Annotated in this window: 53 protein-coding genes (1 of these 53 running past the window's edge); 8 read left to right on the forward strand and 45 right to left on the reverse strand. The window is 37.0% G+C overall.

What is annotated here, in order from left to right; translation table 11 throughout:
* Window positions 1-62: 62 nt before the first annotated feature.
* The 14 genes from IV88_RS01515 to IV88_RS01580 form a co-directional block, all read right to left on the reverse strand.
* Entirely contained in the window at window positions 63-974 is a 912-nt protein-coding gene (locus IV88_RS01515) for a DMT family transporter (protein ID WP_057798007.1), read from the reverse strand.
* 110 nt (window positions 975-1,084) lie between these two features.
* A complete protein-coding gene (locus tag IV88_RS01520) occupies window positions 1,085-1,822 on the reverse strand; it encodes an amino acid ABC transporter ATP-binding protein (RefSeq protein WP_057798009.1) in 738 nt (245 codons plus the stop codon).
* Entirely contained in the window at window positions 1,819-3,270 is a 1,452-nt protein-coding gene (locus IV88_RS01525; RefSeq protein WP_057798011.1) for an amino acid ABC transporter substrate-binding protein/permease, read from the reverse strand. The genes IV88_RS01520 and IV88_RS01525 overlap by 4 nt, the downstream gene beginning before the upstream one ends.
* 198 nt (window positions 3,271-3,468) lie before the next feature.
* Window positions 3,469-3,945 (reverse strand): MarR family winged helix-turn-helix transcriptional regulator, encoded by a 477-nt coding sequence (locus tag IV88_RS01530; RefSeq protein ID WP_236698588.1) that lies wholly within the window; start codon window positions 3,943-3,945, stop codon window positions 3,469-3,471.
* 110 nt (window positions 3,946-4,055) lie between these two features.
* Window positions 4,056-4,949, reverse strand: coding sequence for an alpha/beta hydrolase (locus IV88_RS01535; protein WP_057798014.1), 894 nt, complete (start codon window positions 4,947-4,949; stop codon window positions 4,056-4,058).
* A gap of 2 nt (window positions 4,950-4,951) precedes the next feature.
* The gene (locus tag IV88_RS01540) at window positions 4,952-6,271 is read right to left on the reverse strand and encodes a PTS transporter subunit EIIC (protein WP_083486815.1); all 1,320 of its coding nucleotides are present in this window, start codon (window positions 6,269-6,271) and stop codon (window positions 4,952-4,954) included.
* A gap of 147 nt (window positions 6,272-6,418) precedes the next feature.
* Entirely contained in the window at window positions 6,419-8,041 is a 1,623-nt protein-coding gene (locus IV88_RS01545) for an ABC-F family ATP-binding cassette domain-containing protein (protein WP_057798018.1), read from the reverse strand.
* Between the two features lie 88 nt (window positions 8,042-8,129).
* Window positions 8,130-9,479 (reverse strand): APC family permease, encoded by a 1,350-nt coding sequence (locus IV88_RS01550; RefSeq protein ID WP_147165212.1) that lies wholly within the window; start codon window positions 9,477-9,479, stop codon window positions 8,130-8,132.
* Window positions 9,480-9,621: 142 nt separating this feature from the next.
* Window positions 9,622-11,565 (reverse strand): ABC transporter ATP-binding protein/permease, encoded by a 1,944-nt coding sequence (locus IV88_RS01555; RefSeq protein ID WP_057798021.1) that lies wholly within the window; start codon window positions 11,563-11,565, stop codon window positions 9,622-9,624.
* Window positions 11,566-11,793: 228 nt separating this feature from the next.
* On the reverse strand, window positions 11,794-14,493 hold the full coding sequence (locus IV88_RS01560; RefSeq protein WP_057798022.1) for a cation-transporting P-type ATPase: 2,700 nt from the start codon (window positions 14,491-14,493) through the stop codon (window positions 11,794-11,796).
* Window positions 14,494-14,871: 378 nt separating this feature from the next.
* Window positions 14,872-15,531: an ABC transporter permease gene (locus IV88_RS01565; protein ID WP_057798024.1), complete on the reverse strand. Its 660-nt coding sequence runs from the start codon at window positions 15,529-15,531 to the stop codon at window positions 14,872-14,874.
* 1 nt (window position 15,532) lies between these two features.
* Window positions 15,533-16,459, reverse strand: a complete 927-nt coding sequence (locus IV88_RS01570; RefSeq protein ID WP_057798027.1) for an osmoprotectant ABC transporter substrate-binding protein — start codon at window positions 16,457-16,459, stop codon at window positions 15,533-15,535.
* Window positions 16,459-17,094, reverse strand: coding sequence for an ABC transporter permease (locus IV88_RS01575; RefSeq protein WP_057798028.1), 636 nt, complete (start codon window positions 17,092-17,094; stop codon window positions 16,459-16,461). Before IV88_RS01575 ends, IV88_RS01570 begins: the two co-directional genes overlap by 1 nt.
* The gene (locus IV88_RS01580) at window positions 17,087-18,289 is read right to left on the reverse strand and encodes a betaine/proline/choline family ABC transporter ATP-binding protein (RefSeq protein ID WP_057798030.1); all 1,203 of its coding nucleotides are present in this window, start codon (window positions 18,287-18,289) and stop codon (window positions 17,087-17,089) included. The genes IV88_RS01575 and IV88_RS01580 overlap by 8 nt, the downstream gene beginning before the upstream one ends.
* Before the next feature lie 194 nt (window positions 18,290-18,483).
* On the opposite strand from IV88_RS01580, the gene pepT reads away from it, so the two are divergent.
* The 4 genes from pepT (at window position 18,484) to IV88_RS01600 (ending at window position 22,850) form a co-directional block, all read left to right on the forward strand.
* Complete coding sequence (gene pepT, locus IV88_RS01585) at window positions 18,484-19,728, forward strand: peptidase T (RefSeq protein WP_057798032.1); 1,245 nt, start codon at window positions 18,484-18,486, stop codon at window positions 19,726-19,728.
* Window positions 19,729-19,880: 152 nt separating this feature from the next.
* Window positions 19,881-20,921: an oxidoreductase gene (locus tag IV88_RS01590; protein ID WP_057798034.1), complete on the forward strand. Its 1,041-nt coding sequence runs from the start codon at window positions 19,881-19,883 to the stop codon at window positions 20,919-20,921.
* A 130-nt stretch (window positions 20,922-21,051) separates the two neighbouring features.
* Window positions 21,052-22,401 carry a DHA2 family efflux MFS transporter permease subunit gene (locus IV88_RS01595; RefSeq protein WP_147165213.1) on the forward strand — a complete coding sequence of 450 codons (1,350 nt, stop codon included), beginning with the start codon at window positions 21,052-21,054 and terminating at the stop codon, window positions 22,399-22,401.
* 2 nt (window positions 22,402-22,403) lie between these two features.
* Window positions 22,404-22,850 (forward strand): MarR family winged helix-turn-helix transcriptional regulator, encoded by a 447-nt coding sequence (locus IV88_RS01600; protein ID WP_057798038.1) that lies wholly within the window; start codon window positions 22,404-22,406, stop codon window positions 22,848-22,850.
* Between the two features lie 46 nt (window positions 22,851-22,896).
* Here the strand turns inward: IV88_RS01600 and IV88_RS01605 are convergent, their stop codons facing one another.
* The 3 genes from IV88_RS01605 to IV88_RS01615 all read right to left on the reverse strand — a co-directional run bounded on the left by IV88_RS01605 (window position 22,897) and on the right by IV88_RS01615 (window position 24,416).
* Complete coding sequence (locus tag IV88_RS01605; RefSeq protein ID WP_057798039.1) at window positions 22,897-23,259, reverse strand: rhodanese-like domain-containing protein; 363 nt, start codon at window positions 23,257-23,259, stop codon at window positions 22,897-22,899.
* 4 nt (window positions 23,260-23,263) lie between these two features.
* The gene (locus tag IV88_RS01610) at window positions 23,264-23,797 is read right to left on the reverse strand and encodes a MarR family winged helix-turn-helix transcriptional regulator (RefSeq protein WP_057798041.1); all 534 of its coding nucleotides are present in this window, start codon (window positions 23,795-23,797) and stop codon (window positions 23,264-23,266) included.
* Between the two features lie 97 nt (window positions 23,798-23,894).
* Window positions 23,895-24,416, reverse strand: coding sequence for a P-loop NTPase family protein (locus IV88_RS01615; RefSeq protein WP_057798042.1), 522 nt, complete (start codon window positions 24,414-24,416; stop codon window positions 23,895-23,897).
* 144 nt (window positions 24,417-24,560) lie between these two features.
* On the opposite strand from IV88_RS01615, the gene IV88_RS01620 reads away from it, so the two are divergent.
* Both IV88_RS01620 and IV88_RS01625 read left to right on the forward strand, forming a co-directional pair.
* Window positions 24,561-25,145, forward strand: a complete 585-nt coding sequence (locus IV88_RS01620) for a TetR/AcrR family transcriptional regulator (protein WP_057798044.1) — start codon at window positions 24,561-24,563, stop codon at window positions 25,143-25,145.
* Window positions 25,146-25,316: 171 nt separating this feature from the next.
* Entirely contained in the window at window positions 25,317-27,896 is a 2,580-nt protein-coding gene (locus tag IV88_RS01625; RefSeq protein WP_057798046.1) for an efflux RND transporter permease subunit, read from the forward strand.
* Window positions 27,897-28,003: 107 nt separating this feature from the next.
* Here IV88_RS01625 and IV88_RS01630 read toward each other — a convergent pair whose 3' ends face one another.
* Together IV88_RS01630 and IV88_RS01635 are read right to left on the reverse strand one after the other, a co-directional pair.
* Window positions 28,004-28,297 (reverse strand): hypothetical protein, encoded by a 294-nt coding sequence (locus tag IV88_RS01630; RefSeq protein ID WP_057798049.1) that lies wholly within the window; start codon window positions 28,295-28,297, stop codon window positions 28,004-28,006.
* Window positions 28,290-28,574, reverse strand: coding sequence for a DUF2089 family protein (locus IV88_RS01635; RefSeq protein ID WP_057798051.1), 285 nt, complete (start codon window positions 28,572-28,574; stop codon window positions 28,290-28,292). The genes IV88_RS01630 and IV88_RS01635 overlap by 8 nt, the downstream gene beginning before the upstream one ends.
* A 189-nt stretch (window positions 28,575-28,763) precedes the next feature.
* On the opposite strand from IV88_RS01635, the gene IV88_RS01640 reads away from it, so the two are divergent.
* The gene (locus IV88_RS01640; protein ID WP_057798053.1) at window positions 28,764-29,354 is read left to right on the forward strand and encodes a hypothetical protein; all 591 of its coding nucleotides are present in this window, start codon (window positions 28,764-28,766) and stop codon (window positions 29,352-29,354) included.
* Window positions 29,355-29,417: 63 nt separating this feature from the next.
* Here the strand turns inward: IV88_RS01640 and IV88_RS01645 are convergent, their stop codons facing one another.
* The 18 genes from IV88_RS01645 to IV88_RS09165 form a co-directional block, all read right to left on the reverse strand.
* Window positions 29,418-29,750: an AzlD domain-containing protein gene (locus IV88_RS01645; RefSeq protein WP_057798055.1), complete on the reverse strand. Its 333-nt coding sequence runs from the start codon at window positions 29,748-29,750 to the stop codon at window positions 29,418-29,420.
* Between the two features lie 17 nt (window positions 29,751-29,767).
* Window positions 29,768-30,565 (reverse strand): AzlC family ABC transporter permease, encoded by a 798-nt coding sequence (locus IV88_RS01650; protein WP_057798057.1) that lies wholly within the window; start codon window positions 30,563-30,565, stop codon window positions 29,768-29,770.
* A 131-nt stretch (window positions 30,566-30,696) separates the two neighbouring features.
* Window positions 30,697-31,983: a serine hydrolase gene (locus IV88_RS01655; protein WP_057798058.1), complete on the reverse strand. Its 1,287-nt coding sequence runs from the start codon at window positions 31,981-31,983 to the stop codon at window positions 30,697-30,699.
* 116 nt (window positions 31,984-32,099) lie between these two features.
* Complete coding sequence (locus tag IV88_RS01660; protein ID WP_057798060.1) at window positions 32,100-33,230, reverse strand: sensor histidine kinase; 1,131 nt, start codon at window positions 33,228-33,230, stop codon at window positions 32,100-32,102.
* Between the two features lie 29 nt (window positions 33,231-33,259).
* Window positions 33,260-33,949 carry a response regulator transcription factor CroR gene (gene croR / locus IV88_RS01665; protein WP_057798063.1) on the reverse strand — a complete coding sequence of 230 codons (690 nt, stop codon included), beginning with the start codon at window positions 33,947-33,949 and terminating at the stop codon, window positions 33,260-33,262.
* Between the two features lie 96 nt (window positions 33,950-34,045).
* The gene (locus IV88_RS01670; RefSeq protein WP_057798065.1) at window positions 34,046-34,534 is read right to left on the reverse strand and encodes a methylated-DNA--[protein]-cysteine S-methyltransferase; all 489 of its coding nucleotides are present in this window, start codon (window positions 34,532-34,534) and stop codon (window positions 34,046-34,048) included.
* Between the two features lie 81 nt (window positions 34,535-34,615).
* Complete coding sequence (gene guaB / locus IV88_RS01675; protein WP_057798066.1) at window positions 34,616-35,758, reverse strand: IMP dehydrogenase; 1,143 nt, start codon at window positions 35,756-35,758, stop codon at window positions 34,616-34,618.
* A gap of 23 nt (window positions 35,759-35,781) precedes the next feature.
* On the reverse strand, window positions 35,782-36,519 hold the full coding sequence (locus tag IV88_RS01680) for a DUF1129 domain-containing protein (RefSeq protein ID WP_057798068.1): 738 nt from the start codon (window positions 36,517-36,519) through the stop codon (window positions 35,782-35,784).
* 27 nt (window positions 36,520-36,546) lie between these two features.
* Window positions 36,547-37,653 (reverse strand): redox-regulated ATPase YchF, encoded by a 1,107-nt coding sequence (ychF, locus tag IV88_RS01685; protein WP_057798070.1) that lies wholly within the window; start codon window positions 37,651-37,653, stop codon window positions 36,547-36,549.
* A gap of 145 nt (window positions 37,654-37,798) precedes the next feature.
* Window positions 37,799-37,981, reverse strand: coding sequence for a DUF951 domain-containing protein (locus tag IV88_RS01690; protein ID WP_057798072.1), 183 nt, complete (start codon window positions 37,979-37,981; stop codon window positions 37,799-37,801).
* Window positions 37,982-37,993: 12 nt separating this feature from the next.
* Window positions 37,994-38,830 carry a ParB/RepB/Spo0J family partition protein gene (locus tag IV88_RS01695; protein WP_247594468.1) on the reverse strand — a complete coding sequence of 279 codons (837 nt, stop codon included), beginning with the start codon at window positions 38,828-38,830 and terminating at the stop codon, window positions 37,994-37,996.
* 23 nt (window positions 38,831-38,853) lie between these two features.
* Window positions 38,854-39,588: a 16S rRNA (guanine(527)-N(7))-methyltransferase RsmG gene (gene rsmG / locus IV88_RS01700; RefSeq protein WP_057798076.1), complete on the reverse strand. Its 735-nt coding sequence runs from the start codon at window positions 39,586-39,588 to the stop codon at window positions 38,854-38,856.
* 175 nt (window positions 39,589-39,763) lie between these two features.
* Window positions 39,764-40,810 (reverse strand): lactate oxidase, encoded by a 1,047-nt coding sequence (locus IV88_RS01705; protein ID WP_236698590.1) that lies wholly within the window; start codon window positions 40,808-40,810, stop codon window positions 39,764-39,766.
* Window positions 40,811-40,959: 149 nt separating this feature from the next.
* Window positions 40,960-41,874, reverse strand: a complete 915-nt coding sequence (rihC, locus tag IV88_RS01710; protein ID WP_057798078.1) for a ribonucleoside hydrolase RihC — start codon at window positions 41,872-41,874, stop codon at window positions 40,960-40,962.
* A gap of 106 nt (window positions 41,875-41,980) precedes the next feature.
* Window positions 41,981-43,258 (reverse strand): NupC/NupG family nucleoside CNT transporter, encoded by a 1,278-nt coding sequence (locus IV88_RS01715; protein ID WP_057798080.1) that lies wholly within the window; start codon window positions 43,256-43,258, stop codon window positions 41,981-41,983.
* 156 nt (window positions 43,259-43,414) lie between these two features.
* On the reverse strand, window positions 43,415-45,778 hold the full coding sequence (locus tag IV88_RS01720; protein ID WP_057798082.1) for an ATP-dependent DNA helicase: 2,364 nt from the start codon (window positions 45,776-45,778) through the stop codon (window positions 43,415-43,417).
* A 96-nt stretch (window positions 45,779-45,874) separates the two neighbouring features.
* Window positions 45,875-47,752 carry a hypothetical protein gene (locus tag IV88_RS01725; protein WP_057798084.1) on the reverse strand — a complete coding sequence of 626 codons (1,878 nt, stop codon included), beginning with the start codon at window positions 47,750-47,752 and terminating at the stop codon, window positions 45,875-45,877.
* Between the two features lie 48 nt (window positions 47,753-47,800).
* Window positions 47,801-47,971: a hypothetical protein gene (locus IV88_RS09165; RefSeq protein WP_157059319.1), complete on the reverse strand. Its 171-nt coding sequence runs from the start codon at window positions 47,969-47,971 to the stop codon at window positions 47,801-47,803.
* Window positions 47,972-48,148: 177 nt separating this feature from the next.
* On the opposite strand from IV88_RS09165, the gene IV88_RS01730 reads away from it, so the two are divergent.
* On the forward strand, window positions 48,149-48,790 hold the full coding sequence (locus tag IV88_RS01730) for a C40 family peptidase (protein WP_057798087.1): 642 nt from the start codon (window positions 48,149-48,151) through the stop codon (window positions 48,788-48,790).
* Between the two features lie 58 nt (window positions 48,791-48,848).
* On the opposite strand, the gene pgmB is transcribed toward IV88_RS01730, so the two are convergent.
* The 8 genes from pgmB to IV88_RS01770 all read right to left on the reverse strand — a co-directional run.
* Complete coding sequence (pgmB, locus tag IV88_RS01735; RefSeq protein ID WP_057798089.1) at window positions 48,849-49,523, reverse strand: beta-phosphoglucomutase; 675 nt, start codon at window positions 49,521-49,523, stop codon at window positions 48,849-48,851.
* Window positions 49,524-49,538: 15 nt separating this feature from the next.
* Window positions 49,539-51,791, reverse strand: coding sequence for a glycoside hydrolase family 65 protein (locus tag IV88_RS01740; RefSeq protein WP_057798091.1), 2,253 nt, complete (start codon window positions 51,789-51,791; stop codon window positions 49,539-49,541).
* Window positions 51,792-51,848: 57 nt separating this feature from the next.
* Window positions 51,849-52,952 (reverse strand): ABC transporter ATP-binding protein, encoded by a 1,104-nt coding sequence (locus IV88_RS01745; RefSeq protein ID WP_057798093.1) that lies wholly within the window; start codon window positions 52,950-52,952, stop codon window positions 51,849-51,851.
* A 15-nt stretch (window positions 52,953-52,967) separates the two neighbouring features.
* On the reverse strand, window positions 52,968-53,444 hold the full coding sequence (locus IV88_RS01750) for a hypothetical protein (RefSeq protein ID WP_147165214.1): 477 nt from the start codon (window positions 53,442-53,444) through the stop codon (window positions 52,968-52,970).
* Between the two features lie 200 nt (window positions 53,445-53,644).
* The gene (locus IV88_RS01755) at window positions 53,645-54,457 is read right to left on the reverse strand and encodes a carbohydrate ABC transporter permease (protein ID WP_057798097.1); all 813 of its coding nucleotides are present in this window, start codon (window positions 54,455-54,457) and stop codon (window positions 53,645-53,647) included.
* Window positions 54,457-55,317 (reverse strand): carbohydrate ABC transporter permease, encoded by an 861-nt coding sequence (locus tag IV88_RS01760; protein WP_057798099.1) that lies wholly within the window; start codon window positions 55,315-55,317, stop codon window positions 54,457-54,459. Before IV88_RS01760 ends, IV88_RS01755 begins: the two co-directional genes overlap by 1 nt.
* Window positions 55,318-55,356: 39 nt before the next feature.
* A complete protein-coding gene (locus IV88_RS01765; protein ID WP_057798100.1) occupies window positions 55,357-56,649 on the reverse strand; it encodes an ABC transporter substrate-binding protein in 1,293 nt (430 codons plus the stop codon).
* Window positions 56,650-56,790: 141 nt separating this feature from the next.
* Window positions 56,791-57,671 carry the 3' portion of an alpha-amylase family glycosyl hydrolase gene (locus tag IV88_RS01770; RefSeq protein WP_057798102.1) on the reverse strand. 406 nt of this gene lie beyond the right edge of the window, so the window shows 881 of its 1,287 coding nt (coding positions 407-1,287); its start codon lies beyond the right edge, outside the window; its stop codon occupies window positions 56,791-56,793.

Raw genomic sequence — 57,671 nt, forward strand, 5'->3', positions numbered from 1 at the left:
CAACCACAAAGGGATTATCGCACAAATGCTATTAACCGCATTTGGTAGGCTTTTTACTATGATTAAGGTTCACTTCGATAACGCTGTAAAATTATGATTGCTACAATAACTAAAACTGATCCAAGTAGTTCCATAAAACTAAATTTCAATCCCAAGAAAACTAAACTAAGAATGAAAGTCACTACCGGCTGAACCGCATCTAAGATACTTACAACTGCGGATGGTGCAAAATCCAAACTGTGTAGTAATGATAAGAATGCTAGGATAGTTCCAATCAAAATAACAGTTGAAATGGATAACACGGTACTGACATGAATTGGTGGAACATCCACCCAGATTGGTCGTTTAATATTGAACAACAAACTGCCAATCATAAGAGCCCATCCCAAAACAATTACTGGTGAATGCTCTTTAGTTACTGGTTTAGGAAGCACGATATATAAAGCTGCTGTAACACCAGATAAAATTCCCCAGATTAATGAATCCATTGGAATTGCTAAGGTATGGATATTTCCCTTGGTAATTGCCAGGAAGACACCTAACAAAGCAATCGCAAATGCTATCATGTCACTTCGTAGTGGTGTTTCATGTTGGAACACTAAACTACCTAGAACGATAAATAGTGGACTTAAATATTGTAAAATCGTTGCTGAAGCAGCATTCCCGGTTTGAATACTCATATAAAAAGTAAACAGATTAGCCATTAAACCAAAAATGGCGTACGCAACTAACCATCCGATTAACCGCCATGATTTAAAGACATCAAAGGTCTTCATCCCATATCTGATAAAACTAATTATTAGTAAAACAACTCCCGCACCAAATGTCCGAACTGACAAAAACCAGTCGGCCGGAATATTTTGTCCCTGCGAAATAACCTGCAAAACAGTTCCAGAAACACCCCATAATGTTGAAGCTAAAATAGCCCAAAAGATACCTTTACCAACATGCTTTGAAACTAGTTCTTTTTCCATATCTACCATCCATCAAAAAATTTAATCTAGCGCTTATTATACCTAATTTACCCTAAAAAAAGAAACCGCCGTTAAGTGTGTTCAACATGCGATTTCAAAGCAATTCAAATTTAGACGTTCAAAACCTTGTTTAAGAATTCTTTTGTTCGTGGATTTTGGGGGTTATTGAAGATTTCCTCTGGTTTACCCTCTTCCATAATATGACCATCAGCCATGAAAATAACACGATCAGCAACTTCTTTAGCAAATCCCATTTCATGGGTCACAACAATCATCGTCATACCTTCCTTGGCCAAGTTACGCATTACCTCTAGTACGTCGCCGACCATTTCAGGATCCAATGCCGAAGTTGGTTCATCAAATAAAATCATATCCGGCTTCATTGCCAAGGTTCTCGCAATCGCCACCCGTTGTTTTTGACCGCCAGATAATGATTGAGGTTTTGCATCAAACTTGTCCTCTAGGCCAACTTCTTTTAAGAGACCACGAGCTAAAAATTCGGCTTCCTGTTTATTCACCTTGCCTAATTGTACTGGTGACAGCATTACGTTTTCACCAACGGTTAAATTGTTAAACAAGTTAAAATGTTGAAATACCATTCCGATTTTTTCACGAACCTTGTTCATATTAACTTTTGGATCATTTAAATCATGACCATCCACTACAATTTGACCGCTAGTTGGTTCTTCTAACTTGTTTAAAGTTCTCAAAAACGTACTCTTACCTGAACCTGATGGACCAATCATAACGACTACTTCATTATCTTGAACTGTCAGATCTAATCCTTTTAAGACTTCATTACTGCCATAAGATTTACGTAGTTGTTTCACTTCGATTTTTGCACTCATGCGTTCATCCTCCGTTCAACCCATTTAGAAAGCCACGTCAATAACGTGATAATAACAAGGTAAATCAAAGCCACCATTGTCCAAATCTTAAATCCTTCAAGATTTCTAGCGATAATAATTTTACCTGTTTGGGTCAATTCCAAAATACCAATAATTGATAAGATTGAAGTATCCTTCAAAGTAATAATAAATTGGTTAATAAATGATGGAATCATGATTTTCAAACCTTGTGGTAAAATGACCCGACGCATTGCTTTTCCATATGGTAATCCCAAACTTCGAGCCGCTTCCATTTGGCCATCATCGACTGCTTCAATCCCACCTTTAACGAAAGCTGCTGTATAAGCCCCTTCATTTAAGGTTAAGGTGATAATTCCGGCAACAAATGCTGGAATCTTTTGTCCAATTAAATTTGGTACTCCAGTATAAATGAAGAGTGCCAAAACTAGTAAAGGCAATCCACGGAAAATGTAGATGATAACTGTTGAAAGTCCATTAGCAAACTTACTTGGGACCACACCCATCAATCCTAAAAGCACCCCAAAAGCAGTGGCAAAAATGATTGAAAGAATTGTTAAAACGAGTGTCTGTTGAAGTCCACCAAGTAATGCATCTTTATTTTGCTTCCAAAGGTCCCAAAAAGAGTTTTGACTATGTTCTTTTTCTTGTGCAGCAACCGCCTTTTCGCCTAAATAGCGTGAAACAATCTTTCCGTACTGACCGTCTTCATGAAGTTTCTTTAGACCTGCATTAAATTGTTTCAACAACTTCTGGTTATGACTTTTTTTAACCGAGAATCCATATGATCCACTTGTTAATGGTTGAGTAATAATCTTTAATTTAATACCGGTTCTGATCGCATATTGCATAACTGGTTGATCTTCAAAACAGGCTACTGAATTACCAGTAACAACGTCACTATACATATTATCTGAATCATCAAACGTCACTGTCTTAAACCCATACTTCTTTTGAATCTTTTCTGCATACGTAGCAGCGGCTGTTCCGGTTTTAATCGCAACCTTCTTACCTTTTAAATCCTTAAAATCTTTCACTTTAGAATTCTTACCAGTTGCCATAACAACACCTGTTTTGAAATATGGTGTCGAAAAGTCCATCTTTTGTTTACGTTCCGGAGTGATCGTTGTTCCAGCAATAACACCATCTAACTGTCCAGCATCCAAAGCTTGGACGGCAGCGTTGAACCCAACCGGTTTAACATTAACTTTAAATCCCTCTTCTTTAGCCGCAGCCTTCATAATATCGATATCAATACCGACATACTTATTTTTATCATTTGCAAATTCAAACGGAGGATATGTCACGTCCGTCCCGATCTGGTATGTATTATCATCTGCATGAATCTTATCAGTATTTACAAGTGCTAATCCCACTAAAATAAAGAATGTTGCAACTATACTAATCCAACCTATTCTGCCTTTTTTCATAACAGCCTCCACTGATGTTACATAATCTAACATTAGAACTTTTAAATAAATATATCACACAATTTTAATTTTGAAAAATAAAATTGGTACATTTAATCTAAAACGAATCTATGAATCCCTCGTACCGATATCGGAGTATATAAAAAAGAGCAACCAGTGGCTGCTCTTTATATTTACTATATTAAGTTATTGGTCTATCTATAATCCACGGTTACTCTTTTTAATAATTTCAAGAATTTGATTAATATGTTGAAGTGTCAGCATGAAGTTATTCCCACCGTAATCTGAAGAAATTGCTGATAACATTTTATCAAACCGGGCTTCGTTTTGTTTGTACATTGAACGGCCCATTTGAGTTAGTAATAGATACTTTTTACGACGATCAACACGGTCAGTAACTTGATCAATATATCCTAAATCAAGCAAAATACCCACCTTACGAGAAACAGCACTCTTAGTTACGTACTGTTTTTCGGCGATCTCACTAAGTGTGATGTTTCCATCGCCCGCCTTAGCTATAAAGTGAATAATCATGAACATATCGAACGAAATTTGATCATCGGTAATCTTACTTTCCAACGTTGAACTTAAAATCTTAAGACTCTTGTTATACGTTGAAACGACAAAATCAATTCGTTCCTGTTCACTCATTTTCTCAATATGATTTGCTTCCATTATTTATCCCCTGTTTTCTAATCCTAGCACGATTAAGTATATTAAATTCATCATCATTCGTGTACATTATCAATGTAATTATAGAAATATGTTATATAACCTATACTTATTTAATCTCGAGTATTTGGCTTAACCTCATGCTTGTGCTTAATATCCTGAGTAGGAGCAGGTGGGGCCTTTTTCTTCGTGTCTTTGCTGATAATATTCTTGTTAATAATATCTAGTGTTTCTGGGTTGCTTGGCAAGTCAGAATGGGCCGCGGTTGTTCCGGTAACTGTAATCTGGGTGTACTTCTTAACCTGCTTCTGGAAAACATACTTTCCGGCTTCAACACTAGCTTCAGGTACCGTTCCGTCACTGGAGTAATCTTCGGTCCCCGTGATGGAATATACCGTCAAGTTCTTATCAATTTTGGAACGGTCATTGATTAAATCGTTCAGCATAACCGTCTTATTACTCAAAGAATCTTCATATGAGTTAAATGGTGATCCCATTGTTAAGAGCTTCGTCATATGTACTTCATCGGAGTTGTTGTAATCTTCCAAAAAGAATGACAAAACCAAGCCACCATTTGAATGACCAATCGCTTTAAAATTATTGAAATTATAGCGTTTAACTAACGATTGAAGTGCAATATTGAACCAACGTGATTCCTTTTTAATCGTTGTATAGCCATCACTATTATCTTCAAACGCTACAACAATAAATGGTTGGAGATCATTAGGACGAATAGAACCAGTGTATTTAATCGTGTCGTTCTTCATAATTTCAACTTTTAGAACGCTATGTTGCACATGTGAACCGGTATTGATGGTTTTAAAAATATCATCAAAGCGATCCTGATCGGCACTACTTCCTGGCACCCAAATAACAGGTGACATTTGGGAGTTATGTCGTTGTTCCATATTCTTAATACTACTGTGTGACCAAGCTAACGTTGGAAAAATCAGAATAACTAAAACTAACAGGCTAGCAATAATAATTGATCGATTAAAATTTTTCATATCTATTTACCAGCCTTTCTGGTATCTTCCATCTTTTCAGCTATGCGGTCGCCAACCTGAACGAACGGTAAATAAATCACCATATCAACCACAATCAATGCTATTGTCAGGATTAACGCTTGAAAACTACCATTGGTACCAACAAAGCCCATTAAAATGGTGGGTGTTCCGACTGGAATTGGATAAACCGCAGTTGGTACTAGATGCATCCCAATAGCCATTAATACTAATCCCCAATTAACAAGTGGTGCTAGTAAAAACGGTAATAGGTAATTCAAGTTGAACAGCATTGGAACACCAACTAGGACTGGTTGATTCAAATTAAACAGTCCTGGTAAGAAGGTCTGACGAGCAACTCGTTGCATGCTTTCATGCTTAGAAATCAGCAAAATCACGATTAGCAGTGCCAGCGTTGAGCCAACCCCACCAATATTCGTGTAAATACCGATAATCCCATGCCCACTAAATGGATATGGAACATTACTGGAGCCATGTTTCTCCAATGCACTATTCAAGTTTGAAAGATATTCCGTACCGACAATTTGCGAGTTTCTAATTGGTGAGCCTAAGCCAATAAATTGCATGAGAACACTTATGATAATAATTCCCGTCAAAACCCATGCTGAATGCGTATTAGCCACACTATTGTTAATCCACTGATTGAATCCTTGGCTAATCGCTTTTTCAGTTACTAAGTACATCAATTGGTTGGCAACACCAAAGAACAGAAGCGAAACAATAATGGCCAATGGCGTATCAAAAATCCGATCACGAATTGATTGCACGTCCGCATCATCTACTTCACTAGGCTTAGTTAAGAATCGGAAGAACTGCGCTGTGATAAATCCAGCAATAATTCCTAGCAATAAGCTCTGAAATCCTAGTCCTTGATAGTTAAATGCTACTAATCCATCTGAACTATCGTAAAAATTAAAAACCAAAAATCCAATCGAGCTTGTTAAACCAACCAATTGATCACTATGTCCATAAGATTTCACCAAATACTTGGCAACACCATAGGCCGCAATGACACTTGAAAAGCCTAACGTCATTCTGGATACCGATCCAAAGAAGTAATTTAACGCACTAGCATGCGGTAACCACTTGGTTATTTTAAACAAAACATCAAAGTACGATCCTGGAATCAGAAAGGCATTTCGAAGCATATTTAAAATGACTCCAAATAGTATGAATGGATATAACATCACTAATGTTCGGTGCACAGCAGAATATATCCGATTCTGTCTCAGCTTAATCAGCCGGCTGGTTACGAGCGTTTCATACCATACAGCAAATCTGGATAATTTCATTAGCCTCACCATCTTTCAATCACATTTATTTCTGCCTCAATTTAACCGCAAAACTACTTGTTTATCAAATTATTTTACGCTGTTAATGAAATTAAATAAAAACCTTTAGGAGTATAAATAAAAGACTAGGAAAATTAAATTTTCCTAGTCTCATAATTATTAATATAAATCATTCACTCGATTTTGAGTTTCGTCATGTTCAAGGTATTCATCATAAGTTGTATCAGCACGATCAACAACACCCTTATCAGATACTTCAATAATGTGGTTGGCAATTGTTTGAATAAACTGATGATCATGTGATGTCATAATCACTGAACTTGGGAAGCTAATCAAACCATCATTCAATGATGTGATTGACTCTAAGTCCAAATGATTAGTTGGATCATCTAGTAACAAGACGTTAGCCTTGCTAAGCATGACCTTAGACAACATACAGCGAACCTTTTCCCCACCAGAAAGTTTTGTAACATCTTTCAATACGTCTTCGCCTGAGAAAAGCATCTTTCCTAGGAACCCACGCAAGAAAGTATTATCGCTTTCTTCTTTAGGTGCAAATTGACGCAACCATTCCAAAATATTTAGTTTTGGGTCTGAGAAGTATTCATTGATATCTCTTGGTAGATAACTGCGTTTAGTTGTTTGACCCCAAGTTACGCTACCAGTATCAGGTTCAATTTCACCAGCTAAAATCTGCATTAAGACAGTTGTAGACAAATCATTTTTACTTAAGATAGCTGCTTTGTCACCTGGGTTAACTACAAAAGTAATATTGTCCAAAATTTTAACGCCATCAATAGTTTTAGAAACCTTATCAACCCGCAATAAATCATTCCCTAGCTCACGTTCTGGTGTGAAACTAATGAATGGATATTTACGTGAAGATGGTTTGATATCATCTAGTGTAATCTTTTCTAATTGCTTCTTACGTGAAGTAGCCTGTTTTGATTTCGAAGCATTCGCACTAAAACGTGCCACGAAGTCTTGTAATTCTTTAATTTGTTCTTCTTTTTTAGCATTTGAGTTTTCTTGTAACTTAGCTGCTAATTGGCTTGATTCCAACCAAAAGTCGTAGTTACCAACGAATAATTGAATTTTACCAAAGTCAACATCACACATCATTGTACAAACCGAGTTAAGGAAATGACGGTCATGAGATACGACAATAACAGTATTAGGAAAGTCAGCTAAAAATCCTTCTAACCATTCAATTGAATGTGGATCCAAACCGTTTGTAGGTTCATCAAGAACAAGAATATCAGGCTTTCCAAAAAGAGCTTGTCCCAAAAGAACTTTAACACGTTGTCCTTCAGTAAGTTCGCTCATTTTGCTGTCTTGAAGCTTTTCATCAATACCAAGTTGTTGTAATAATTGAGCAGCCTCTGATTCAGCATTCCAACCGTCCATTTCAGCAAATTCACCTTCTAATTCAGCGGCTTTTAACCCATCTTCATCGGTAAAATCAGCTTTAGCATAGAGAGCGTCTTTTTCCTTCATAATTGAATATAACTTTTCATATCCTTGAAGGACCGTTTCCATTACTGTAAATTCTTCAAAGGCATAATGGTCCTGGTTTAAACTAGACATACGTTCATTAGGATCAATTGTGATATGTCCACTAGTAGGTTGTAGTTTACCCTCAAGAATTTTTAAGAATGTTGATTTACCAGCACCATTAGCACCAATAATCCCATAACAATTTCCAGGGGTGAATTTTAAGTTAACATCTTCGTACAACTTCCGGTCTGAAAATTGCATGCTCATATCTGTAACAGTTATCATTTGAAACCTCATCTTTTCAGTATTAAAAAGAGTTTGAAGTAGTAAACCCACTCCAGACTCTTTTTATTATTATCTAAAATTAACATATTTAGTCATTTTCAACAACGTCTTTAACCGAATCTTTGCGATTACGATAGAACAAAAAGACGGGTACTCCAATGGCTACAATGATTAATGAAACTAGCACACCACCAAAGTCATTCATTACTTCACTAATAAGAACGAATAATGAACTACCAATCGCAATAATTGGAGTTAGTGGGAACAATGGAACATTAAATGGACGCTTCAAGTCTGGATTTTCACGACGTAATTTGAACACACCGAAAAATGCCATGACATAGAAACAGTAAACCGTAAAAATACATAGTTCAGACAAACGGTCAGCATTGAAAAAGACAATCATAATTACAGCAATCGTAACCGTCACAATTACAGAAACGATCGGTGTTCTTGTTTTAGGGTTTAAGTAGCTGAGTTGCTTTGAAAATGGTAATTCCTTATTTCTAGCCATTGCGTACATAATACGTGGGAACGTCATAATCTTCCCGTTCATACACCCTATAATAGAAATAATAATTCCAATACTTAATATTCGTCCACCAATTAAACCAAAACTTCGATTTGCTAAATATGGAATTGCACCGATACCTAGTTGATGAACTTTTTGTGCATCGACACTCTTGAATACTGCAAAACTAACTAAAAGATAAATAACAGAAACGCTTAAGATTCCTAGCACGATAGCTTGTGGCAAACGTTTCTCAGGGTTCTTAATTTCTCCACCTAAGTTAGCTACTAAAATCCAGCCATCAAAAGCAAATAATGTTCCTAAGATAGCTACTCCAAAATTACCAACTGTGCCATGAATTGAACTAACACTGGCACCAATAGCATCAGCTTTTCCAAAGAAAAGTCCAAAAATAATAATACCGGCAATTGGTACCAACTTACAAATCGTTGTTATGATGGCAAATAAAGCTCCATAACGATTAGAAAAGAAATTTAAAATAGCCACTAAAACAACTGTTCCCACTGCAATTGGTACTTTTAATGCTGGATCAATTCCAAAGAAATCTACGAATAGAATTCCGAGGTATGCTCCTAAAGCTGCAATCATTGAGGGACCATATACAATGATTTGCATCCAGCCGGATAAGAAGCCCCAGATTCTGCCATACATCCGGTCCATGTAATAATACAAGCCACCAGTTTTAGGCATCTGAGCTGCGATTTCCGCGATAGTGAGGCCCGCGGTCAACGTCATCACCCCACCGGCTAACCAAGCTAACAACGCCATTGAAACGGATCCGGTATCGTCCAGCACCGCCGCTTGTCGAACAAAAACTCCGGAACCAATAATCGTTCCCACAACTAAAGCCAACGCTGACCATAGTCCGAGGGACCGATTCAATGTAACATCCTTTTTGACCATCACTATCACTCTCCTTCATATCAATCCATTACTTTTATTAAAAAACGATTAGCAACAGTCTAACATAATTATCATTCGGTTGTCGATAACTTTTATCGCAAAATAAAAAGACTACGTTTACACGTAATCTTTTATTGATTTAAGTTTAATCTGCTGATAGAGCTTCCACTGGATCTAATCTTGAAGCCTGACGAGATGGCATTAATGCGGCAATTAAACTAATCACAACACTTACTACAATTCCGAAGATTAAGTAATCTGGTGTTATGTTAACAATTGAGTAGTCAATCTTGTCATTCGTAATATGATTAATTCCTAGTTCAACTAAGAGTGCAATTCCAGCACCTAATAAACTTGAGAATAATCCGATGAAGAATGCTTCTGAAACAAACAAGTGGCGAATATCACGACGACGAGCACCAATTGCACGAAGAATTCCAATTTCTTTTACACGTTCTGAAACACTGATGTAGAGTACAACAATGATCATAATTGCTGAAACAAGTAATGAAATTCCGGCAATGGCTGCAAGAACGTAGAATGCCAAACTAATGTATGTGTTCAAAGTATCAAGAATAGCGCCAACACCAGTAATCGTGTAAGTCTTTACTTCTTTACCTTTTTTATTCTTTGATTCAAAAGACTTAATCTTGTTTTGAACCGCTTTTACATTTTCAGTCTTATTAACATTGACTGTCATGAAATTAGGTTTGAAGTCAAGCTTCTTATCTTTGTACATATCTTTGATGGCATCATAGCTTGCTGCTGTTGTTCCTGATGTGATGATACCAGAAACTCGTAGATCTTTTTTCATTTGAACTGGTTGTTTCTTCTTATTCATAGTTGTTACATATAATGTAACTTTACGACCAACCATTTCTTTATAGTGCTTATCAAACTTCTTAGCAGTTGCCTTATCTAAGACAATTTCACCATCTTTGTGTGGGGCACGACCATATTTGATATCACTTTCACGTTCAGTCTTATTCCAAGTTTGGAAATATTGTTGTGTAGCTGATTTCTTACCACTGTGTACTTGGGCACCTTGAGTATAGAAACCACGTTCAACATTATCGACATGATCGATTTTAGTCATACGGTTATAATCTTTGTCTTGAACGCCTTTGTAATCACCGCTTCGGGCTTCTTCATCACTGACATTCATTCCAACCTGAACAGCAGTTGGATTAATTTGAGATGTGATCTGGTTGTTGATGTAACCACGAACACCATTTCCCAAACCTAGCATTAAAATAACTGAGAAAATACCGATTGAAGCACCAAAGATAATCAAAAGATTTCGCTTCAAGTTATAACTCATATGTTTAAGTGCCATTCTTAATGAGGCTCTAAATGTAAGATGCTTAGACTTGAATGACTTTTCACTTGATTCAACTGGATATGGTTCACGTAAATTAGATTCTTGGTGAATCACACCATCATCCAAATGAACGATTCGTGTACCAAAGTCAGCAACTTCTTGTGAATGAGTAACGGCAATAACTAACTTGCCATCTTTAGCGATTGATTCCAAAATTTCCAAAACTTCTTTTGTATTTTGGCTATCTAAAGCACCGGTTGGTTCATCCGCAATAATGATATCAGGATCACTAGCTAACGCACGTGCAATAGCGACACGTTGCTTCTGACCACCAGAAAGTTGATTAGGATGTTTCTTCATATGTTCTTCCAAACCAACTCGTTTAAGTAATGATTTAGCACGTTCAACACGTTTTGCACGTGAAAGCTTTGTCATTTCTAGTGAAACCATAACGTTGTCTAAAATTGAGAGATGGCTGATTAAGTTAAAACTTTGGAAAACAAACCCAACTGTTTGACGACGGTAGTTATCCAAAACCTTTTCTTTAGCGGTATGGAGTGATTGTCCTTCATAAACCACGTCACCATCATATTGATGATCTAATCCACCAATGATGTTCATCAATGTTGATTTACCACCACCAGATTCACCTAAAATCGAAACAAATTCGCCTCGATCAAATTTTAAATTGATTCCTTTTAAGACTTTAAATTCTTGATTGCCTAGATAATACGACTTATGAACATCGCGTACTTCTAACATACTCATTATGTTACCCCCATTTTATAATGCATACGCTTCTGCATAAATTATTCTCCAACAAAAGTTAACCATCATTATATTAGTTAGGTACTTAAATATCANATTAAGTTCCCTTTTTTATTGAAAAATAATTATCATACAAGAACGTGATTTATAATTTATCACACATTACTATGTGTGTCAAAGTAATAAAATAAAACTGCAACAATCTTAAATTGTCACAGTTTTTAATTTTTATTCAGTTCGGACCTGTCTAAAGTGATTTGGATGGAAGAACTTATCCGTTTCAGTCACTATTAAGACAATCAAACCTGCGAGGATTGGTAGTCCCCACTGCATTAACGTCATATTACCAGTACTAAAGATTCCTTGCATAAATGGTGCGTAAGTCAAAGCAAGTTGCAGAATCAGTAATAGTCCAATAATCCAAAATGCATGTAGGTTTCGTAAAATATCTTTTGAAAATGCAGGTTTAGGTGTTCTGATATTGAACAAGTAGAAAATCTTACCAAAGACAATCACATTCACTGTTACTGTACTTGCAATAATTGTCGTGACACCTTGATCGATTAACCAGTCATATCCTACCAACCCAAGCCCAGCAATCAGCACGGATACATACACGATTTGCCAAACGTCGGATTTACTTAAGAACGCTCGGTTCGAAGGACGCGGTGGTCGTTGCATAATACCTTCTTCAGCTGGTTCAAATAAGAACGCAAATTGAATTGTAATTGCTGAAACCATGTTAATCCAAAGTAATTGTGTCGGAACTAAAGGTAAGTCCTGTTGTGCCATGATAGACAATAGAACAATTAATCCTTCAGCAAAACTGGTTGGTAATAGGAAACGAATAGTCTTTTTGATATTATCGTAAACTCTTCGACCCTCTTTAATGGCTTTTGTTAATGTAGCAAAATTATCGTCAGCTAACACCATATCAGCGGATTCTTTGGCAACGTCGGTACCTTTGATACCCATTGCCACACCAATATCAGCTCGTTTCAAAGCTGGGGCATCATTAACACCATCACCAGTCATCGCAGTAACTAAACCATTCGCTTGGTAAGCTTCAACAATTCGAAGTTTATTAGCCGGAGTTGTTCGTGCAAAGACATTGTAGTTTTGAATTACTTCTTTAAGTTGCTTGTCATCCATTTCATCAATTTCTGCACCGGTAATGGCCGAAATCTTATCGTCCAAACCTAATTTTTCAGCAATAGCTGAGGCAGTCTCCGGATGATCACCAGTAATCATTTTCACTTTGATACCGGCTTCCTGCATTTCACGTAAAGCTACAATCGTTTCTTCGCGTGGCGGGTCAATTAACCCAGCAATTCCTAAGAATACTAGTCCATCCGTTAGATCTTGATGTTCAACAGTTTCAACGTTTTGATCAACTGAACGATATGCTAAAGCAACAACTCGGCGTCCTTGCTTCGCAAATTTTGAAACTTGCTTATTCCAATATGCTTGGTCAAAACTACTATCACCGGCCGCAGCCATTTCAAATAGCTTATCAGGTGACCCTTTCACCCAAATTGTTCGCTTGCCATCTTGGTTTTGTGACAATTCAGCCATGTAACGATAATCAGAATCAAATGGGATTTTATCAATTTCTTCTTCACAAGAACCATCTGGAAATACTTTTTTAAAGAGTGTTAAAAAGGCACCATCAGTTGGTTCACCATTAATAACCCATTTGCCATCTTCTTGTTCCAAAGTTGTATCGTTTGCTTCATTACCGGCTAAAATTAATTTATGGAGCGTATCAAATTTAGCTATATCAACTTTCTTACCGTGTTGAGTTAAATCACCAGTTGGATCATAACCCGTACCACTGATTTGGAAAGTTCCTTCTTTAGTAACAATCTCTTCGACTGTCATTTCATTTTTAGTTAAAGTACCTGTTTTATCAGTATTAATAACATCTACAGCGCCAAGTGTTTCAACCGCTGGCAAGGATTTAACAATCGCGTGTTCCTTAGTCATCCGCTTAACACCCATTGCTAAAACAACGGATGTACTAGCTGGAAGTCCTTCTGGAAGTGAACCAACAATCATCGTGATAATCGCAATGACCAATAAATCAACCGAGTAAATCTTTGTCATGAAACCAAAGATTCCAAGTAATAGAGCCACCACAATAATTCCGTATGAAATGTACTTTCCAAGTCCATTAATTTCACGCATTAGTGGTGTTGTCTTGGTTTTCACTTCATCCACACTTGCACTAATTTGGCCTAATTCAGTATGGGTTCCGGTTTTAACAACTACACCTAATCCACTACCATTGGTTACAGCAGTTGAAGCAAATGCCATATTAGTTTGGTCACCCAACGTTGTTTTATCTGGTAAAATCTCGACATCTTTTAAAACCGAGTCAGCTTCACCTGTCAGCATTGACTCTTGAATCTTCAAATTATCCGCATCAATAATTCGTAAATCAGCTGGAACATTATCACCTGCTTCAAGGAACACAACATCCCCGTCCACTAAATCTTCAGCTGGGATATCAGTTCGTTTGCCATCACGAATAACTGTTGCTTCAACCTGCAACATTTCTTTAATTTTTTCAATTGCACTAGAAGCTTTCACTTCTTGGAAATATCCAATCAGAGCATTAATTATAACTACCATTCCGATAACAATTGAATCTGAGTACTCTTTCAAAACAAAGGTTGCGATTGCGGCCAAGATTAAAATATACGTAATACTATTATTAAACTGGCGAATAAAACGCATAAAGTTACTTTGCTTCTTTTCTGTCAAAGCGTTGGGCCCATTTTGGGCGAGTCGTTTTTTGGCCTCCTGTTCACTCAATCCATTGATAGGATCAGTTTGCAGTTTGCGAGCTACCTCATCAGATTCAACGTTGTAAAAATTATCATTGCGCGTACGCGCTCCATAGTCATCGGCTGTAGATTTTGTCATGTAGATTAGTTCTCCTTTTTATTTAAGCTAATTTTAGTTTACGGGATTTCTGATAGTTGTGTCAATAATCTTATACTAATTATAAGAAATAGAGAGTGAAACTCGTTTTGGAAGCAAGAATGTATATGTTCTATTTTAGAATAGTGGAAACGTGCTACCTTCCCCATTTTTCTCCGTATAACCTGAAAACGGTATAAATGGCAAAATCACCATTTACACCGTTTCCTTGTTATTACTCAAAAAATACCCGGGGAATTTCACACTCTTTTTTGAAACGTGCTCCGTAAACCAATTTCCTCCGTATAACTGAAAAATGACATCAATGGCCAAAATCGCCATCAATGTCATTTCCCTGTTATTACTCAGAAATTAACCGGTTTACTTCGCACTCTTATTTGGATCAAACCTCTTCTCCAAGAAGCTCAATACCATATCGGTAATAATCGCCATCAAGGCGGTTGGTAAAGCACCAGCTAAGATGATGGCACCACCGTTTGTGGCGTTGGTACCACGAATGATGATATCACCTAATCCACCAGCACCGACGAAGGAACCAATGGCGGTGATTCCGATAGCTAGAACTAAAGCATTACGGAGACCAGCCATAATGACGGAAAGTGAAAGTGGAATTTCAATAATCACTAACACTTGGCGACGGGTCATTCCCATCCCTTTTCCAGCATCCAACACGTCGGGGTCCACATTTTGCATCCCGGTGTAGGTGTTTTTGATAATCGGAAGTAAAGCATACAAGAAGACCGTCACAATAACGGTGTTCACTCCTAAACCAAGTCCTAACATAATGATGGAAAGCATAGCTAATGAAGGAATGGTTTGAATTACATTGGCAGCACCAATAACCCAGTCACTTAATTTACTATATTTAGAAATTAAGATACCGATTGGAATACCAACGATTGCAGCCAAAACTACTCCGTAAATTGAAATTAGAAAATGACGCGTAAACTCCTGAAGGACGTACATGCCATTATGCTGAAAATAATAAATCAATTGCTGCATAATATTTAAACTTTGCATGTTATTTACCTCCTTCAAAATAGTTGTTTTCTTTCAAGAACTCTTGAGCAACCACGGATGGCTCCTTCAAGTTGTTATCAACCTCGTAGTTCAAGTGTTGCATCGTCTTCAAATCAATTTTGCCATCCAGACGATGTAAAATGCCATTTAACTGTGGATGCTTTTTGAGCGCTTTATTGTTAACAACCACACTAGCATCGTATGGTGGGAAGAAATGTTTGTCATCCTTCAATAACTTCAAGTTATAACTACCAATCCGACCATCAGTAGAATAGCCCAAGACCGCATCCATTTTGTCGCTTTGAACCGCGTTATAGACTAACCCAATCTGCATTGGATAAACATGACCAAACGCATATCCGTATTTCTGCTTAAAGTCACCATAACCATCACCTTTACGATTCATCCAAATCTGATCGATTCCGACTTTCATATTAGGTGCAATTTTCTTCAAATCACTAACTGTTTCCAAATGGTGTTTCTTAGCATAATCCTGCTTAACCATGAATTGGTAAGTATCTGAGAATCCATAGCTAGGGAACCATTTCATATCGTACTTCTTATTAAATTCAGTTCGAACTCGTTTAGAAACAAAATTAGGGTCACTATTCTTAGGATTCTTCAAAATCGTTTGATCATCCGTACCCTTATAACGAATAGCGGTCATATCAGCATCCCCACGCTTTTGCGCTTGAAAACTAACGGTCCCAGACCCAAGGTTATTAATAACTTCGGTATTCAGATTGGAATAATGCTCAATCATCCCTTTTAGGACTTGAGACATAATCTGTTGTTCAGTGGTATTTTGTGCAGCAATTTTAACGGTATCTTTTGAGCTGCCACCTAATCCAGGAAGCGCACATCCGCTTAAGATAAGAGCTAGCGCACCCAGAGGCAATAATCTTTTAATAAGTTTTTTAATTTTCATCAGGCAACCTCCTCATTAGTTTTTGGAGTTACCATTTTCTCAACTTTTCCGAGGATATAATCTACAATCAAAGCCAAGATAACGACGGGAATTGAACCACCAAGAATTAAATCTGAACGGTACAAATTCAAACCATTAAAAATGAAATCACCTAATCCGCCAGCACCAATATATGAAGCCAATGCGGTCCAAGCAATTACATACGTAGCCGACAAACGAATTCCAGACATAATAACTGGGGCGGCTAATCGAATCTCCACCTGAAACATGGATTGGAAACTACTCATACCCATCCCCTTAGCGGCATCCTTTAAAACTGGATTAACATTTTTCAAACCTAGGTAGGTATTACGTAAAATGGGTAAGAGTGAGTAGATAAACAACGCTACGATAGAAGGAACTGCTCCAATTCCAAATAACGGAATCATCATGGCTAACAGCGCCATCGCAGGAATAGTTTGCATGACACTCGCAATACTAATCACAACGTTTGCTCCCCGTTTCATACGAGTCAACAATATTCCGAGTGGAACTGCGACGATTACTCCTAATCCAAGAGAAATAGCAGAGATGTAGATGTGCTGCCATGTTTTAACCAGGAGTTCTACTCCAAATTGATTAAAAAAGTTAAGCACCTACATCACCTTCCCCCTGCAGTTCACCCGTATCGTCTTTAGAATCTTTAGCGGCATTATCGCGGTCTTCGCCCTCTTCTTCACCCCAAAGTGCGTCATAAACAACATCCACTAAGGTAGCTCGAGTAACGATTCCGACCAACGTTCCATCTTCTGAAATAACCGGAACATTTCGGAAACCACGCTTCAAAATACGGTCAACGGTATCCCGAATTAAAGAAGTTTTTTTAACGTAAAATACCTTATGATCCATGATGTCGCCGATTGTCTTACCAGACTTATAGTTATCGTTAACCTGTTCGATATCAACAACACCCTTAAGCTTGTGATCGGCATCAGTAACTAGCAAAGTATCAACTCGCTTATCATGCATAGTTGTCAAAGCTTCTTCAATCCCATGATCTTCAGTGATTGAAACTGGATTAATCGCAACTTGTCCAACGGTTGTAATACTTGGCTTAGCATGGATTAAGCGTTCTTGTCCGATTAAGTTTTCAACAAACTCATTTTTAGGATTCTTCAAAATATTTTCTGGAGTATCGACTTGAACCTGTTTTCCATGTGACATAACTACGATACGTGTCGCAAGGTTCAAAGCTTCATCCATATCATGAGTAACAAAAATAAAGGTCTTACCCAATCGTTCTTGGAGATCCTTTACCAAGTCTTGTAATGCTTCACGCGTAATTGGATCCAAAGCACCAAATGGTTCGTCCATTAAAATGACGTCTTGATCAGCTGCTAAAGCACGTACAACACCGATCCGTTGCTGTTGACCACCAGATAGTTCAGAAGGATAACGATCCAAATAATCAACTGGTAATTCAACCAATTTGATCATTTCTTCGGCCTTTTTATTACGTTTTTCTTCCGACCAATTTAGTAACTTAGGAACCAATGTAATGTTCTCACGGATCGTCATATGTGGTAGTAAACCAATGTTTTGAATAACATAACCAATCTGGCGACGGAGTTTTACTGGGTCCATCTTGCTGATATCTTTTCCATTAATTTTAATTGTTCCAGATGTTTGATTTAGCATCCGGTTAATCATTCTCATTGTAGTCGTCTTACCTGACCCAGAGGTCCCGATAAAACAGATAAACTCACCTTTATCAATATTCAGATTGAAGTCGTCGACCGCAACCTTATTGCCAGGATAAATCTTATTTAAATGGCTCATTTCAAGTAACATAAAAATCGTCACACTCCTTATTTAAAACCATACTAACATTCTCACGGGTTTAATTAAAAAAATATGCAAGAAAGATTTAAAGATTTCTTATAACTGTTGACACGTAATCCAGAAAATAAAATAGCGTTTTCACTTGTTTAGTGCCGGTGATGTTGTAAGATATAAGTAATTAAATAAAAGGAGCTGACATTACAATGGCTAAATATGAAACATTGCTTCCAAGATTTTTAAAATACGTAAAGGTGAATACTCGTTCTAATCCAAATTCAGACACAATTCCAACTGATCCGAAGGAAGTCACATTCCTTAAAACACTTGCTGCTGAACTTGAAGAAGTTGGCGTTAAAGACGTTCATACACAAGCATCAAGTGGTTACGTTGTAGGAACACTTCCAGCAAATGACGGTGGTAAGACACCAACAATCGGTTATATCTCTCATGTTGATACAGCTGACTTCAATGCTGAAAACATTCAACCACAAGTTCATGAAAATTATGATGGTACTTCTGACATCGATTTAAGTGGTGATGGCAAATGGGTTTTGAAACCATCAGTATTCCCAAGTCTTAAAAAATATAACGGTCAAACATTAATCACAACTGACGGAACTACTTTACTTGGTTCAGATGACAAGTCCGGTGTTGCTGACATTATGACAATGTTGGACTACTACAAAGCTCATCCAGAAGTTAAACATGGTGAACTCAGAATTGGGTTCGCTCCTGACGAAGAAACAGGTACAGGTGCTGATCATTTTGACGCTAAAGACTTTAACACAAAATATGCTTATACCGTTGATGGTGGACCCCTTGGTGAACTTGAATACGAAACTTTCAATGCTGCTCAAGCAACAATCGATATTCAAGGTAACGAAGTTCATACTGCCGTTGCTAAGGGATTAATGGTTAATGCTCTTCAACTTGGAATTGACTACCATAATTTAATTCCAGAAGGCGACCGTCCTGAATTAACAGAAGGACGCGAAGGCTTCTATCACCTATTTAAGATGAGTGGAACTCCTGACCATGCACAACTTATTTACATTATTCGTGACCATGATCGTAAAATTTTTGAAGAACGCAAACGTATCATGCAAGAAGTTGCTGATAAAATTAACTACAACTATGACGAACTTCGTGTCAGTGTTGAAGTTCACGATCAGTACTACAACATGCGTGAAGTTCTAGAAAAAGATATGACACCTGTTGAATTAGCACAAAAAGCTATGGAAAACTTGGACATTAAACCAGATATCTACCCAGTTCGTGGTGGTACTGATGGTTCTAAGATTTCATTCATGGGTATTCCTACACCAAACTTATTTGCTGGTGGCGAAAACATGCACAGTCGTTTCGAATACGTTTCAGTTCAAACAATGGAACGTGCCGTTGATACTTTGCTTGAAATCAACCGTTTGAATACGGAACAAGCAAACTAAAATAGAGCGGGACTTAGGTCGGGAATCATCGAGCATAACATAGAAATAACAAGTGTTTCTGAACTTGAAACGCTTGTTATTTTGTAGTTAGGCGGAGATGATTGACCTAAGTCCCGCGTTTCAGCTATAAAACAACAGAGGAGGTTCTTCCTATGAGTTTTACAATGGCAATTATCGGTTTTGGTAAAAGTGCCAACCGGTATCATATTCCTTATATTAAAGAGCGCGACATTAAAATTAAATACATTTACAATCACCGTCGCCATCCTGAAAAGGAACAAGGATTTTACGATCCAAACACTATCTTTACAGAAGATTTGAACGAAGTACTATCTGATCCAGAAATACAACTGGTTACTGTTTGTACACCGCCAGCAACACACTTTAAATTTGGTCAAGACGTTTTAAATAGTGGCAAAAACGTACTGATTGAAAAGCCCTTCTGTAACGACCTCGATGAAACAAAGCAGCTATTAGATTTAGCAAACCGAAAGAATTTGGTTGCGATGGCTTACCAAAATCGTCGTTTTGATAGTGACTTTTTAACTTTAAAATCCGTTCTTGAAAAAGGATATGTCGGTAAGCCACTAGAATTGGAATCTCATTTTGATAAATATCGTCCTAACATCAAGGCTCTAACTGGCGACTTTATGGATGGAACGTTCTATGGTTTAGGAATTCATATCATTGATCAGATTGTTGCCCTATTTGGTAAACCGGAAGAAGTCGGATATGATATCCGTCCAATTCAAAATCAGACCAGTTCAACCGATGATTATTTTCAAACTGACTTATACTACGAAAATTTCAAAGTAAGCGTTAAGAGTACGCCTTTAGCAGCAACTCCTTACCCACGGTTTGTTTTACATGGTACACAGGGATCATTCGTAAAATACGATATTGATCAGCAGGAAAATGATTTGAAATTGGGCATTATGCCAGATGATCCTCAATTTGGAATTGACTCACCAAACTTATTTGGCGAAGTCCACTATCGCAATCAAAATAATGATTGGATTACCAAACAAATTCCAACTATCACTGGAGACTATGGTTTAGTTTATGATTCTTTAATTGATTCAATCATAAATGATCAGCCCAAACTAGTTTCCGATGAAGAACTCATCACTGATATGCAGATTCTTGAAGATGGGGTTGCAACAAAAGGTCCTCATATCACAAAATCAAATTAGTAATAACGCTGCCCATCTGGGTGGCGTTTTTTTATATCTCAAAAGATTCTTTCTTGACATTAAATGCACTTGCATGTAGAGTATTATGATATTGAATGCAAATGCATGTTTTAGAAAGAGAAGTGTTTTTATGACAAACAAACGTCGAATGATTACCGCAACAATTTTATTATTAACGGCTTTTACAGCCCTTTTGAATCAAACATTAATGATTACTGCTCTACCAATTATGTCTCACACTTTAAATATATCCTTGAACTTAGCGCAATGGCTGACAGCTGGTTATGTACTAATGATTGGTTTAACAACTCCCTTATCAGCTAATTTATCTGAGAAATATACAAGTCGCCAAATATTTCTCGGCATCGTTGCCGTTTTTATTGTAGGAACCATCATCGGACCTCTTACAACTAATTTCTACATTATCTTATTAGGTCGATTAATTCAGGCGATGGCAGGTGGGGTTCTCACAACCTTTGTCATGGTTAGTATGTTGGCTATCTTTCCACCAGAAAAACGTGGAACTGTCATGGGCTTTGTTTCCCTCGTTATTTCTTCTGGACCTGCAATTGGTCCTAGCTTATCAGGACTAATCATGAACTATTTTTCATGGCAATATCTTTTCTACTTAATTTTGCCAATCATGATTCTAGCTTTGATTGCTGGGTGGCTATGGCTTCCCAATTATTCAGAAGCCAAACCTGTCAAAATTGACTTATTATCAGTCGTTACCTCAATGCTAGGGGTAGGACTTATTCTCAGCAGTATCACTATTTTTGGACAACAATTCTGGTTAGCATTAGCTATGTTAGTAGTTGGTGTGATTACAACTTGGATTTTTGTTTCTCGTCAACTTCATTTATCAACGCCATTACTTAGCGTTAAGTTATTCAAAAAGCCTAGTTTTACATTAATGGTTGTTTCAACAATGCTTGTTTTTGCTATTTTAATGGGAACTGAAGCTTTAATTCCAATTTACGTTGAAAATATTGTTCACAAATCTAGTCTTCTTGCTGGATTAGTAATGCTACCCGGAGCTTTTGCCAACGGCTTAACGGCACCTTTGATTGGACGTTATTACGATGAACATGGTCCAAAAGTACCTTTGATTGCTGGATTAATTTTATTAATTATCTCTTCCGTACCATTTTTGACTATGAACCTCCATACTTCGATGTGGTGGCTAATGATTGTTTATATCGTACGAATGATTGGAATTTCGATGATCATGTCTACAGCAACAACCGAGTCTCTTAAAGACTTAACTCCTGACCAACTAAGTCACGGTACCGCATGGAATAACGCTCTTCGTCAGGTCAGTGGATCTGCAGCCAATACCATCCTAATCATGATTTCACTCATTCCAAGTCAATTATTGGCTGGATATCATTTAGCAATGGGTGTTACCTTTGGAGCAGTATTTTTGTTATTATTAGTTTGTGTTTCATACCTAATCAAAAATAATCATTCTGAGGCGTAAATATGAACCCATCCACTGAAAAAATTGAAAAATGGACTTCTGTTTATAACCGTATTATTCGGGAGTGGATCAATAGTGAACTCCGGGGATTTCCAGAATTAAATGATAGTAATTACTACTACATCCTGTTAGTTTTTGAGCAACCTGGAATTTCACAAAAAGAACTCACTGAAGCCATTTTTAGAGAGCAAAGTATTGTCACAAAAGCTATCAATTACTTAATCAAGCATGACTGGTTACGAAAAGAATCTGACCCGAGCGATCGTAGACGCTCTCTAATTTTTGTGACCGAAAAGGGAAAGAAAAGTTACCCCATTATCAAAGATATCGCTACTAGATCCAATGTTTTTGCTACTGAAGCATTAACGGCTGAAGAAGCTGCTGAAATGGAACGGTTATTAATTAAAGCCGCCAAACCATTTTTAAGTGATATACAAATTAAAAAGTAAACAAAAATTGCCACGACCTTTAAAAGTCGTGGCAATTTTAAGTTAATTAAAGTTTTTCAATTGGTAAGTTCATACCCTTCCAGCCTTCTAAAGCACTGGCTAATTCGTAAGCTTCAAATCCAGCCGATAATAAGATTAGTAAGGCTGTCTTACCGAGAGTAGTGCCAGCAGTCCAGTCGTAAACGACATAAGTTTTACTTTTATCCAACTCAGATAGGCGTGCACTTAAATCCTTAGCAGGCATTGCAATAGCGCCCTTAATTTGATCTCCTTTAACTGGTGCTGGAGCATTTCTGACGTCCAAAACAACGTATTTGGAATCTTCCTTGTCCATATCAGCTAATACATCCGTATGATTGATGTATAAGCTTAAATAGGTTTTTAATAGTTCAATTTTTGCATTTTCCATAATATTAATTATTCTCCATTTCTTCACTCAACTTTTGAATGCCTTTGTTAATTTTTGTAATAATTTTGGTTAGAGATTGTAAATCAGACTCGTCGAGTTCGCTCATGATCTGACCGACAGCCTTAAAGTTTTGTGGATAAAACTGATTAATTAATTTCTCGCCTGTCTTTGTTAATTTAATAGCAACAGATCTTTTATCAATTGTGGAAGGTGTCTTTTCAACCCATTCTTTGTTTTCCATTACTTTTAACATTTTGCTGACGGTGGCTTTAGTAGCTCCCAACTTTTGAACAATTTCTGAAGGGGCTAGTGTTTTATTGGGCGCTTGCAGTAAAAACATTAAAATAATAAAACGTGATTCTGATAAATCATACTGATCTAAAAAACGATCATAAGCCTTAATCATTTCACGGTTACTGAACAGAAAGTCTAAAAATACTTTTGAACGAGCTCTACTATCTTCACTAATATTATATCGTCCAGCACTCTTAGTCATGCGATTCAAATCAGGGCGATCTACAAATTTATAATCTGACATACGCCTCCTCCTTTTTGGTTAGCTAGCAAACTATATTGATAGTATAGTTTGCTAGCTAACCATTGTCAAATAAAAAAGACGAATTAATTTCGCCTTGTTATTTATTAATGATTTCCCGAATCAATACCATATTTTTCTGAGCGTTACGTCCTGTTAGGATGGTAGTTTTAGATCTTGGGATCATTTTATAAAGCATTTCAAATTCATTATCATAAAATTTATTCGCCCATCGATAATAGTTTTTTAGTTCACTAAGCTTGGGTTTATAAATATTCCGTTTATCCAATCCAATAGTTTGAGATAAAAATCTTTTTAAAATTCGGTAATAAACTACCATACGATTAGGTTTTAAAATAAAAACATAGTCCGACTTTTCAATTAAATCCGATTCCAGAATCAGCCGAACTTGTGTTCCTTCAATAATCCACTGACTTTCTGCAGTAGCAATATCTATATTTTCTATCCGTTGTTGGTGTGATCGTCTTATATCTGGTTTACTTTTTTGTCTGATCCAGACTAACTCATCAATACCAGTCATTTTCACGTTCTTCTCTACACTCAACTGGTAAGCGATTGTAGTTTTGCCACTGGCTACAGGACCAACTATACTAACTTTCACGATAACCACCTACCTTCAAATCAATCTTTATCAAAAAGAATACCACTCAACTGAATTTTTTTAATAAAAATTATTTTCAAATTTGGCGAACTCTACCAGATGGTTTATAATCAACGCTATTAATTTGCTAGTAGGAGGTACCAAATGGGATATCCTGTAAAACCATTGAAAAGAACCCAACGAGATTTAGTTGAAGCAATGGTTAATCTATTACGTAAAGAACCTTTTGAAAAAATTACAATTGATGATGTATGCGATGAAGCACTGGTACATCGAAGTACATTCTATCGTTACTATCATAATAAATACGAGCTCCTAGAGAGTATGCTGGAATACACCGCTTATATCTTTTTTGTCGAAAAAGGCGAGCTCGAAGATGATCGATCATTTGTTACTCAATTGATCAAAATGATTTCACAGGAACCAATTATATTCCAAAATCTAACCATCAATAATGAGTTTTTTGATTCATACAGTCAATTATTGGATATTGTTAGCCAAATTATTTTAAAGGGCATTACTAACCAACATGAACACGATGACTTGAGTCATTTCCCTCTTTTTCACTCACTCGCAAATTCTAAAAACGTTAACTTATCGGTTCACATCTTTAGCGGAGCAATCCTGACTATCTTTATGGAATGGATCAAACTTGATAACTCAAACGAACAAACTCTAACTGATATGATTGATAATCTCATGCACGAATTTCCACCACTTTGCGACTAAAAATGAACAATTTGAGATATGTGTCTCATTTAGAAACAAACAGCTTATTTTAATTCTTCAAATCATTCCTTAAGTGTCATATACTCATTTTTCATAAAGAGAGTAAAGGAGTGGTTTTTTTGGCAACGTTTTTTCAGTAAAATTGGTCAAGCAATCCACGATCATGCGTTGATGAGTATCATTATTACCTTGGTACTGACATTATTAATCGGATTAGGCTTACCACAAATCAAGATGGACATGAGTAATGCCATGTTCGTAAATAAACATTCGACCTTATACAAGGATTCGGATGAGTATCAGAAACATTTTGGAGGGCAAACCTTCGTCGTTACTGTTAAGAATAAGGATGGCAATGTTGCCAATTCAAAAACATTTAAGAAGTTGAATGGCTTAACGGAACAGATCAATAAAGATAACAATGTTCATGCAACAACCAGCATTGTAAATATCTTAAACGAACAACTTGATAAGGCTAAGTCCTCTAATAGTAGTAATTCAGGATCTGGATTCAGTCAAAACAAAGATCTGCAAAAGGCAATTACAGATCAACTCACTGATAAACAACAGTCTCAAATTCAGACCGATACGCAAAAATCATTTAGTAAGAGTCAAAAAGATAAAATTCAAAAGTATTCTCAATCAGTTTTAACCGATCAACAAAAAATGGGCGCTCAAAAAGCAATGCAAGAAGCAGTTGCTAAAGGAGCTAACCCAGCAGAGTTGCAAGCTCATCCCGAAGCTATGATGAGCAAAATCAAGTTATCAGGCAGTCAGCAGGATAAAATCCAAAAGTATTCTATGAGTATTTTAACCGCTGACCAAAAGGCTAATATTTCAAAAGAAACTTTGAAAAAATTACCTAAGGTTCAAAATATGGATAACAACTTAATCCATCAATTTATTTATAGTGATAATGGTCATGTAAATAGTCCTATGAAGCAAATCTTACCTAAGAATGGTAAATATGCTTTAGTAACCGTAACAATGGTTACCGGTAGCGATATGAACGACCAAAAAGCTATGTACAAGAAGATTAATACCGCCCTTTCAGATAACCATCTGAAATCAGGTAACTATCAAGCTCGTGTCGGCGGAATGCCAGCCGTATCCGGTACTGTTGGTGATGAAATGACTAACAGTATGATGATTATGCTCGGTTTAGCAGTTGTATTAATGATTGTTATTCTAGCCGTTATTTTCCCAGTTCGTCGTCGTTTATTACCACTAGTCTTCGTTCTAGCAGGACTACTTTGGACATTCGGTATCATGGGTTGGGCTCATATCAGTCTAACAATGGCTACAATGGCTACTCTTCCAATCATTATTGGTTTAGGAACTGACTTCGGTGTTCAATTCTTGAATCGATACGAAGAAGAATTTAAGCGTGACCACGACGTCATGCGTGCAACCACTGAAACAATCACCCACACAGGTCCAGCGGTTGGTACTGCTGTGATCGTTATGATTTTCAGTTTCCTTACTATGTATATCGCTAAGGCACCAATGATGCATTCATTCGGTTTAACCCTTGCTATTGGTGTGGCCGCTAGTTATGTTGTCGATTTTGTTTTGATGTTCAGTGTCTTGGCACTTCGTGATCGTAAGGTTGATCCTGCGAAGCTTAAAGAAATCAAAACTGACTCATCATGGTTATCTAAGGGTCTTACGAAATACGCTACTTGGGTTGCACATCATTCAATCTTAGTACTTGCAGTTGGTATTATCCTTGGTGGAATTGGTTTCTTCTTTGAAAGCTCAATTCCTGTTGAGACCAACATGATGAACATGATTCCACAAAGCATGCCGGCCGTTAAAGATACTAAGGCCGTCCAAAAGATTGCCGGTTCAACTACCAACTTAACCTACTTAGTTAAGAGTGATCATAAGTTAACTGCTTCTGATGTTAAATATATTGATTCATTTGGTAAAAAAGAAACCGACAAATATTCTCATATTCAATCGGTTACCAGTGTTGCTTCAACATTGAAGAATACAAATACAGATTCTAAATTGCCAACAACTAATAATGACGTTAACGATGGTATTAAGAATATGCCAAACGTTATGAAACAAACTTTAGTTACTGATAACCAGAAGTACTCCACAATTTCATTTAAAATTGATCCAGATTTAAGTTCAGGAACTTCTTACAACTTAATGAAAGATATCAACGGTGATATTAAAAATGAACCAAAGGGTATTAAAGTTATTTCCGCTGGTGATCAGTCAATGGCTCTTCAAGGTGTAAAGAACATGACTGCTAACCATGGATTGATTATTGTCGCTGGTCTAGCAATCATCTTCGTTGTATTGTTGCTCGTATATCGTAATATCCGAGATGCATTCTACCCATTGCTACCAATCGTTGTGGTATTAGGATTATCACCACTAACATTGAAGCTCATGAGCACTAGCTACAATCCTGTTACAATTGCTCTTAGCTCCTTAGTTCTTGGAATCGGAACTGAATTTACAATTCTAATTCTGGAACGTTTCATGGAAGAAGAAAAGAAAGATGTTGATACTCTAACTGCCATACAGACTGCAATCGGTTCGGTTGGTCAAGCCATTACCGTTTCTGGTTTAACAGTTATCGGTGGTTTCTCAACTCTGATGTTCATTTCATTCCCTGTTCTTCGTTCATTCGGTCTCATTACTGTCTTAGATACGGCATATTCACTAATCTGTGCCTTAACAATTTTGCCAGCAATGATGTATCTTTTCCGTTCGCGTAAGCAAAACAAATAATTTATAATAAAGCGCATTGGGGCTGTCATCCCCCCATCTCCATCGACAGTCCCAATCCCCTTGCCACCACAGTTTATGCTGTGGTGGCTTTTTGTTGGGTTAATATCTTATTTCTTATCGTTTAAATCCTGGCTCAACATTTTATCCTTTTGTTTTTTGAGTCTTTTTTCGTACATATCATGTCCTTGACCCCACAGCGTAAGCAGAATAAAAATACCAATAGCAGCCTCCAAGAAGTCACGGAAACCTAAACTACTAGACTTCACCAAAATGTATATGATTCCTAACGTTCCTAAAAGTGGAATGATTCCACACAACCAAAAGTATTGTGTATTAGCCAATCCAAACACTTCTAAAAGTCCGATTCCAATTATTACAACATAAAACAAAATCTCATTCATTATTTTTCTCCTTTTCATATAAAGAAATTATTTGTTTTGCAGCAGCATAGGTGATTTCTTCCGATGTGACCATTCGCATTACATTTACAATAAATGGATCCTCATACTTCTTTTCAATCAATCCAATTTTTTTAATAACCTCATCTAATCGAAGCCGAACTGTTGGATAAGATACTGAATAATCTTTTGCCACCTGTTTTAAAGAGCCAGACGCTAAAATGAACTTCTTAATAAAGTTCATATCTTCTTCTGGTATTTCTTGATACCAATTATCCATTTTGACTCACTTCCTATTATTCATTACTTTCCACTTTAACATTATTAAATAAAAGTTCAATATTATTAATAATATCCATTATTTTTGGTCTTGTATTACAAAATGCGTAATATTTTGTTACACAACTGTAACAAATGATGTATAATGAATTCATAAAGGGTTATACAAAAACTATGGGTGGTGTTAACAATGAAAAAAGTAATGACATTTTTAATTGCAATGGTAAGTGGTTTATTTCTATTTTTTGGTGTGAATGAGATGGCAAGTGCCTCTACTACCAAATCCGTTAGCATCCCTACTAGTCTGCGTGGAACTTTCTATTATGCTAATGGTGAATCAGTTCACATCTACAAGAACAGTTTTGACCAAGGTGGTAGCGACCGTTTGAAGGTTGTTCGCATAGAAAAAATGGATCATGGTTACACGTTACTCAGAACTAATAATTCAGATCCATTGATCGTTAAAAAAGCTCGCTTTGGTTTAACAACATTTGGTTTCCCCGGCTACATCAAACTTTACAATGCAAAGAATGCACCAAAACCAGTACTAACAATGACAAACTCAAATAAGAAACGTTCAACATTAACTTACAAAGCAAAAAAAGGCACTGTTGTTCGTGCATACGATGCATATGGTCGTCTATTATTCTTAAACACTCGTGCTTCAGGCAAAAAGACAGTCACAAAGAGCAGCTTGAAATTACGTAAAAACCAACAAATTATCTTTGTAGTAAGCTACTACAACACAAAGAGTAACTTCTACGGATATGTAAAGAAATAATTCCATATACAAAAAGCTCTAAACCAAGTTTTATTCAAACCTGGTTTAGAGCTTTTTTAATATTTAAATAACTAATGAAAGCAACATAACGGTTATCAATCCAACAATAACTGACATTGCCATTGAACGGGTAAAGTATGCGATTAAAATTACCACAATTGCACCGATAATAAGTACTAAGTTTCCTGTTGTAATGAATGTATATGTTTTTGAAATGAAGATTCCTTTAACAACTAACGCAGTGAATAGCGAAATTGGGACGTACTTCATCCAGCCGTTAAACCATTCTGGAATTTCACGTGTTGAAAAGAATAAGAGTGGAATGTATCTGGGCGCAAAGGCCACAAAGAATCCCAATATGATCAGCAATAAGTGATCTAATGTACTATGTTCCATAAGATGTTTCTCCTAGATTAAAGAATTGAATCTGATTCATCCTTCTTTTCCAGCGGTTCAACGACGGGTCCCGAAGTTCCGGCGGCTCCTAAATCGTTTAAAAGGCCACTGTTTGGCTTGTGTTTCGTAAGATAACGTTCGATTGCGTAACCTGTAAATGAAGCGATTAAGGTTGATGCAACTAAGCCTAACGTACTCTTAGTGATGATCAGACAGAATGCAGCTAAGGCACCTGAGAAGATACAGATGATTAATGATAGTCGACTTCTAACCTGCATAACGATCATGTAGATAAACAAGGCTGTTAGCGCAAAATCAACTACTTCTAAATTAATCTTCAAGGCACTTCCGATAAGTGATCCAATCACGTTAGAAACTGACCAGAATAATAACGACCAGTGTTCAACCTGAAGAGCATCTTTTGGTGACCAATTCTTATCAGTAGCGAACTTCAAATAGTTAACCGCATAGTTTTCATCATTCAAAGATAGCGCGAATGTAAAAATAAAACGGTGATTTTCACCTTGAAGATACTTAGAAAGACTTGATCCTAGAAGCGCATATCTTAATTCTAGAAAGAATAGCATTAATATGATTGTTAAAATTGGAGCGTTTACTGTTAACATTTGAGCGATTAAGAACTGGGCACCACCAGAAAAGATCATTACGGAAGCAAGTCCAGCTAAAATCGAATTAAAGCCTGCAGCATGCAATAAAATCCCACATGCAATTCCAATTGGCGTATAGCTTAAACAAAGTGGCCATGCCACTTTGAAAGTTTCCTTCCAACGGGGCTCTGTAGTAACTTGTTTCAAAGCATTTCCTCCACAAAATACAGATAAATAGTGCTCTAACACTATATAAATAAAGACTGCGAGACCATTTTAACATGTTAACAAAAATTTTAATACCGTCTAATTGCTGATTTTATCTAAAAACAAGGTTATTAATTGAATAGACTGGCGATCCAGCGTCCCGCTAGGACAAAAATATTAGCTTTTTCAATCTTGTTTTTAGAATGTAAAGTGACCTTTGCCCCATATTTAGTATTTAGGAATTGGTCGTTAGCATTCGTACGGTTTAGTTCAGCTGTAGCCACAGTTTTCTTTGAATCAATCGGAGCTTGAAGCTCTTTATTCTTTAATAGTTTTTTATTGATTACTAAAGAACGAACTTTAACTTGTGACTTTTTAGCTGCATTTAGCCAATAAACGACTTTTTTACTGTTTTTAAGTTCCACCATTTGTTTTTTAGCATTGGGAACCTTCACAGCATTAGCACCGTTCAATGTACTGTTTTTCTTAATAATTTTAGGATAATAAGTTTTTTGGACGTATTTATAAAGTGCTGTACTGTCCTTGAATCGAGTATCCTGATCATCTTTCGATGCCATCACAACCGAAATAACCCGACGATTACTGATTTTAGTCGTTCCAGTAAAACATCCCTGAGCCAAATCAGATGTACCTGTCTTCAAACCATCTGATTTGAAATTAGCATCATAATCCTTCCCGCCTTTAAGGAGTTCATTATGATTAGTGATTTCCATTTCTGTAGCACCAGTATTGAATTTTTCATGGAACTTGCTGGTAATCTTCAGAACTTCCGGAAAATCTTTAACTAAATGAAAAGCAATCTTACCCATATCTTTAGGTGTCATTAGATTTTCATCGTTTGGAGCAGTATGTGGGTAAGCGTCGGAACCAATCTGCTTTTCTGCTAATCCTGCTGCGTTATAGATTTTAGCGTCTTTGATTCCCCATTTAGTAGCTTGAACACGCATTTGATCAATAAAAGCTCTTGATGAACCTGCTTCAGCGTTACCCAATGCAATAATTGCAGCATTAGCTGATGTAATTAAAGATGCATTAAGTAAGTCACGAACTGAATATGATTGCCCTGCCTTTAAAGGAACGTTGGTTAATTCCTTATCGTTACTAACTTTTTCCAAATTAGCACTGATCTTAACTTGGTCATTCCAGTGCATCTGACCTTTTTTGATACTATCTAAAATAATATAAGTTGAAAGTAGCTTTGACATTGATGCAATCGCACCGATTTTGTTAGCATTTTTTTGATATAAAATTTGTCCGGTACCAGCATCAAAAACTAATGCTTTCTGAGCGCTAATCTTAGGTTGGTCGTCAGGTTTTGCCATTGGAGCAGCAAAGCCACTGACCGCAATCGACATTGTAGTCATAAAAGTAACAACAGCAATAAATATTTTTTTCAAGTTATTTCCCCCAGATGATACTTATATCCTTTAATATAGATGAAAAATTTCGTGACGTCCATATCTTCAATATAAATAGAACAAAAAAACATTGATTGTATTACTAACAACCAATGTTATTTAGTACGTGCTTCATATTTAAGTGGTAATTGAATGATAAAACTGGTCCGTTCATCCGTTGAATGAACGTCAATTGTTCCGTGATGCATTTCAACTATGCTTTGCGCGATTGCTAATCCAAGCCCAGTTCCGCCAGTTTCTTTAGACCTTGAGCTTTCTACTCGATAAAAGCGTTCAAACAACTGACTTTGAGCACTTTCTGGAATCTTCGCTCCATCATTTGCAACTTCAAAAATGACTTCATCACCAATTTGGTGAGCATTTAAAAAGATATTCTTACCACCAAAACCATATTTCAACCCATTAATAATCAAATTATTAAATAGACGTCCTAATTTTTCTGCATCACCAGTCATCACTAGATTCTCTGGTTCACAGGTTGAAGTGATTTCCATTCCTTTTTGGCTAGCTTCTAACTCAAAACTAGCTGCTAATTGTTCAAGCATGGAGTTCACATGGATTTGATTGATTTCTAAATGCGGATCAGACTGGCTAACCTTTGTATATTCAAATAAATCATCCACCAAGGATTTCATCTGATGAGACTTCAAATAAGCCGTGTGAGTGTATTTTAATATATCGTCCTCATCTTTGTACTGATGATCTTCAATCAGCCTCAGATAGCCCATAATTGAAGTCAGTGGCGTCCTAATATCATGTGAAACATTCGTAATCAGGTCATCCTTAGATTGCTTGATTGCTCGTTCTTCATCCATCGAATGAATAACACTGTCTACCAGCGCATTTACACTATCCACAACTCGTTGATGGTCACCCTTTAAGTTAAATGGAATCCGGTGATCAAAATGACCATCAGCAATATAATGCAATTCTGCAATGATATGACGGAGTTGCATTTGCTTATAACGCCGTTCCAATCGCCAATAAACAACCCACACATCAGCAATTCCCATCAATACGATAAATAGGTTTTGGTAACTCCAGAGTTGATATGTTCCAATATGAATTGAGCGCTTAGCCATAAAAACGGCTGATGATAATCCCGGATTGTTCTTCAATGCGCTATCCAAAATAACAAAAATCGACAAATTAAGAAGGAGTAACAAGATAACTGTTATTACTCCTTCACCGATTAATTCAGATTTTTCGCGTCCTGTAAGTTTCACAGTCTCTAGCTCCTGTTATCTTAATTTAACTAGTGTGAGACTACCTTATAGCCCACACCCCAGACAGTTTCGATCACTTTTTCACCGCCGGTTGCTTCTTCGATTTTATCTCGTAAGTGACTCACATGAACCATAACAGTCTTAGCTGAGATAATACTTTCTTGTTGCCATACTCGCTCAAAGATTTCATCAGCAGAGAAAACCCGATTTGGATGTCCTGCAAGTAACTGTAAGATACCAAATTCAAGTGCTGTTAGTTGTACTTCTTTGCCAGCTAAAGTTTTAACTTCATGGGAATCACTGTTAATAGTTAGTGGTCCAACATCCAATACTTCAGGTGTATTGCTAGTGATTTCATTTTCACTGCGACGAAGCAATGATTTAACACGTGCCATAACTTCTAGTGGGTTAAATGGCTTGGTTACATAATCGTCGGCACCCGTTAGAAGTCCCTTAATCTTATCCATATCCTCAGCTTTGGCAGAAAGCATCAAGATTGGTAAGTTAGAGTCTTTACGAACTTCCTTAATAACATCGATTCCGTTCATCTCAGGCATCATCACATCCAAAATCATCAAAGCAATATCTGGATCTGTGTGTAATTTAGTTAAAGCTTCTTTACCGTTATATGCTGATACTGGTGTGTATCCTTCGTTTTTAATGTAAATATCTAAGAGTTCAACAATTTCTTTATCGTCATCAACAACTAAAATCTTCATAATTTAAGCTCCTCTACTACGCTTATTTTCTTTAGTGTAGCAAATTTATAAATAAATACTGCTAAAAAGACTGCTACTTTAGCAATCTTTAAACAATCACTGTTCTTCCAGAGCTAAAAGTTCACGCTTAATTTCCACTCCGCCCCGATATTGACCGATGCTTCCGTCCTTCCGTAGCACGCGATGACAAGGGACAATCATCAAAATCGGATTGCGTGCAACTGCTGATGCAACCGCACGAATGGCTGTTGGATGTCCGACTTTTTCAGCTAACTCACTGTAGTTAATCGTCGAACCACAGGCAACCGATCGTAATTGCTGCCAAACTGACTTTTGCAATGGTGTCCCAATTTGAACATCCAAGGAGATATCAAAAGTAGTTCGTTTACCAGACAAATATTCTTTTAGTTCTTTAATTACACCACTATTAGCTTTCTCATCATGAATAATATCCGCACCATGATAGATATCATCAATCTCTTTGAGTGACTGATTTGGTGAGCCAACGAATGCCAGACCTTTTTTGGTTGAAGCAACTATGTAAGTACTGCTATTCCAACTCAGCTTGCCATAGTACAATTTCATCTTCGTACCCCCATTCATATCTAACTGTATTTTAAACAAAAAGACCTAAAACAAAAACTACTTTGTTTTAGATCTTCTACTTTACTTGTGATAATTAGGTGCAACTTTAGTCATCTGAACATCATGTGGATGTGATTCAACTAAACCAGCATTTGTAATTTGAATAAATTGAGCTTTATCAGCTAAATCTGAGATAGTAGCTGCTCCAACGTAGCCCATTCCAGAACGTAAACCACCAAGCATTTGGAAAATGATGGCTGAAACAGAGCCTTTATAAGCTACTCGTGCTTCAATACCTTCAGGAACTAGCTTGTTAGCTTCATTAACGCCACCTTGGAAGTAACGATCAGCTGAGCCATGTTCCATAGCACCAACTGAACCCATTCCACGATAAGCCTTAAATTTCTGACCATTTTCTTCAATAATTGAACCTGGAGTTTCGTCTGTTCCAGACAGCATACTACCAAGCATTACTGCAGATCCGCCAGCAACGAGTGCTTTAACAATATCGCCGGAGAACTTAATTCCACCATCAGCAATGATTGTTTTACCATATTCACGAGCAACACTTGCAGCATCATAAATAGCTGTGATTTGAGGAACACCAACACCTGCAACAACACGAGTTGTACAAATTGAACCAGGACCGATACCAACTTTAACAATATCAACACCAGCATCGTATAGTGCTTTTGTACCAGCAGCGGTTGCCACATTACCAGCAATCAATGTTTCCTTAGGGAACTTAGCTCTATTTTCACTGATTTTACGAAGTACACCAGCTGAATGACCATGAGCAGTATCAATCACGATTGCATCTGCACCGGCTTCAAAGAGTGCAGCAGCACGATCAAATGTATCACTTGTAACACCGACAGCTGCAGCTACTAACAAACGACCTTGAGCATCAACAGCTGCTTTAGGAGTTTCTTCTAAATTAACGTCAGTAGCTTTAACTTTAGCGACTTCAGCTGCTTGTTGTTCAGCAGCCATATTTTTATGAATAACTCCCATACCACCTTGGCGAGCCATTCCAATTGCCATAGCAGATTCTGTGACTGTGTCCATTCCGGCACTAATAATCGGAATATTTAGCTTAATATTATCAGCCAACTGAACAGAAACATCAGCCTCGTTAGGAAGTACGTGGCTCTCAGCTGGAATCAAAAGAACATCATCAAAAGTTAAACCTTGTTTAGTAAATTTATTATCCCAATTAGTCATTAGAATCTCCTTTTATTTAATTTTTAGAATAAACCGCCAACGATATTGTAACGACGTCTGAACAACCAACGACCACCAAATGCAAGAGCAGCCAAGATTACATAACCAAATGCTGGTAATGTTGGGTTAATTACTGATGGAATTACTGAGAATACCATGTAAGCAACAATCCATGCTAGAACTGCTGCTGTAGTAACACCAATTTGACGCCAGAATGTTGGGCGTTTTCCACCGTTTGAACTTGGGTAAAGCCATTTGTAGACATAACCCATTCCAATACCACCAACAGCTGAAGTTCCGATAATTGCTAGAAGACCAGCAGGACCGGGTGACTTAACAATAGCTGCTGGTTGGAAGAATGCCATCAATGCATACATAGCAGAGAATAGTGCCATGAAAATCAAACCATTATCAACGGCACGTAACCAAAGATTATCAGTTGTTTGTGCGCCGATTTGACGTTTAGGTCCGTGCACGATTTCTTGCATGTGTTCAGTTGGTGTTCCAAAAAGCTGTTTAGCTGTCTGACCTTTCTTTTGGCCTTCTAGTAATTTAGCTTCGGTATCATCTAATGCTTGTTTTAACTTGTCAGCATCAATTTTCTGATCAGCAAGTTCTTTTCTTAGACGGAACATGAAGTCTGCATTACGTTTTGTAAGTTCAGCTTTTTTAGGTGTACTTGCTTCAGTTGTTTCAACTGCCTTTTCGGCATCCTCAACCTGCTGTTTACCAGCATTACGAGGTTGTTGTTCTTCACTCATATGCTCTTTCTCCTCAATCAGTTTAAGTTAAACGTTAAATCTAAATTCAATAATATCGCCGTCTTGAACCAAGTAATCTTTTCCTTCAAGACGTAAACGACCTGCTTCTTTAACAGCTTGCATGCTGCCATTCTTATCTAAATCATCAAATGAAACTGTTTCAGCACGGATAAATCCACGTTCAAAATCGGAATGAATAACTCCAGCAGTTTGAGGAGCCGTCATACCCTTCTTAAATGTCCATGCACGTGTTTCTTTACCACCAGCAGTAAAGAATGTTTGTAATCCTAGCAAGTGATATGAAGCGCGAATTAAGCGGTTTAAGCCGGGCTCTGTAATTCCTTCAGCTTCAAGGAATTCTGCTTTTTCATCATCTTCAAGTTCTGCAATTTCTTGTTCACTTTCAGCTGAAATACCAAGGACTTCAGCATCAGGATCTTCATTTGCAACATAATCTTTGATTAATTTAAAGTACTTCGAAGCTTCTGGATCAGCCATATCATCTTCAGCAATGTTTGCCACGTATAAGATTGGTTTGGCTGTTAAGAGGAAGAGTCCCTTAACAATTGGTTGTTCTGATTCATCAAATTCAATTGTACGAGCTGACTTACCAGCTTCAAGGACGGGCTTGATTTTTTCTAGCACTTCTAATTCAGCCAAGGCATCTTTATCACGGCCTTTAGCAGCACGTTGTGTCTTTGCAAGTCGTTTATCAATGCTTTCCAAATCAGCTAAGATCAATTCCATATTGATTGTTTGAATATCTTCAATTGGATCAACCTTACCAGAAACGGTTGTGATGTTGTCATCATCAAAAGCACGGACAACATGGACAATGGCGTCAACTTGGCGAATGTTTTCAAGGAACTTATTTCCTAAACCTTCACCTTTACTAGCACCCTTAACAATTCCGGCGATATCTGTAAATTCAAAAGTAGTATGAACATTTTTCTTAGCTGGAATAATTTCTTGAATACGATCTAATCGAGCATCTGGAACCTCAACCATCCCAACGTTTGGGTCGATTGTAGCAAATGGATAATTGGCCATTTCTGCTCCGGCCTTTGTGATTGCGTTAAATAATGTTGATTTTCCAACGTTGGGTAATCCAACGATTCCTGCTGTTAATGCCATTTATGTCACACTTTCTTGTTTTGTTTTTTAATGTAGATATAGATTAAGTTTACCAAAAAAAGGCTTTAATTCCTATGGTACAGAGTAACAAAAAACAGCGTTGTTAAAAGTTATTTCAAACTTACCCAACTCTGTTCTGTATTTCTTAGTCTGCTGATAGTATTTTCTTTAGCTTTCGTTCAAATTCACGACGTGGCAGCATTACAATATGACCACATCCGAGGCACTTGAGCTTAATATCCATCCCCATACGAACGATTTCCCATTCGTTAGTTCCACAAGGATGTGGTTTCTTCATTTGTACAACAGTGTGTAAATCGTATTCCATTCTGGCCACCTCTTAATCTAGCGAAATATTTAAAATCTCGAGAATCCGATCCAGCTCATCAACTGAATCATAATTGATTTCTATTTTACCCTTTTGTTTAGCATTATACATAACCGTTGCTTTAGCACCGAGTTTTTCTTGAAGCTGGCTTTCGATTTCTTTGATAAATGGTGACTTAGCTGTTTCATGTGAAACCTTTTTAGCCTTCTTCTTATCTTTGGCATTCATCTGGTTCACGATTTCTTCTAACTGACGAACGGTTAGTCCATCTGTCAAAGTTTTCGTAGCTAATTTTTCAAGTTTCTTAGGATCCTTTAAGCCAAGTAATGTTCTTGCTTGGCCCATTGATAAGGCACCTTTTTGGAGCATCTCCTTAACTCGAACTGGCAATCCTAATAGTCGTAAGTAATTAGCAATGTATGGGCGACTCTTACCTAAACGTTCAGAAACCTGATTTTGAGTAAGATTCAACTCCTGCATCAATGACGCATACGCTTCGGCTTCTTCTAATGGAGACAAATCCTCACGTTGTAGATTTTCAACGATGGCAGCTTCCATTGTAGCTTCATCAGAGAAATTGCGAATCACTGCCGGAACTTCTTTCAAGCCGGCTAAGAGACTAGCTCGAAAGCGACGTTCACCAGCAATAATTTCATAACGCTCAACCGAACTAATTGGCTTTCTCAATACTAACGGTTGATAAATTCCTGATCTGGTAATTGATTGTGCTAATTCTTCTAACTTATCTTGATTAAAAATATGTCGCGGTTGAAACGGATTAGGTCTGATATCATCCACCGGAATCATCGAGTAGTTGCCATGACTAGCTTCAATATCGGTGTTTAACATGCTTTTCTCAAGTTCTCTCATTATTAACTCTTTTCTCCAATTGGTTCTTTGTTAGGAGTTCCTGGTTTACGTGGATACTTGTTAGGGGTATCTTTGGTCTTTTCAATCACTACCAAATGACGTTCTCCTTCGTCATTAGGTAAAAATAGTTTTTGGTCACTAATTAATTTGCCACCTAAAATAGTGATGGCTTGTTTAGCATTTGTTAGTTCCTGTTCCGTACTAGCAGCTTTTAAAGCAATGAAATAGCCATTTTTCTTAACTAAGGGAAGACACAGTTCACTTAAAACACTTAAACGCGCTACTGCTCGGGCCGTTACTAAATCAAATTTAGCGCGGTATGGAGATTTTTTACCACCAAAAGTTTCAGCACGATCATGGACTAATTCAACATCTGTTAAGCCAAGTTCGTCGACTAGTTGCTTTAAAAACGTAATTCGTTTATTGAGCGAATCAACAATAGTAACTTTCAAGCTTGGAAATAGGATTTTCATAGGAATAGATGGAAATCCAGCTCCGGCTCCAACATCACAAAGACCAGCATTTTCTGTGAAATAATCAGGTATTTCTAGTAATGGTATGATCGAATCATAGAAATGCTTTAAGTACACTTCACTCTCTTCAGTGATGGCAGTTAAATTAACATTTTCGTTCGTTTCCACCAGCATTTTAAAATAGATTGCAAATTGCTGCATCTGATCATCAGTCAGATTCCAGCCTTGTTCACTTAACTTTTGTCGAAATTCTTCTGGATTCATGTCCTACCCCTTGTGAAACATTTTTGTTTCATACTCTATATTCAACTTTAACCAATTTGGATTATTTTTTCAATGGTATATATTTCAAGAGGTGAAAATGAAATATTTAGAGTTGGGCGGACACAAAAAAGCTAAGAAGAAGTATCCACTTCCTCTTAGCTTTTAAGAATAATTTTTAATACTTAATGTTTAACAAATTTGTCTTCTTCACATCTGCAATTGTCTTTGCTCCAGCAAGTTGCATGATGATTTCTAATTCGTTGTCAATATGTTCAAACACTGATTGAACACCTTCTGCACCACCAAGAGCTAATCCATAAAGCACTGGACGAGCAAAGGCAACTAAGTCGGCACCACTTGCCAAAGCCTTGAATACATCGGATCCACGACGAATACCACTATCAAAGATAATTGGAACACGGCCATTTACGGCCTTAGCAACAACTTCCAAAACATCAAAGGAAGCTGGGCCACCATTTAATTGACGACCACCATGGTTAGAAACATAGATACCTTCTGCACCAGCTGTGATTGCACGAATGGCATCTTCAGGTGTTTGAACACCCTTCACAATAACTGGTAACCCACTGTATTCTTTGATTCGACGAACATCATCTGGGCCAATCTTTTGAGCAGCAGAAGCATAAATTTCAGCAATTCCTTTACCCTTACCGTCGCCATCACTGTAGCTAGCAAGGTTAGCCATTGGCAATGGGAATGCAAAATTGTTAATAATATCTGATTCACGGTATCCATCAACGGTTAAAATGATTGCTTTAACGTTTGCCTTCTTAGCTTCATCTAATAAATATTCGTTAAAGTCCCAATCCTTACTCATATAAAGCTGGAAGAATTGTGGTGCATCTGGAGCAGCAGCGGCAGTATCTGCAATTGAAGTTGATGAGTATGTGCTTTGAGCCATCAATCCACCAACAGCTGCAATACCTTTAGCTGTATCAGTTTCACCTTTTGAATGTGACAATCCTTGAGCTGCAGCAGGCGCCATCATTACTGGTGTTTTCAAATCGATACCGAACACTTTTGTATCTAGTTCAGGTTTTTCAATATCACTCAATGCCTTAGGAGCAATTTGACGATGTTGGAAAGCTTTGCGGTTCATTGCAAGTGTCCAGTTGTCTTCTGATCCACCTGAAATATAACCAAATCCACCAGTTGGAATAATTTTCTTTGCTTCTGCCTCTAATGATTCAAGGTTAATAATATCTAATTTTTGTTCACGATCACTTTATTCATATCCATTTACTACTGTCATATTGATAATCCCCCGTTCATTATTTACGCACTATGCGCTATAAATTAATTCAGCATAAGAATACATCGCTTATTTAAAGTAAGCAAACGATTTTACTTTCACGCTTTCATTTGCGCTACTTCATCAATAAACCATTGATTAAACGCGTCTGCATCAATGTCCACACAGACCTTCGCGTTAGTTTTACCATCATGATAAGCCCCTCGGATATCGGCTACTGTTTCACCGATTGCTGGACCATCAGTTTGAACGTCAATCCAATAATCTTCAGTTCGATAGAATTCTGGATGTAACAAGTAAGCCAATGTATTGACGTCATGCATTGGAATTCCATCTTCATGGCCTTCATAATAATGTCTAAAGATAGCCGCGAGCATTTCTCCAGATTTGCCTAAAGTAGCAATCTTAGCTAGCGTTTCCTGTGTCAGCAGAGCTTTCATCGTTGCATCTAGTCCAACCATTACAATTGGAACGCCACTTTGGTACATAATTTCAGCAGCGTGCGGATCCGTAAATACGTTAAACTCAGCAGCACTAGTCATATTACCCATGCCAATCGCACCACCCATTGCCACGATTTCTTTGATATTGGCTTTAACCTCAGGGTGTTGTTTGAACAACAGGGCAATATTTGTGTATGAACCGGTTGGTACTAAAGTAATTGGCTCTTTGGCAGCCATAATCACTCGATATAGTTCTTCAACTGCATTATTTCTTGGAATGTCAGTTGGTTCAGGTCCAAAATCATATCCTGGCATCCCCGATTCTCCATGCACCCGAGCAGCATCTTCGAACGGTTTGATCAAAGGCTGTTCAGCCCCACCAGCTACTAGTACGTCTTTATTAAAGAAACGCACTAATTTTAAGGCGTTCTTAGTGGTTTTATCCACCATCACATTACCAGCCACCGTTGAAATTAATTGAACATCGAATTCTGGATTGTTTAAAGCAACTGAAATAGCCGCAGCGTCATCAATTCCAGGATCACTATCAAGAATTATTTTAGTTGTCATGAGAAACCTCCTGTTATTTATTCTAGCATTTTTGTAATAGTTTCCAGTAGTAATAAGGGTCAAAAAAAGAACCGCAGCAGATAAACTGTCGCAGTTCGATTTAGTTTTACCAAGTAAATAGTCCTACAAGACCTGAAGATAGAAGTGAAACGAGAATTCCTGAAAGGAGCATGTAGCCCACGTTCTTAGAAATTACATCGTTCTTCTTACGATCAACCAAGCCCTTGAAGGCACCGATAATCATACCGGTTGTTGAGAAGTTTGCAAATGAAGTAAGGAATACAGTTAGCATCGCTTTGAAATGGGGTTGGAAATCTTTAATGATTGGTGAAACCTTACCCATAACAACAAATTCGTTGGTTACTAACTTAGTACCCATGTATTGAGCAAACTGGAATGCATCATGAACATTGAGACCCATGAGCCATGCAAATGGGAACATGATGACGCCTAAGATATTTTCAAGTGTTAACCATGGAGCGAAGATTGTTAACACCTTATCAATTAAAGCAGCTAAAGCGACAAAGGCGATAACGTTAGCAGTGATAATCAAAACTAATTTACCAGCGCCAAGAATTGAATCTCCTAAAAACGAGAAGAATGGTTCGCGTTCTGCACGAACTTCTTCTTCAACTTGAGCTTCAGCAACTTCTTCTGAACCTGTTTCTGTTGTTTGTGTATTAGCATCGGCAGAACCTGCGCCACCGATTTTAGCAATTGTATCCTCTTCAGGAGTAACAACTACTGGATTTAGAATGGAAGTAACAATAATAGCATTAACGATATTGATTGGAACGGCGGCAATGATATATTGACCTGGCATCATTAATGTATATGCGCCAAGGATTGAGGCTGTAACACAGCTCATTGACATCATAGCTACTGTAACTAAACGTTGAGACTTCATTTGACGTAATTGTAAGCTTGAAACAGCAAGTGCTTCAGTGTTACCTAAGAACATCATTTCAACGGCAAAGAATGATTCGAACTTTGGTTGGCGTGTGATAAATGCAAGACCACGTCCGACCCACTTGATAATCCAAGGTAGCACACCGATATATGTAAGGATATCGAACATCGGAACAATCATTAAGATTGGTAGTAAAGCACTTGTTACGAAGTTCATTTGTTTTACATGAACCCAATCTGGTAATGCAAAGGCAATTCCTTGATAAGAAACATCAACTAACCATTTGAATCCATCGGCAGCGGCTTTAACTCCATCCACACCGATTGAAAAGCTAGTTAAGAACCAAGCCAAGAATAAGTTAACCACTAACATGATTCCAACTGATTGCCAGTTGATATTCTTACGGTCCTTAGAAAATAGTACTGCAACTCCCATAAACAGGAAGATACCAATGATATTAACCAACAAAAACATCGCGAAAATCTCCTTCTTTCCTAAAAGCTATGCAACAGACATTAGTATTAATATACTGATTTAGAATCAATCTGTAAACACAAAATGTAAAGATTCTCTAAAAAAAATTCTAACGCTACCACAACATGTAGTGGTAGGCTCCAATTTTAAAATGGGTTAGTCCTCATTCTTCCAAAAATCAGAGATAATGTTTTTTAATTGGTCTGTCGAATTAGCTCGTTTGAAATTATGCCAATGTTTAGGAAAGAGCTTCAAATAACGAGTTGTTCCAAAGCGTTGATCCATTAATACGACGTTGCCACGGTCTCGACTGGTTCGAATTAAGCGACCTGCTGCCTGCAACACGTGGTTCATCCCTGGCAATTGGTATGCATATTCAAAACCGTGACCGTTCTTTTCATCAAAGTACTCCTGCAATAAACTTCGTTCTTCACTCAATCCTGGTAATCCCACACTGACAATTCCCACGCCAATCAATTGGTCCTCTGTTAAATCAATTCCTTCTGAAAAAAGACCACCTAATACGGCAAATCCAACTAAAGTCTGGTCTAATGAATTTTCGAAACGTTCCATAAACTCACGTCGGTCAGCATCATTCATCTGATTATTTTGCACAATCGTATCGATCTCTGGATGTACCATTTCAAATGCAGCGACAATTTCATTCATAAATCCGTATGACGGACAGAATATTAAATAATGTCCCGACTTCTGCTGAACTAATATTTCAATTGAATCCATAATATTCGGAATATTTTGCTGACGAAAGGCGTATTTAGTATTAACGTAGCTTGTCACAATGATATTCTGCTGCAAATCTGCAAAGGGGGAATCCATTTGTAAAACTAAACCATCTTCACTTCCAAGTGTGTCTTGATAGTAATCAACTGGTGACAGCGTAGCGGAAAAGAAAATGGCTCCGCGACCCTTACTAAGTGATTCATCAAGGTACGGACTAGGATCCAAAATTTGTTCCTGAATAACGAGATTTCGATTTTCATCTTTTGAAATCAATAATCGATAACTTTCATCAAAGAACTCACTGATTTTGAGATATTTATTACTGGCAAAGAAAAGTTCTAAAATACTATCGGTAAAGTCATTATCTGGTTGTTTTGGCAACCACTCACGAGCAGCTTCATTGAAGTTCAATAAAGCTCGCTCCAAACTCGATAGTGGGTCACGGTCGGTTAACAAATCTTGACCTTGTTCATCAAACGTATTGCGAATCAGCTGAAACTCATTATCAACCTGCGTCATTCGTTTCTTGAGCAGCTTTTTATCAACATTACCCGTGCTAGTTTTCTCGTTTGATTCAGCATCTAGCACGGCTTGCTCCGTTAGCGTAGCCGAATACATTGAACGGGAACGAGACACTAAGTTATGTGCTTCATCAATTAAGAAGAAGTTATTTTTATCTTCGACCGCAAAGAATCGTTGCAAATACACCATTGGATCAAAGAGATAGTTATAATCACAAATAATCAAATCACAGAATAAGGATAGGTCCAACGAAAATTCAAACGGATCTAGCATGTGTTTTTTAGCATATGCTTGAATATTCTCTCGACCTAACTGATTTTCATTTTCTAAAACGTCTTTAAGGCCGTCTTTAACCCGGTCGTAGTATCCAACCATATATGGGTTGTTTTCAGGTTTAACATCAACTTCTTCGGGGAAAATCATCTTATCTTTCGCTGTTAAGGTAATACTTTTGATTTTTAGTCCTTGTTCAACCATTAAGTCCGTTGCATCTTCTGCCACTTTGCGCGTACTCTGCTTGGCAGTTAGATAGAAGATTCGATCGATCTGCTCTTCGCCAACCGCTTTAACCGTTGGAAACAGTGTTGAAATGGTCTTTCCCGTCCCAGTTGGTGCTTCCACAAATAAACGTTGCTCAGTCAAAATAGTTTTATAGACGGCAACTGCTAAATCACGTTGTCCATTACGATATTCAGAGAAGGGAAAACTTAAATCTTTGATACTATCATTCCGGACAATACGCCAATCATTGCGTAATTTGATCCAGTATTCATATTCGGCTACTAAGCCATCAAAGAACTCGCGTAACTCTTCACGTGTGTATTCATGTTCTTCAGTCGTAATTTCATCTGTAGGGCGTTGGTAATAAGTAAGACGTAAGGTTACTTTTTCATAATCTAAGTCTTGAGTCAGGATTGCTCCATATACTTTAGCCTGAGCCCAGTACAGCGTGAGCGTGTTCTCTGACAAATCTTTAAATGCGGGGTCAGATGTTTTAATTTCTTCAATCCAGAGGTGGTCCTCGTCGGCAATAATTCCATCAGCTCGTCCATCAATCACATAATCGTCGCCGTCTAGGTCAACCATCCGCTTTACGTAATATTCTTTTTGATAATCTGCACTACGTTCCTTTTGTAATTGACGGTGAATCCGGGCTCCAATCAACGCTGTGTTTTGACTATTACCCTGTTCATTCAAATCGCCAGCACGTAAAACAAACTCAACTAGCTGTCGAATTCCGATTTTTATATCTGCCACATAGACCACCTCCTTTTATTAGCACTGAAAAGAGCCGTGTCAAAACAACGTTTTGCACCACGACTCTTCTATTCGTTATTTATATGATAACACGGTCTATTTTAACCAGCTATTATCCAATGAAATTACTCGTAATCCTGCATTCTTTGGCGCTACACTACCAGCAGGGAAAAGAACATTCAATCCTCTGCTAGTATAAATAACAGCGCGTTTAGAAACATTAGTCTTGCTGGTTGCATATGGATAACGACTCTTATTATTCAGCATCGTTGTCCGTAATCCTCGCTCTAATTTTCCAAAATAACTAGGATTCTTCAGAGCGGATTTCAATGTAACCTGTGTATTACCACGATAAGCATAATACTTAGGTGCTCCAGGCACGAACTTCTTATCCTTTAACTTAAATGAGACTATATCAAAAGATTTACGACTCTTACCATTATAAATCACGCTCAACTGTAAAAATTGACCCTTGGCACTGGCAACTACCAGTCCATCTTTAGTGAAATAGAATCCCTTTTTACTCAAACCAGACTTAATTGATTTACCAAGAACTTTGTAAGCTATCTTATTGGCACTGGCGTATGAACCTTTCGCGCCGAAAGCGTTACTTAATTTGACAGATTTATCATTTCGATAGTTAGCATATGAATTAGTTTGATCTACGTAAAGCTGCTTTTTACTGTTGGTTTTTAGCTGAGTATGAACGATTGAAATCGACTGAGCTGGTTTTGATGTATACAAAACATTTAATGCATAGGCACCAGCTGCGACACCGTTACTAGAATAGTAAACTTTATTTTGCAATTTGTACTTTTTAATAGTTTTAGTTAGCGCTGACTGAGCGGTAGCGTAAGCATCAGAACCACTGTACATTTTGGCATTGCTAACCACCTTATTATTCCGGTAGTTAAAGTATTTATTCGTTGTCTTCGTACTTGTAACGTCTTTACCTTTAGCGTCCTTTTTGGTTGTGTACTTAGTTGTAATTCCAGCAAAAGAGGCTTTGCCTTGATTATTGTAAAGAATATTAACTGCGACTGAATCGTTACCTTTGGTTGGGATATTCACACCATTGGTAGTAAAGCTAAATTGGTGTTTATTTAGCTTGCCAACACTAGTTTTTAGTTCAGAGGCCACAGTTTTATTTAATAGACTTTGTGATTTAGCAAATTGACCGGTACTAAATGCGTTACTTAACTGCACTCGTTTTCCATTGTTGTAGTTATAGTTATTTGTTTTCTGAACGGTGTTAAATTTGTTATCTTTAAAATCAAAATAGAACAATGAAGTTCTAAGCGATACACGTTTGTCGTTATTAAATTGTGCAGTGATTGTTGTCGTGTGAGCATTTTGATCAACAATATTTATGCCTGAGTTATTGAAGTAAAAATCCTGGTAATCAGCCTTATTCTTCCAATTGCTCTTGATTATTTGCATTAATTCATTTGAAACAGACTTTAGTGGTCCATTGGAGACGGCTTGATCTAAATTAACCCTTTTTCCGTCTACATAGTTATAGTAGTGATTAATTGTTTTTGTAGTATATTGCGGATTACCCTTAGCATCCTTGCCAGATTCAACTGACTTCTGAGTGGTTGTATTGATTGAAACAGTATTGCCAGTATTAAACATAACATTTAAAGTCACTGAACCACCCTGGCTAGGTAGTACCGTTAATCCATTATCAGAATAGTAAAAATCTTGATTATCCGGTTTTTGACCAAGTTCAGTTTCTAAAACTTGATTAATTAAGCTAGCTTGTTTACTCAGAATACCTTCAGAATAAGCATTGGCGAGCGTAACTGCCTTACCGTTATAAGTATTAGTATATTTGTGACTTTCTTTTTTAGTCGATCCATCTGGTTGTTTAACATCGACATCATGACTTTGTGTTACGGTTTTAAAGCCATTTTTATCATATGAATATCCTGTACTGGTTGCAGCCGCTTTAACTGCGGTTGGCTTTTCCACTGGCGCTGGCTTGGCTGGCGCTTTAGTTAAATCTTGCTGCTTTTTAACCTAAGTTTTAGAAGCTGTAGTCAATTTGTTTTGTGAATTCAAATTAGTATTAGCGGTAGTTGCTACCGACGTATCACTAGACTTAATTGTGGCTGCCTGAACACTTAAAATACTTGGTACTAACAAACTTATTCCTGCAATTAGACCTGTGATAGTTTTCTTAATCTTCATGAATATCCCCCTCAAATATTATGATTTATCACCATTATTATAACCGTTTTCAATTGGTTAGAATGTGAAGAAATTGAGATAATTGTTGTGTTTTTATACTTCTGCAAAATCTTTGTTATTGAATCGTTACACATCATTGTTATAATAAAAAAATAGAATCTAGAAACGGAGACGGATATGTTAAAACGTAACTTATTAATTACTCTATCTGCATTAGCAGTAATGTTATTCGCCGGTACCAACATACATGCCGATCAAAAGGCACCTAAAAAGTTCCCTGAACACCTTCAAAAAATCATTGATATTGAAACTGATCATGATACTAATAAAAATTCTTCTGACCAACAGACGAATGCCAATACTAAAGTAGCAGCCATTAAAGATGATGACACATTTAGTGATACATCGGATGAAAATGGAACAACTAATACTGGAAAAGATTTTTCATCCATTCAAAACGTTCTGAATGACCAAATGGGTAAACCATATACCTGGGGTGCAACTGGTCCTAAAACATTTGACTGTTCTGGATTAACACAGTACGTCTTCAAACACGCTTTAAATAAGTCTATCAATCGTACAGCTGAACAACAATATAATCAGTTCAAACACGTTAAACATAGCGATGTTAAACCTGGTGATTTGGTTTTCTTCAGTTACAACGGTGGCAAAACTATCGACCACGTTGGAATTATTGTTAAAGGAAACAATATGATGGTTGATGCTCAAGACCGCGGTGTTATTAGAGAAACATACATGTCATCTTGGTGGCGTGGTTACATTGCTGGTTATGCACGTGTTGTAAATTTTGATAAATAATTAGAAATAAAAACTGAAAGTCAAAAATGACTTTCAGTTTTTTTATATTGTTTTGTATTTAATATCTTTTGCGATGTTCCCCATATGCCTGATCTAAAAGCATATAAGACAAATCTGCGGTACTTTTTACAACTACATCTGCTTGGTTAAGTTCTTCGGCATTACCAATTCCAACGGAAACAGCCTTTGCATCATTGATTGCTTGAACACCGGCAACCGCATCTTCGAGTCCAACACATTCTCTAGGATCTACGTGAATTTGGTTTGCTGCTTCAATGAAGATATCTGGAGCAGGTTTCCCATGTTCAACATTCTCAGGATTAGCAATGGCGTCGAAACGCTCAAATAATCCTAACTTTTTAAGAATAAATGGAGCATTCTTACTAGCTGAAGCAATCGATAATAGAATATTATTTGCTGAAAGAGCATCCAACAAATTCTCAATTCCAGGCAAAATGTCTTTTTGAGTTAACTTATCAATTTCCTTTAAATAAAAATCATTCTTGGCAGCCGCCATTTCGGCAACTTCTGCTTCTGAAAAATCAGCCTGTTTACCAGAGAATTCAATAATCTTATTCATTGAATCAATTCGGCTAACACCCTTTAGCTCTGTTTCAAAGCTAGCTGGTAAATCAACATCTAACTTATCCTTAGCTAATTTACTCCAAGCTTTAAAATGAAATTTGGCTGTGTCAGTGATTACGCCATCTAAGTCGAATAATACGCCTTTCATAACTGCACTCCTCCACTATTTCAATTCTAATTCTTGGTCATTTAGCTTAATTACCATTGGTTCACCTTTTAATAGATCAATACGTGAACCATCACGGTCAACCGTAATCTTCAATAAGCGACCACGGAAGTTAACGTGGAATTTATATGAACCCCATTGCTTTGGTACAAATGGTTTAAATGATAGCATGCCATCTTGAACTCGCATTCCAGCAAATCCTTGGACAATTGCAAGCCAACTACCTGTCATTGATGTGATATGTAAACCATCGACAGTATCGTTGTTGTAGTTATCAAGATCTAAACGAGCAGTCCGAGCATACATCTCAACAGCTTTATCTTCATAATGAAGATCAGCAGCCAAAATTGCATGAACTGAAGCTGACAGACTTGATTCATGAACTGTTAGTGGTTCATAGAAGTCAAAGTTACGCTTCTTTTGTTCTGGTGTGAAATCATTGATAAAGTACCAAATTCCTTGTAAAACATCAGCTTGCTTAATATATGGTGAACGAAGGATATGATCCCATGACCAGTTTTGGTTGATTGGGCGTTGACCTTCTGGAATGGCTGAAACAGGTTTAATATCCTTATCCAAGAATCCATCTTGCTGTAAGAAGATTCCCAAATCTTTATCTTCTGGAAGATACATTCGATCAATAATATCTTGCCATTTATCAAGTTCACTTTGTTCAATAGCTAAATCGTTCATCTTACTGCTTGAAACTTTCTTCAAAGATTCAAGTGTATATTCAAGTGTCCAACGAGCTAAGAAGTTCGTGTACCAGTTATTGTTAATATTATTTTCATACTCATTAGGTCCGGTAACACCATGAATCATGTACTGTTGTTTTCTTTCTGAAAAATGAACTCGATCAGCCCAGAATCTAGAAATAGCAGTCAATACATCGATACCCTTTGATTTTAGATATGATTCGTCGCCGGTGTAACGTGTGTAATTGTAAATCGCATATGCAATGGTTCCGTTACGATGAATTTCTTCAAAAGTGATTTCCCATTCATTATGATTTTCAATCCCATTAAAGGTAACCATTGGATACAAAGCACCTTTAAGCCCCTGTTCACGTGCGTTATGAAATGCACCTGGTAATTGATTAAAGCGATACTCTAACAAATTACGAGTAACTTCTTGGTCTGCCAATGATAGATATAGCGGAACTGCAAATCCTTCAGTGTCCCAATATGTGGCGCCACCGTATTTTTCACCAGTAAAGCCTTTAGGACCAATGTTCAAGCGTTTATCTTCGCCATAGAAGGTTGAGAAGAGCTGGAATAAGTTAAAGCGAATTCCTTGTTGAGCAGCGTCATCACCACTGATTTCAACATCAGCCATTTCCCAACGATCTGCCCAGCCTTGTTCCTGTTCTTTAACTAATGTGTCTAAACTCTTGGCGTTAATCTTCGTACTTAAAGTTTCCATTGCTGCTTTCAAAGTAGCTGGATCGTCATAGGCTCGAGAAGTTACAACAGTAGCTCGTTTTTCGAAGCTTAACTCACCCTTAGCAGAAATCTCTTTGGTGAAATGATTGCTTACCATTAAATCATTTTCAGACTCACTTTGAGTATCCATATCAGTATGATGTTCAATCTTCACACCGACTGTAAATTGAGGTACATCATAATTATTTGGTTTCGTCTTAGCAATCAAATAAGCATCATTTTCTGATTGATTCTTATCTTGAACTTCCCAGAATTTTTCATCATAGTTAGAATCTTCGTTTGCAACATCAGCATCAATTGCTGATACGAATTCTACTTTTACAGGGGCATCAGATAGATTTTCAACATGATAACTCAATTCAAACAATTGCTTATCAGCAATGCTGACAAAGCGATCAATTGTAAATGCTAATTTCTTATCGCCCTTAGTAATTGTGAACTTACGAGTTAAAATTCCATTTTTCATATCTAATGAAATTTCAAAATCTGAAATATTATCTTTAGCTAAATCAACCTTTTCACCATCAATTAAAATATTAGTTTTGGCAAAATTAATTGCATTGATTACTTTTCCAAAATACTTGGGATAACCATTTTTCCACCAACCAACAACAGTCTTATCTGGATACCAAATACCACCGATGTAAAGTCCATGAAGTGTATCTCCGGAATAGTCTTCTTCAAACATCCCGCGCATTCCCATATAACCATTCCCAATACTGGTCATACTTTCCTGCAATCGTTTATTTTCCTTATCAAGTTTGTGAGTCACAATCTTCCAAGGATCAATTTCAAAAATTCGTTGCATGATTGTCCTCCTTACAGAAGAACAGAGAGAATAACATCCCTCTGCCCTCAATTTTATCTAAATAATGGTTTCTTCAGTTTCTTTATCGAAGTAATGTGCTTTTGTCATTTCAAAGGCCATTTCTAACTTATCGCCTGGTTCATGATAATCACGTGAGTTAACTTCAGCAATAAAGTCGATATTACCCAGTTTTGAATACAGCATTGTATTAGCACCCATCAATTCAGATACAACAACCGTTGCGTTCACCTTGGCATTTGGGAATGTTTGAAGTGCAATTTCTTCAGCATGAACGTCTTCAGGACGAACACCCAAAGTTATTTCCTTACCGTCATATCCTTTTTCTTTCAAGGTCTTTAGTTGACCTTCTGGTACTGCGATATCAATACCTTCGTCATTAACTACATGACCATTCTCAAGTTTTACATCGAAGAAGTTTGTAGCTGGCGATCCGATAAAACCAGCAACAAATTTGTTTACAGGTTCATTGTAAAGTTGAGCTGGCGTTCCGACTTGCTGAATACGTCCAGCGTTCATGATGACAATTCTGTCAGCCATTGTCATAGCTTCAACTTGATCATGAGTTACATAGATAAAGTTTCGACCTAAACGCTGATGTAATTGTGCAATTTCTGTTCTCATTTGAACACGTAGTTTAGCATCCAAATTTGATAATGGTTCATCTAACAAGAACAACTTAGCATCACGCACAATAGCTCTACCTAAAGCAACACGTTGTCTTTGACCACCTGAAAGTGCAGCAGGTTTTCTATCTAATAATTCTGATAGTCCTAAAATTTTAGCAGCATCTTCAACACGTTTTTTTGTGTCTGCCTTGTCATTTTTACGAATATTCAATCCAAACGCCATGTTATCAAAAACACTCATATGTGGATAAAGAGCGTAATTTTGGAAAACCATTGCGATATCACGATCTTTAGGTGATACCTTATTCATTACGTTTCCTTCCATTTTAAAATCACCCTTAGTGATTTCTTCTAGTCCAGCAATCATTCTTAATGTAGTGGACTTACCACAGCCTGATGGTCCAACAAAGACGATAAACTCTCCATCTTTAATTTGAAGATCAAAATCTGATACTGAATAATCTTTGGCTTCTGGATACTTTTTATAAATGTGATCTAGATTAATCTCTACCATGTCAGTATTCTCCTTCTAAAGTTTTCTATAACTACTTTTTTTATTTAATAAATTAACTGTTACTAAAGCTGAAAATGAAATACTACAAATTAATATTAGAAAGGCTAATTTAAGATACCCATTCAGTGCAATCATAATCACAAACAAAATTGTTGAAACAAGCAATTGCCCACCATGCTGAATTATAAATTGGGTTAAATCATCATCCTTATTCAATCCTTTCAAATACGCATTAGCAATTACTACCAACGTAGTTAGCAATCCCCAAACTAGTACTAAAGTACTAACAAAAATGTTGCCTTCGAAAGCCTTAATCATAATTACAATCAATCCGATTATTGATCCTTCAATCAAATTGGGTACGATGGACTTAACCTCTTTAATCCAGGTTCTTAGAACGTACTTTATATATGTTCCACTGCCACGTTCTTTCCATTGTCCAATTGCTGAAAACACCCCGGCTAAACTAGGAATTGTAAAGATTGTAATCATTAGAATTAGCACTACTGTAAATGCTACGAAAGGAAGTCCAAAGGGCATACTAAATATCAGAATTACAGTTAAAATAACAGGAAAATTTAGTAAAAACCAAATTACGTTAATGGAAAATAAGGTCCATACCCAATTTCCAACCTCTATTAATGTCTCTTTGCCTTTCGTCATCTTATTCACCTACTAAAATTAATTAAACTTTATTTAACAGCTCCATCAGTAACACCCTTGATAATCCACTTCTGAGCGAATAGATAGAACAGGATTACTGGAATGACTGATAACGTAATTCCGGCCAATGCCAAATGCCATTGTTTGGTAAATTCACCAAAGAAGTTAAACATTTGAAGTGGAATTGTATATTGAATCTGTGGGAGTACCAACGATGGTAATAGATAATCATTCCAAATCGCGATAATATTTAAAATTGCTACTGTTACAGTCATCGGATTAAGCATTGGTAGAATAACTTTAAAGTATATTTGCCAACGGTTAGCGCCTTCCATCTCAGCGGCTTCATCCATCGCTAATGGAATACTTGATAATGTTCCTTGGTAAAGGAAAATAGATAAACTACAATCAAATCCCAAGTACATAAACATTAATCCCCACATATTAAGCATGTGAACACCACCAAAATTAGCAGTTAAAGGAATCATTACTGATTGAAATGGAATCAACATTGAAGAAATAAATAAAAGTAATAATCCGCCACTTAACTTTGAATGATTTCTTTGTAATGCATATGCTGCCATTGAAGAACAAATAATTATCAGTAAAACACTGCAAATCGTTATAATAAGCGAATTTGTTAATGATCCAACAAAACTTAATGCTTTAAACGAGTTTACATAGTTATCACCTGTAGCTGGATGTGGTAACGATAATACTGATGCAAAAATACCTTTTGGGGTTTTAAATGAGTTAGTTGCAATCATATAGAACGGGAACAACCATAGTAGACCGATTAAAGCGCCGACAATAGCAATGACTGTTGTACTTCTTTTTTTCATTACAAATCGACCTCCCGTCTACGATTGTATAGAACTTGAACTAATGAAATAGCAGCAACAATTAAGAAGAATACCATCGCTTTAGCTTCTGCTAGAGAGAAGTTACTTGCGTTATATGCTGTATTAACAATATCCATCGCCAACATTTGAGTTGAATTGTATGGTCCACCGTTTGTAAGAGAAAGGTTTTGGTCATAAATCTTAAAACCATTCGAAAGTGTTAAGAACATACAAACTGTAAATGCAGGTGCAATCATTGGAAATGTAATTTTTGTAAATCTTTGCCATGGAGAAGCTCCATCAATTTCAGCAGCTTCAATGACTTCATTTGGAATGTTTTGCAAGTAGGCAATGTAGATAATCATAATGTATCCACTCATTTGCCATACTGTTACAATAACTAATCCCCAGAATCCAGTGGTTTCATTTGTAAGCCAATTTTGAAGCCATGAAAGATGCAGTGCAGATCCTAATGCATCAAATCCTTGTGTAAAAATGAATTGCCAGATAAATCCTAAAATCAAACCACCAATCATATTTGGCATAAAGAATATTGCTCTTAAGAAGTTACTACCCTTAAATTTTTGTGTTACTAGTAAGGCCAAACCTAACCCGATTACATTTAGCAAAATTACAGTTACGATAACAAATGCAACTGTAAACCAGAATGCATTCACGAATGCCTTATCTTGCAGTAAGGTGATATAGTTTTTAAAACCTACCATCTTAGTAAATGAGAGCCCGTCCCAATCCGTAAACGAATAGAACAGACCCTCAAGCATTGGAATGAAAACTACTAGTGCTAATGCAACGAGGGTAGGTGTCAAGAATAGCCAGAATGACAGACTACGATTTTTCATAATAATACCCTCTTTGTTTTAGTCCTGAATTTTCAATTTTTATTGTGCTGATTTTTGTTGAGAAGCCCAGCCGTCAGTCATATTTGAAACGGTCTTGTCCCAACCTTGTTTACCTGATAGATATTTTTGTAAGTTTGGTTGTGCAACAGTTGTGTCCCATGGTGTTCCTGTGTATCCGGGGAATGCCCAACCAAATGTCTTGTGATCATTTGTGTAATCAAATACAACTTGTGTTAATGGGTCTGACATCTTCATGCCTTCATATCCTTTGTATGCAGGTACGAAGTGAAGTTTGTTGACAACGTTCTTCTTGCCTTCTTTAGATGTGTACATCCAGTCCAAGAAGTCCTTAGCAGCTTTTTGTTCTGTGTTAGATTTTTGTTTGTTAACAGCCCAGTAGATTGATGTACCAACTGGTAATTTTCCTTCTTGTTCTTTAACAGGAATTGGAATCATACCGATATCTTTTTGTGCAAATTTGCTATCGATTTGGTCAACAGTAGGATAAATCCAGTCACCTTGCTGAATCATAGCAGCTTTACCTTGTGAGAAGTTTTGGTTAACTTGTGCTGCATAATCCATTTGCATTACTGGTTTGATTGAATACTTGCTTTGTAAATCAAGCATTTGTTTCATTTCAGCATTCTTAGCAAATTCCATCTTTTGTGATTTGTATAGCTTTTGTGCGTTGCCATCAAATTCTTTTGATAAGTATAAGTTTAACAAGTGGTCTGACATTACCCATGCTTCTTTACCTGGTAATGCGAATACTCCCTTAATTCCCAACTTGTCTTTTTCTGAATCTAACTTCTTAACTGCTGCGTCAAGTTTGTCATATGAAGTTAAACTCTTTGGATCGATACCAGCTTTTTTGAAGACAGATTTGTTATAAACAAAACCATATCCTTCAACATTAAATGGTAATCCATATGTTTTACCTTCACTCTTTACAGCATCTAGAGTTCCGGGTTGTGCGGCTTTAGCAGCTTTAGTATCACTTAAATCTGCTTCATGAGACTTGAATTGTTTCAAACTAGCAGGGCCATCTAAACTAAAGATTGTTGGTGCGTTACCTGATGAAATACGTGTCTTAAGAACTGGATCGTATTGTGTACCACCACCAATAGAAGTAACTTCAATTTTTACATTTGGATGAGCCTTTTCATATTCTGAAGCAATTTGTTTAAATTGCTTATTAGACTCAACCTTACCTTGTAAAATTGTGATCTTAACATCCTTGTTTGAGGATCCATTACCACATGCTGCAAGTGTTAATGCTGTACCTGCAACTGCAGTAACTAATCCAACGTGCTTCCAAAATTTACCGTTCACAACAACTACCTCCTAAATTTATTTTCTTATTACAAAATCTAGTATCAGCCCATTTATCAATGTTTGCAAGCGCTTTCTCAATGTTATCGGTAACAAGTTTTTGTTGGCACAAAAAAAGGCTCACCGAAGTGAGCTTTTAATTTAACCAATATCAATTATGATTGGTAATCCTTTCACATCAATAATTCCATTACTGATGTTTATCTCTTTTCCATCTAAAAGATTTTTATAAATTCCGTCCGTTACATCAACTTTGGCAATTCCGTGATTGCTTCGTAATGTAAAAACACCTATTCGTTTTCTATCGTCTAGTTGATAGTCAACTGAGACTATTCCGTGTCCTTGGCTAACAACTTTATAAGCTCCATCAACTTGAATATCATCTTGCATTAATTCATGTGATTTCTTAATTAAATCACTTAAATCAATTTGAATATCAGCCCATTCAATTGGTTCCCTCTCAAATAAGCTAGGTGTATGTTTAGCACCAATTTCTTGTCCGTTGTAAATTAACATTGATCCCCTCTGGAAACCATAAAAAGCCGTCCAATTAACTAAATCATTATTATTAGGAATAATATCGTGTGCTCTGGATTGATCATGATTTTCGATACCTCGCATTTTAATTGCATTATCTGGATAAATTACGGTTTGTTCGTTAAGCTTCGCGACATAAGTTGAATCATCAATCTCACCCTTTACATATGATCTCCACAAATGATCTATTTCATAATCGTAAGTCATATCAAACGCATTATATAATTCTCCGTCTGACGAGGACCAAAACCCTCTATCTCTTAAGCTTCGTACGTATTCTCCATCTGTTGATTCGGCTAACCACATCATTTTCGGATTTACTTTTGTAACTTCTGATCTAGCCTTCATCCAAAAATCAATTGGTACCTGCGGTGCAACATCACATCTAAATCCATCCACAAACTCAGCATAATGCTTTAAGACTTTTATTTGATAATCCCAAAGCTCCAGGTTGCCATAATCTAACTCAGCTACATCGGTCCACT

The organism is Pediococcus argentinicus, assembly GCF_001437605.1.
Taxonomy (GTDB): Bacteria; Bacillota; Bacilli; order Lactobacillales; family Lactobacillaceae; genus Pediococcus; species Pediococcus argentinicus.

Bases quoted from the DNA above. Each gene is read 5' to 3' on its own strand.
- IV88_RS01560 (WP_057798022.1), bottom strand. From the start codon at position 14,493: ATGACAAAATCTACAGCCGATGACTATGGAGCGCGTACGCGCAATGAT.
- IV88_RS01640 (WP_057798053.1), top strand. From the start codon at position 28,764: ATGAAAAAAGTAATGACATTTTTAATTGCAATGGTAAGTGGTTTATTT.
- IV88_RS01595 (WP_147165213.1), top strand. From the start codon at position 21,052: ATGACAAACAAACGTCGAATGATTACCGCAACAATTTTATTATTAACG.
- IV88_RS01535 (WP_057798014.1), bottom strand. From the start codon at position 4,949: ATGAAAAATTTTAATCGATCAATTATTATTGCTAGCCTGTTAGTTTTA.
- IV88_RS01670 (WP_057798065.1), bottom strand. From the start codon at position 34,534: ATGAAATTGTACTATGGCAAGCTGAGTTGGAATAGCAGTACTTACATA.
- IV88_RS01525 (WP_057798011.1), bottom strand. From the start codon at position 3,270: ATGAAAAAAGGCAGAATAGGTTGGATTAGTATAGTTGCAACATTCTTT.
- IV88_RS01695 (WP_247594468.1), bottom strand. From the start codon at position 38,830: ATGTTAAACACCGATATTGAAGCTAGTCATGGCAACTACTCGATGATT.
- IV88_RS01630 (WP_057798049.1), bottom strand. From the start codon at position 28,297: ATGAATGAGATTTTGTTTTATGTTGTAATAATTGGAATCGGACTTTTA.
- IV88_RS01540 (WP_083486815.1), bottom strand. From the start codon at position 6,271: ATGGTGAGGCTAATGAAATTATCCAGATTTGCTGTATGGTATGAAACG.
- IV88_RS01730 (WP_057798087.1), top strand. From the start codon at position 48,149: ATGTTAAAACGTAACTTATTAATTACTCTATCTGCATTAGCAGTAATG.
- IV88_RS01760 (WP_057798099.1), bottom strand. From the start codon at position 55,317: ATGAAAAATCGTAGTCTGTCATTCTGGCTATTCTTGACACCTACCCTC.
- IV88_RS09165 (WP_157059319.1), bottom strand. From the start codon at position 47,971: ATGAAGATTAAGAAAACTATCACAGGTCTAATTGCAGGAATAAGTTTG.
- IV88_RS01755 (WP_057798097.1), bottom strand. From the start codon at position 54,457: ATGAAAAAAAGAAGTACAACAGTCATTGCTATTGTCGGCGCTTTAATC.
- IV88_RS01515 (WP_057798007.1), bottom strand. From the start codon at position 974: ATGGAAAAAGAACTAGTTTCAAAGCATGTTGGTAAAGGTATCTTTTGG.
- IV88_RS01565 (WP_057798024.1), bottom strand. From the start codon at position 15,531: ATGCAAAGTTTAAATATTATGCAGCAATTGATTTATTATTTTCAGCAT.
- pepT (WP_057798032.1), top strand. From the start codon at position 18,484: ATGGCTAAATATGAAACATTGCTTCCAAGATTTTTAAAATACGTAAAG.
- IV88_RS01750 (WP_147165214.1), bottom strand. From the start codon at position 53,444: ATGATTACAATCTTTACAATTCCTAGTTTAGCCGGGGTGTTTTCAGCA.
- rihC (WP_057798078.1), bottom strand. From the start codon at position 41,874: ATGACAACTAAAATAATTCTTGATAGTGATCCTGGAATTGATGACGCT.
- IV88_RS01590 (WP_057798034.1), top strand. From the start codon at position 19,881: ATGAGTTTTACAATGGCAATTATCGGTTTTGGTAAAAGTGCCAACCGG.
- IV88_RS01620 (WP_057798044.1), top strand. From the start codon at position 24,561: ATGGGATATCCTGTAAAACCATTGAAAAGAACCCAACGAGATTTAGTT.
- IV88_RS01605 (WP_057798039.1), bottom strand. From the start codon at position 23,259: ATGGAAAATGCAAAAATTGAACTATTAAAAACCTATTTAAGCTTATAC.
- IV88_RS01745 (WP_057798093.1), bottom strand. From the start codon at position 52,952: ATGGTAGAGATTAATCTAGATCACATTTATAAAAAGTATCCAGAAGCC.
- IV88_RS01645 (WP_057798055.1), bottom strand. From the start codon at position 29,750: ATGGAACATAGTACATTAGATCACTTATTGCTGATCATATTGGGATTC.
- IV88_RS01625 (WP_057798046.1), top strand. From the start codon at position 25,317: ATGAGTATCATTATTACCTTGGTACTGACATTATTAATCGGATTAGGC.
- IV88_RS01690 (WP_057798072.1), bottom strand. From the start codon at position 37,981: ATGGAATACGATTTACACACTGTTGTACAAATGAAGAAACCACATCCT.
- IV88_RS01600 (WP_057798038.1), top strand. From the start codon at position 22,404: ATGAACCCATCCACTGAAAAAATTGAAAAATGGACTTCTGTTTATAAC.
- IV88_RS01555 (WP_057798021.1), bottom strand. From the start codon at position 11,565: ATGAGTATGTTAGAAGTACGCGATGTTCATAAGTCGTATTATCTAGGC.
- IV88_RS01610 (WP_057798041.1), bottom strand. From the start codon at position 23,797: ATGTCAGATTATAAATTTGTAGATCGCCCTGATTTGAATCGCATGACT.
- IV88_RS01520 (WP_057798009.1), bottom strand. From the start codon at position 1,822: ATGAGTGCAAAAATCGAAGTGAAACAACTACGTAAATCTTATGGCAGT.
- IV88_RS01530 (WP_236698588.1), bottom strand. From the start codon at position 3,945: ATGGAAGCAAATCATATTGAGAAAATGAGTGAACAGGAACGAATTGAT.
- IV88_RS01580 (WP_057798030.1), bottom strand. From the start codon at position 18,289: ATGTTACTTGAAATGAGCCATTTAAATAAGATTTATCCTGGCAATAAG.
- pgmB (WP_057798089.1), bottom strand. From the start codon at position 49,523: ATGAAAGGCGTATTATTCGACTTAGATGGCGTAATCACTGACACAGCC.
- rsmG (WP_057798076.1), bottom strand. From the start codon at position 39,588: ATGAATCCAGAAGAATTTCGACAAAAGTTAAGTGAACAAGGCTGGAAT.
- ychF (WP_057798070.1), bottom strand. From the start codon at position 37,653: ATGGCATTAACAGCAGGAATCGTTGGATTACCCAACGTTGGAAAATCA.
- IV88_RS01680 (WP_057798068.1), bottom strand. From the start codon at position 36,519: ATGAGTGAAGAACAACAACCTCGTAATGCTGGTAAACAGCAGGTTGAG.
- IV88_RS01740 (WP_057798091.1), bottom strand. From the start codon at position 51,791: ATGCAACGAATTTTTGAAATTGATCCTTGGAAGATTGTGACTCACAAA.
- IV88_RS01570 (WP_057798027.1), bottom strand. From the start codon at position 16,459: ATGAAAATTAAAAAACTTATTAAAAGATTATTGCCTCTGGGTGCGCTA.
- guaB (WP_057798066.1), bottom strand. From the start codon at position 35,758: ATGACTAATTGGGATAATAAATTTACTAAACAAGGTTTAACTTTTGAT.
- IV88_RS01715 (WP_057798080.1), bottom strand. From the start codon at position 43,258: ATGTTTTTGTTGGTTAATATCATTGGTATCTTCCTGTTTATGGGAGTT.
- IV88_RS01545 (WP_057798018.1), bottom strand. From the start codon at position 8,041: ATGATAACTGTTACAGATATGAGCATGCAATTTTCAGACCGGAAGTTG.
- croR (WP_057798063.1), bottom strand. From the start codon at position 33,949: ATGAAGATTTTAGTTGTTGATGACGATAAAGAAATTGTTGAACTCTTA.
- IV88_RS01635 (WP_057798051.1), bottom strand. From the start codon at position 28,574: ATGGATAATTGGTATCAAGAAATACCAGAAGAAGATATGAACTTTATT.